The sequence below is a fragment of the Pseudomonas sp. MWU12-3088 genome (assembly GCF_023242405.1).
In the GTDB taxonomy this organism is placed as follows: Bacteria; Pseudomonadota; Gammaproteobacteria; order Pseudomonadales; family Pseudomonadaceae; genus Aquipseudomonas; species Aquipseudomonas kribbensis.
Window position 1 is genome coordinate 1 of record NZ_JALJEA010000017.1, and the last position, 56,167, is coordinate 56,167.

General features: G+C 60.8%; 53 protein-coding genes (1 of these 53 cut by a window edge). 28 read left to right on the plus strand and 25 right to left on the minus strand.

The genetic code is table 11. From position 1 onward, the window contains the following. Positions 1-124 precede the first annotated feature (124 nt). A complete protein-coding gene (locus M5B98_RS27320) occupies positions 125-1,504 on the minus strand; it encodes a lysozyme inhibitor LprI family protein (protein WP_248744560.1) in 1,380 nt (459 codons plus the stop codon). Between the two features lie 226 nt (positions 1,505-1,730). Here M5B98_RS27320 and M5B98_RS27325 point away from each other — a divergent pair, with 226 nt between their 5' ends. The 4 genes from M5B98_RS27325 (at position 1,731) to M5B98_RS27340 (ending at position 6,924) form a co-directional block, all read left to right on the plus strand. Then, complete coding sequence (locus tag M5B98_RS27325; protein ID WP_248744561.1) at positions 1,731-3,335, plus strand: tetratricopeptide repeat-containing response regulator; 1,605 nt, start codon at positions 1,731-1,733, stop codon at positions 3,333-3,335. Further along, the gene (locus M5B98_RS27330; RefSeq protein ID WP_248744562.1) at positions 3,332-4,024 is read left to right on the plus strand and encodes a sensor histidine kinase; all 693 of its coding nucleotides are present in this window, start codon (positions 3,332-3,334) and stop codon (positions 4,022-4,024) included. Before M5B98_RS27325 ends, M5B98_RS27330 begins: the two co-directional genes overlap by 4 nt. A gap of 219 nt (positions 4,025-4,243) precedes the next feature. Beyond that, positions 4,244-5,485, plus strand: a complete 1,242-nt coding sequence (locus M5B98_RS27335; protein ID WP_248744592.1) for a glutamine synthetase family protein — start codon at positions 4,244-4,246, stop codon at positions 5,483-5,485. A 68-nt stretch (positions 5,486-5,553) separates the two neighbouring features. Then, a complete protein-coding gene (locus M5B98_RS27340; RefSeq protein ID WP_248744563.1) occupies positions 5,554-6,924 on the plus strand; it encodes an MFS transporter in 1,371 nt (456 codons plus the stop codon). A gap of 75 nt (positions 6,925-6,999) precedes the next feature. Here M5B98_RS27340 and M5B98_RS27345 read toward each other — a convergent pair whose 3' ends face one another. The 5 genes from M5B98_RS27345 to flgA form a co-directional block, all read right to left on the minus strand. Continuing rightward, positions 7,000-7,734, minus strand: a complete 735-nt coding sequence (locus M5B98_RS27345; protein WP_114884861.1) for a flagellar brake protein — start codon at positions 7,732-7,734, stop codon at positions 7,000-7,002. Between the two features lie 95 nt (positions 7,735-7,829). After that, positions 7,830-8,297 (minus strand): flagella synthesis protein FlgN, encoded by a 468-nt coding sequence (locus M5B98_RS27350; RefSeq protein WP_114884859.1) that lies wholly within the window; start codon positions 8,295-8,297, stop codon positions 7,830-7,832. A 48-nt stretch (positions 8,298-8,345) separates the two neighbouring features. After that, positions 8,346-8,672, minus strand: a complete 327-nt coding sequence (gene flgM, locus M5B98_RS27355) for a flagellar biosynthesis anti-sigma factor FlgM (RefSeq protein ID WP_085711005.1) — start codon at positions 8,670-8,672, stop codon at positions 8,346-8,348. Between the two features lies 1 nt (position 8,673). Beyond that, on the minus strand, positions 8,674-8,835 hold the full coding sequence (locus tag M5B98_RS27360; RefSeq protein WP_248744564.1) for a hypothetical protein: 162 nt from the start codon (positions 8,833-8,835) through the stop codon (positions 8,674-8,676). 31 nt (positions 8,836-8,866) lie between these two features. Continuing rightward, positions 8,867-9,628: a flagellar basal body P-ring formation chaperone FlgA gene (flgA, locus tag M5B98_RS27365; protein ID WP_085711004.1), complete on the minus strand. Its 762-nt coding sequence runs from the start codon at positions 9,626-9,628 to the stop codon at positions 8,867-8,869. Positions 9,629-9,710: 82 nt separating this feature from the next. Here flgA and M5B98_RS27370 point away from each other — a divergent pair, with 82 nt between their 5' ends. The 6 genes from M5B98_RS27370 (at position 9,711) to flgE (ending at position 14,702) form a co-directional block, all read left to right on the plus strand. Then, positions 9,711-10,643 (plus strand): chemotaxis protein CheV, encoded by a 933-nt coding sequence (locus M5B98_RS27370; protein WP_065258844.1) that lies wholly within the window; start codon positions 9,711-9,713, stop codon positions 10,641-10,643. Positions 10,644-10,690: 47 nt separating this feature from the next. Continuing rightward, positions 10,691-11,518: a protein-glutamate O-methyltransferase CheR gene (cheR, locus tag M5B98_RS27375; protein WP_007960327.1), complete on the plus strand. Its 828-nt coding sequence runs from the start codon at positions 10,691-10,693 to the stop codon at positions 11,516-11,518. Positions 11,519-11,759: 241 nt separating this feature from the next. Beyond that, a complete protein-coding gene (gene flgB, locus M5B98_RS27380; protein ID WP_025112931.1) occupies positions 11,760-12,167 on the plus strand; it encodes a flagellar basal body rod protein FlgB in 408 nt (135 codons plus the stop codon). Between the two features lie 3 nt (positions 12,168-12,170). After that, positions 12,171-12,614, plus strand: coding sequence for a flagellar basal body rod protein FlgC (flgC, locus tag M5B98_RS27385; protein WP_054593596.1), 444 nt, complete (start codon positions 12,171-12,173; stop codon positions 12,612-12,614). Positions 12,615-12,629: 15 nt separating this feature from the next. Further along, positions 12,630-13,358, plus strand: coding sequence for a flagellar hook assembly protein FlgD (flgD, locus tag M5B98_RS27390; protein WP_085711003.1), 729 nt, complete (start codon positions 12,630-12,632; stop codon positions 13,356-13,358). A 30-nt stretch (positions 13,359-13,388) separates the two neighbouring features. Continuing rightward, the gene (flgE, locus tag M5B98_RS27395) at positions 13,389-14,702 is read left to right on the plus strand and encodes a flagellar hook protein FlgE (RefSeq protein WP_192552203.1); all 1,314 of its coding nucleotides are present in this window, start codon (positions 13,389-13,391) and stop codon (positions 14,700-14,702) included. 716 nt (positions 14,703-15,418) lie between these two features. On the opposite strand, the gene M5B98_RS27400 is transcribed toward flgE, so the two are convergent. Beyond that, complete coding sequence (locus M5B98_RS27400) at positions 15,419-18,313, minus strand: ribonucleoside-diphosphate reductase subunit alpha (protein WP_085711001.1); 2,895 nt, start codon at positions 18,311-18,313, stop codon at positions 15,419-15,421. A gap of 735 nt (positions 18,314-19,048) precedes the next feature. Here M5B98_RS27400 and M5B98_RS27405 point away from each other — a divergent pair. Beyond that, entirely contained in the window at positions 19,049-19,771 is a 723-nt protein-coding gene (locus M5B98_RS27405) for a response regulator (RefSeq protein WP_085711000.1), read from the plus strand. Beyond that, complete coding sequence (locus M5B98_RS27410; RefSeq protein WP_248740072.1) at positions 19,768-21,378, plus strand: ATP-binding protein; 1,611 nt, start codon at positions 19,768-19,770, stop codon at positions 21,376-21,378. The genes M5B98_RS27405 and M5B98_RS27410 overlap by 4 nt, the downstream gene beginning before the upstream one ends. 6 nt (positions 21,379-21,384) lie before the next feature. On the opposite strand, the gene M5B98_RS27415 is transcribed toward M5B98_RS27410, so the two are convergent. Both M5B98_RS27415 and M5B98_RS27420 read right to left on the minus strand, forming a co-directional pair. After that, a complete protein-coding gene (locus tag M5B98_RS27415; protein ID WP_248744565.1) occupies positions 21,385-22,110 on the minus strand; it encodes a 4'-phosphopantetheinyl transferase family protein in 726 nt (241 codons plus the stop codon). Between the two features lie 84 nt (positions 22,111-22,194). Beyond that, a complete protein-coding gene (locus tag M5B98_RS27420; RefSeq protein ID WP_114884849.1) occupies positions 22,195-22,986 on the minus strand; it encodes a dienelactone hydrolase family protein in 792 nt (263 codons plus the stop codon). Between the two features lie 206 nt (positions 22,987-23,192). On the opposite strand from M5B98_RS27420, the gene M5B98_RS27425 reads away from it, so the two are divergent. Together M5B98_RS27425 and M5B98_RS27430 are read left to right on the plus strand one after the other, a co-directional pair. After that, positions 23,193-23,870, plus strand: coding sequence for a response regulator transcription factor (locus tag M5B98_RS27425; protein WP_085710996.1), 678 nt, complete (start codon positions 23,193-23,195; stop codon positions 23,868-23,870). Next, positions 23,867-25,213 carry an ATP-binding protein gene (locus M5B98_RS27430; protein WP_248744566.1) on the plus strand — a complete coding sequence of 449 codons (1,347 nt, stop codon included), beginning with the start codon at positions 23,867-23,869 and terminating at the stop codon, positions 25,211-25,213. Before M5B98_RS27425 ends, M5B98_RS27430 begins: the two co-directional genes overlap by 4 nt. Before the next feature lie 4 nt (positions 25,214-25,217). Here the strand turns inward: M5B98_RS27430 and M5B98_RS27435 are convergent, their stop codons facing one another. After that, positions 25,218-26,216 (minus strand): AraC family transcriptional regulator, encoded by a 999-nt coding sequence (locus tag M5B98_RS27435; RefSeq protein ID WP_248744567.1) that lies wholly within the window; start codon positions 26,214-26,216, stop codon positions 25,218-25,220. 353 nt (positions 26,217-26,569) lie between these two features. Here M5B98_RS27435 and M5B98_RS27440 point away from each other — a divergent pair, with 353 nt between their 5' ends. Both M5B98_RS27440 and M5B98_RS27445 read left to right on the plus strand, forming a co-directional pair. After that, complete coding sequence (locus tag M5B98_RS27440; protein ID WP_085710993.1) at positions 26,570-27,904, plus strand: dicarboxylate/amino acid:cation symporter; 1,335 nt, start codon at positions 26,570-26,572, stop codon at positions 27,902-27,904. Between the two features lie 158 nt (positions 27,905-28,062). Continuing rightward, the gene (locus M5B98_RS27445) at positions 28,063-29,244 is read left to right on the plus strand and encodes a CaiB/BaiF CoA transferase family protein (RefSeq protein ID WP_248744568.1); all 1,182 of its coding nucleotides are present in this window, start codon (positions 28,063-28,065) and stop codon (positions 29,242-29,244) included. 1 nt (position 29,245) lies between these two features. On the opposite strand, the gene M5B98_RS27450 is transcribed toward M5B98_RS27445, so the two are convergent. Beyond that, positions 29,246-29,740 (minus strand): SprT family zinc-dependent metalloprotease, encoded by a 495-nt coding sequence (locus M5B98_RS27450; RefSeq protein ID WP_248744569.1) that lies wholly within the window; start codon positions 29,738-29,740, stop codon positions 29,246-29,248. 157 nt (positions 29,741-29,897) lie between these two features. Further along, complete coding sequence (locus tag M5B98_RS27455; protein WP_085710991.1) at positions 29,898-30,500, minus strand: Yip1 family protein; 603 nt, start codon at positions 30,498-30,500, stop codon at positions 29,898-29,900. Positions 30,501-30,789: 289 nt separating this feature from the next. On the opposite strand from M5B98_RS27455, the gene ttcA reads away from it, so the two are divergent. Both ttcA and M5B98_RS27465 read left to right on the plus strand, forming a co-directional pair. Then, positions 30,790-31,614 (plus strand): tRNA 2-thiocytidine(32) synthetase TtcA, encoded by an 825-nt coding sequence (ttcA, locus tag M5B98_RS27460; protein WP_064598661.1) that lies wholly within the window; start codon positions 30,790-30,792, stop codon positions 31,612-31,614. Between the two features lie 69 nt (positions 31,615-31,683). Next, positions 31,684-32,358: a DNA-3-methyladenine glycosylase I gene (locus M5B98_RS27465; RefSeq protein WP_085730411.1), complete on the plus strand. Its 675-nt coding sequence runs from the start codon at positions 31,684-31,686 to the stop codon at positions 32,356-32,358. A 51-nt stretch (positions 32,359-32,409) separates the two neighbouring features. Here the strand turns inward: M5B98_RS27465 and M5B98_RS27470 are convergent, their stop codons facing one another. From M5B98_RS27470 to arsC, 3 genes are read right to left on the minus strand one after another with little or no spacing between them, the layout of a single operon-like run. Next, entirely contained in the window at positions 32,410-32,835 is a 426-nt protein-coding gene (locus M5B98_RS27470) for a DUF2069 domain-containing protein (RefSeq protein WP_248744570.1), read from the minus strand. Between the two features lies 1 nt (position 32,836). After that, positions 32,837-33,433: an NAD(P)H:quinone oxidoreductase gene (wrbA, locus tag M5B98_RS27475; protein WP_085683574.1), complete on the minus strand. Its 597-nt coding sequence runs from the start codon at positions 33,431-33,433 to the stop codon at positions 32,837-32,839. Continuing rightward, positions 33,430-33,783 (minus strand): arsenate reductase (glutaredoxin), encoded by a 354-nt coding sequence (arsC, locus tag M5B98_RS27480; protein WP_115078888.1) that lies wholly within the window; start codon positions 33,781-33,783, stop codon positions 33,430-33,432. The genes wrbA and arsC overlap by 4 nt, the downstream gene beginning before the upstream one ends. A 114-nt stretch (positions 33,784-33,897) precedes the next feature. Here arsC and M5B98_RS27485 point away from each other — a divergent pair, with 114 nt between their 5' ends. Then, a complete protein-coding gene (locus M5B98_RS27485; RefSeq protein ID WP_248744571.1) occupies positions 33,898-34,365 on the plus strand; it encodes a TlpA disulfide reductase family protein in 468 nt (155 codons plus the stop codon). Positions 34,366-34,404: 39 nt separating this feature from the next. On the opposite strand, the gene M5B98_RS27490 is transcribed toward M5B98_RS27485, so the two are convergent. Next, the gene (locus M5B98_RS27490) at positions 34,405-34,809 is read right to left on the minus strand and encodes an META domain-containing protein (RefSeq protein WP_248744593.1); all 405 of its coding nucleotides are present in this window, start codon (positions 34,807-34,809) and stop codon (positions 34,405-34,407) included. After that, positions 34,809-35,243 (minus strand): hypothetical protein, encoded by a 435-nt coding sequence (locus M5B98_RS27495; RefSeq protein ID WP_248744572.1) that lies wholly within the window; start codon positions 35,241-35,243, stop codon positions 34,809-34,811. The genes M5B98_RS27490 and M5B98_RS27495 overlap by 1 nt, the downstream gene beginning before the upstream one ends. Before the next feature lie 133 nt (positions 35,244-35,376). On the opposite strand from M5B98_RS27495, the gene M5B98_RS27500 reads away from it, so the two are divergent. Further along, a complete protein-coding gene (locus M5B98_RS27500; RefSeq protein ID WP_248744573.1) occupies positions 35,377-35,820 on the plus strand; it encodes a hypothetical protein in 444 nt (147 codons plus the stop codon). 13 nt (positions 35,821-35,833) lie between these two features. Here the strand turns inward: M5B98_RS27500 and M5B98_RS27505 are convergent, their stop codons facing one another. Both M5B98_RS27505 and M5B98_RS27510 read right to left on the minus strand, forming a co-directional pair. Then, entirely contained in the window at positions 35,834-36,823 is a 990-nt protein-coding gene (locus M5B98_RS27505) for a 2-hydroxyacid dehydrogenase (RefSeq protein WP_248744574.1), read from the minus strand. Positions 36,824-36,906: 83 nt separating this feature from the next. Continuing rightward, positions 36,907-39,660: a response regulator gene (locus M5B98_RS27510; RefSeq protein WP_248744575.1), complete on the minus strand. Its 2,754-nt coding sequence runs from the start codon at positions 39,658-39,660 to the stop codon at positions 36,907-36,909. A gap of 217 nt (positions 39,661-39,877) precedes the next feature. Here M5B98_RS27510 and M5B98_RS27515 point away from each other — a divergent pair, with 217 nt between their 5' ends. The 7 genes from M5B98_RS27515 to M5B98_RS27545 all read left to right on the plus strand — a co-directional run bounded on the left by M5B98_RS27515 (position 39,878) and on the right by M5B98_RS27545 (position 48,179). Continuing rightward, a complete protein-coding gene (locus M5B98_RS27515) occupies positions 39,878-40,600 on the plus strand; it encodes a response regulator transcription factor (RefSeq protein ID WP_248744576.1) in 723 nt (240 codons plus the stop codon). Continuing rightward, the gene (locus tag M5B98_RS27520; RefSeq protein WP_248744577.1) at positions 40,587-42,011 is read left to right on the plus strand and encodes a sensor histidine kinase; all 1,425 of its coding nucleotides are present in this window, start codon (positions 40,587-40,589) and stop codon (positions 42,009-42,011) included. The genes M5B98_RS27515 and M5B98_RS27520 overlap by 14 nt, the downstream gene beginning before the upstream one ends. 137 nt (positions 42,012-42,148) lie before the next feature. Next, a complete protein-coding gene (gene cysM, locus M5B98_RS27525; RefSeq protein WP_248744578.1) occupies positions 42,149-43,051 on the plus strand; it encodes a cysteine synthase CysM in 903 nt (300 codons plus the stop codon). Then, positions 43,051-44,403 (plus strand): 23S rRNA (uracil(1939)-C(5))-methyltransferase RlmD, encoded by a 1,353-nt coding sequence (gene rlmD / locus M5B98_RS27530; protein WP_248744579.1) that lies wholly within the window; start codon positions 43,051-43,053, stop codon positions 44,401-44,403. The genes cysM and rlmD overlap by 1 nt, the downstream gene beginning before the upstream one ends. A gap of 124 nt (positions 44,404-44,527) precedes the next feature. Further along, on the plus strand, positions 44,528-46,771 hold the full coding sequence (relA, locus tag M5B98_RS27535) for a GTP diphosphokinase (protein WP_085710978.1): 2,244 nt from the start codon (positions 44,528-44,530) through the stop codon (positions 46,769-46,771). Further along, positions 46,768-47,610, plus strand: a complete 843-nt coding sequence (gene mazG / locus M5B98_RS27540) for a nucleoside triphosphate pyrophosphohydrolase (protein WP_085710977.1) — start codon at positions 46,768-46,770, stop codon at positions 47,608-47,610. Before relA ends, mazG begins: the two co-directional genes overlap by 4 nt. Before the next feature lie 26 nt (positions 47,611-47,636). After that, the gene (locus M5B98_RS27545; protein ID WP_007957793.1) at positions 47,637-48,179 is read left to right on the plus strand and encodes a DUF2058 domain-containing protein; all 543 of its coding nucleotides are present in this window, start codon (positions 47,637-47,639) and stop codon (positions 48,177-48,179) included. Between the two features lie 97 nt (positions 48,180-48,276). Here M5B98_RS27545 and M5B98_RS27550 read toward each other — a convergent pair whose 3' ends face one another. From M5B98_RS27550 to M5B98_RS27575, 6 genes are all read right to left on the minus strand, one after another. Further along, positions 48,277-48,465, minus strand: a complete 189-nt coding sequence (locus tag M5B98_RS27550; protein WP_007957795.1) for a hypothetical protein — start codon at positions 48,463-48,465, stop codon at positions 48,277-48,279. Positions 48,466-48,740: 275 nt separating this feature from the next. Beyond that, on the minus strand, positions 48,741-49,961 hold the full coding sequence (gene fabB / locus M5B98_RS27555; RefSeq protein WP_248744580.1) for a beta-ketoacyl-ACP synthase I: 1,221 nt from the start codon (positions 49,959-49,961) through the stop codon (positions 48,741-48,743). Between the two features lie 11 nt (positions 49,962-49,972). Next, positions 49,973-50,488: a 3-hydroxyacyl-[acyl-carrier-protein] dehydratase FabA gene (gene fabA / locus M5B98_RS27560; RefSeq protein WP_003227150.1), complete on the minus strand. Its 516-nt coding sequence runs from the start codon at positions 50,486-50,488 to the stop codon at positions 49,973-49,975. A gap of 247 nt (positions 50,489-50,735) precedes the next feature. Then, complete coding sequence (locus tag M5B98_RS27565) at positions 50,736-52,637, minus strand: ATP-binding protein (protein ID WP_248744581.1); 1,902 nt, start codon at positions 52,635-52,637, stop codon at positions 50,736-50,738. Beyond that, positions 52,634-53,566, minus strand: coding sequence for an ABC transporter substrate-binding protein (locus tag M5B98_RS27570; RefSeq protein WP_248744582.1), 933 nt, complete (start codon positions 53,564-53,566; stop codon positions 52,634-52,636). Before M5B98_RS27570 ends, M5B98_RS27565 begins: the two co-directional genes overlap by 4 nt. Then, positions 53,567-55,630, minus strand: a complete 2,064-nt coding sequence (locus tag M5B98_RS27575) for a TonB-dependent receptor domain-containing protein (RefSeq protein ID WP_263860071.1) — start codon at positions 55,628-55,630, stop codon at positions 53,567-53,569. A gap of 256 nt (positions 55,631-55,886) precedes the next feature. On the opposite strand from M5B98_RS27575, the gene M5B98_RS27580 reads away from it, so the two are divergent. After that, positions 55,887-56,167: the 5' end (the start) of an NAD(P)H-dependent glycerol-3-phosphate dehydrogenase gene (locus tag M5B98_RS27580; protein WP_114884804.1), read on the plus strand. Its footprint extends 745 nt past the window's final position; 281 of the gene's 1,026 nt are visible here — the first part of the coding sequence; it begins with the start codon at positions 55,887-55,889; the stop codon falls past the right edge of the window.

Genomic DNA, 56,167 nt, shown 5'->3' on the forward strand with positions numbered 1-56,167 from the left:
TCCGCAGGAAAGTTTCTATTTCTGCTTATCCATTGAGCACGCTAGACCTGGCCAAGGTTTGCTCGCTTAAAAAAGCCCCGCGCAGGATGACCTGACGGGGCTTTTTTATTGTGCGTTTCACAGATTATTCTGCGGCGCCGCCTCCGACTTCGCCAATCGAAGTACTGATCTCGATAATGCGTCGGCGGCCATTGACCTCGTAGCTACGCTCCTCGTCTCCCGAGCCTGGCTTGCGCAAGGTCAGCTGCCCAAATAATCCGCGTTTTTCGCTGTAGGTTCCGAACCAATTGTTCAATCTTGCAATAAAGCATTCGGTGCCAATAATCACCGGGAAGTCAGCCACCGATTCTATGGCGTAATAGCCCGCGCCATAGCTGTAATACTCCTCAACGTCTTTGGCTGACGGAGGAATGGGGCAAATCGGCTGCCTCTCCTGCGTGGAATCGGATGGCACTTGATCCATACCGACCAAGCCTTGGGCGAGTGCGCGTTGCAATTCCGGTTTCAGCTTGTAAGTGGTGTTGCTGTCTTCATGCTGCTGTGTGAGTGGAATGTGCAGTTGATAGCGGTAGCGAACTTTGACGGTAGGTACCTGGCGGTTGATTTGCAGAGGGCTGAGAAGGTAGACCTGATCAATACCATATCCACTGTCACGATAGGCGGCGTAAACCTTTCCGTGAATGCTGATCCAGCTCACTGATTGATTGGCACCGCGATCATTAATCGAGTACAGCGAACTGCCGGCAACTGATTCCTGACCGCGCGCAGCTGTTCTGCGGATAAATCTATCGCCATCACGGCGGTAGGTTTCGATGAAGGTGAACAGTCCCGTGCCGCCTGTATAAATCTGAACAATCAGATCGCGATGACCGTCGCCATCCAGATCAAGCAAGGTAAACGAGGTTTGACCGAGTTCGGTGTCGGCATCCAGGTTTGAGGCTTGCAAGGCGCTCCATTCACTCTCGCCAACGCCCTTGGGAATGGTCTTCGGGAAGTGCGTTTTTTCGGAGTATTGATCGTCATCAGGCTCTGCAGAAAATGAAGTCTGACCATTTTTGATCGATAGGGCGTCGAGTGTTCGCTCCAGCGCAAACTCCGGATCGATTTTGCTTGCCGCCCGGATGTTCTTTTGCAGATCCTCCAGAACCTCTTGGTCGATCTCATTCGGTTTGTAGACAACAGCTTCCTTCCACTGCGCCTGCAACAACTGCAAACGTTCGCGATAGCTTTGCCCGAGGCACGAAATGTCTTCGGCACACTCGTTCCGTGCTTTCAGCCAAAGCCGTTGAGTGCGTTTGAGGTCCGGCAGTTTATCAGTGGGGTTTTTCATCAATCCCCGATAAACCACTCCCATTTGTGCATCCAATTCATACAGCCCTTTATCGGCACAAATAGTGTTTTCGACGGTGTTTACCGCTTTTGTGCAGTCCATTCCGGTCGCCATTGCCTGCTGGAGAAACAGCAGAACGCCGGCGGACACGATGTAGCGTCCTTTGATGTGCACGATCCAAGCCTTTTATGAGGGAGTGAGCAGCCGAACAGGCCAGTTGTTGCATAAGGAATCTTGAAGTGTCTGCTTCAGAGAACGTCACTTCTGGCCGATAACCCGATCGGCACTTGCAATCTCATCGGCTGCGCATGAAATCGCTTGATAGCATTTAGCCTCCAGTTATCATCTGCGCGCTTGTGAAAGCCCTCGTTCTTCTACTTCAATTGTCTGGAAATCCTCGATGCTGTCGTATCACCAAAAGAGTTTTCTGATCGTCGATGATTTCTCGGATTTCCGCAGTTCCGTACGCTCGATGTTGCGCGAGTTGGGCGTCAAGGACGTGGACACCGCCGACACCGGTGAGGAGGCGCTGAAAATGTGCGCGCAGAAGTCCTACGATTTCATCCTTCAGGATTTCCACCTGGGTGACGGCAAGAAAAACGGTCAGCAGGTGCTGGAAGACCTGATGATGGAAAAGCTGATCAGTCACGAAGCCGTGTTTGTGATGGTCACCGCCGAGACTAGCCAGGCGATGGTGCTCAGTGCACTGGAGCACGAGCCGGACGCCTACCTGACCAAACCGTTCAACCGAATCGGCCTGGCGCAACGTCTGGAGCGTCTGGAACAGCGCAAAACCCTGCTCAAGCCGATTCTGCAGGCCCTCGATCGTGGCAAGCCGGTCGAGGTGCTTAACGCCTGTATCGCCCTGTGCAAGCAGGACATCCGCTATTCGCCGCTGTGCCTGCGCTACCGCGCCGATGCCTTGCGCGACATGAATCAGAACGAAGCGCTTGAGCGTCTGTATGACAGCATCATCGCCGATCGGCCGTTGCCTTGGGCCTTTGCCGGACTGGGCAAATTGCTGTTCAAGCGCGGTCAGGTGGCCCAGGCCAAAGGCGTGTATGAGAAAGCCCTGAAAGTGTTTCCGATGATGCCGGCGCTGTACGACGGCATGGCGGACGTCCTGGTGGCCGAAGGCGATACCAAAGGCGCACAGCGGACACTGGAGGAGGCGATTCGTCTGTCACCGCTGGCGGTACGCCGGCAGGCGCTGCTCGGCAAACTGGCAATGGCCAACGAGGATTTCGACACGGCGTCGCGGGCCTACCGTCAGGCTGTGGCGCAGGGTGCGCAGTCGCGCTTCAAGGATCCGGAAAGCAACCTGGGTCTTGCCCATGCGCTGATCAGCAAGGGCAGCGAAAAGGGCCTTGATACCCGCACGCGGCTGGAAATCAACACCACCCTCAGTGCCGTGGCCAAGGAAAACCCGACCGATCCGGGCCTGCAGATTCGCGCGCGCCTGATGAAGGCCACCAGTCTGTTGCTCAATGACGCCGAGACCGCCGAGAAGCTCACCGAACAAGCGCTGATGCGTCTCGACGGCATGGAACAGTTCATGAGCCCCGAGGCCGCGCTGCTGGTCGCCAAGCAATTGCAGATGCTGGGGCAGGCCGAGGCGGGCACGTCGATGCTCAAGAGCTGTGCGGAAATCTACGGCGATGACCCGACGGTGATGAAAGACATCGCCAAACTCACCGACGACCCGACTATTCTCAGCTCCAGTAATGCCGCCGCCGACCTCAACCGTCAGGGCGTGCGCGTGTACAAGACCGGCAACCTGGTGGAAGCCCGCGAGGTATTCCGCAAGGCGCTGAAGATGCAACCGAAGAACATCAGTATTGCGCTGAACATGGCGCAGTCGCTGCTGCACGGCACCGACACCAGTGTGCCCTCGGCGGAGCTGGAAGAATGTCGGGCCTGCCTGAAAATGGTTGGCCTGATGCCCGACACCGACGCGCGTTATCCGCGTTATCAGAAGCTGAAAAGCAAGGCGTTTGGCGAATGAACCAAGACGAGCAGGCACTGGATTTTTCCATGGTGATTGCCTCCACCGTGCACGACATGAAGAACTCCCTGGCCATGCTGATGCAGGCCCACAGCCAATGGCTGGCGCGTTTGCCCGAGGCTCAGCGGCAGGCGCCGGAGCAGGGTGTGATCGACTTCGAGTTCGCCCACCTCAACGGCATGCTGGTGCAGTTGCTCGGGCTGTACAAGCTCGGCGTCAACCAGATGCCATTGCAGCCGGCCTATCATGAACTGGACGATTTCATCGAGGCGCAACTGGCGGCTCACCAAGAGGTGTTCGCCAGTCGCGGCATTGTCGCGACTTACGAAGTCGACCCGCTCAGTCCATTGGGTTTCTTTGATCGTGAACTGATCGCTTCGGTACTGGGCAACTGCATCAACAACGCGATCCGCTACGCCCGTGAATCGCTGCTGATCACCGTCAGCGACGAGGCAGGGCAACTGGTGCTGAGCATCAACGACGACGGCGACGGTTACCCGGTCGAGATGCTCGAACGTCAGGCCGATTATGTGCAGGGCATCAATCACAGCAGTGGCAGTACCGGCCTCGGTCTGTACTTCGCCGGGCGCATCGCGGCACTGCATCAGCGCAACGGTGTCGGCGGTCGTACCGAGATCCGCAATGGCGGGCCATTGGGTGGCGGCGTGTTCAGTATTTACCTGCCCTGATTCACGAATTCATCGACTGGCATTCTTTTTGTTGGCCGCTGCTTGATATTCCGAACAGCTGAAGCCTATTTTGTCCGGGTCGCCGTTCGCGGCTCGCACAATAACAAGGATTGCGTCATGACAACCGATGGCCAGCGTTCACTCGCGCAGCGATTGACGGGCATTGATGAAATTGAATGTGTCACGCCGGATTTGAACGGCGTGCCACGGGGCAAGGTAATGACCGCCGAGGGTTTCCTCGAAGGGCGGCGTTTGCAGATGGCCCGGGGGGTGCTGCTGCAATGCATCATGGGGGGCTATCCCGCTGCACGGTTCTACGGCAGCGATGACGGCGACCTCGCGCTGGTCGCCGATCCTGCGCAGATCTATCCTCTGCCGTGGAGCCAGGAGCCGCGTGCGCTGGCCATTTGTGATGCCGATGAGCTGACCGGCGAGAGCTCCAACCTGTCGACTCGTGGCCAGCTCAAGAAAGTCATTGCCCGCTACGCCGCCCTCGGCCTGGCGCCGGTAGTGGCAACTGAGCTCGAATTCTTTGTGTTCGCGCCGAACACCGATCCGACGCAACCGTTCCAGCCACCGGTCGGCCTCGACGGTCGTCGCGAGGACGGTCACTCGGCGTTCAGCGTCAGTTCCAACAACGGTCTGCGGCCGTTCTTCAGTGAAGTCTATAAATGCATGGCGGCCCTGGGCCTGCCGCGCGATACCTTCATGCACGAGATGGGTGTCAGCCAGTTCGAGATCAACCTGTTGCACGGTGATCCGCTGTTGCTGGCCGACCAGACTTTCCTGTTCAAGCACCTGCTCAAGGAAGTCGCGCTCAAGCATGGCCTGACCGTGGTCTGCATGGCCAAGCCTTTGGCGCACACGCCGGGCAGTTCGATGCACATCCACCAGAGCATCGTCGAGATCGGCAGCGGCAAGAATGTGTTCAGCGATGAGAACGGTCAGCCGACCGCGATGTTCCGCCACTTCATCGGCGGGCAGCAGGCGGGCATGGCGGACTTCACCGCGCTGTTTGCGCCGAACGTCAATTCCTATCAGCGCCTGTGCCATCCGTTCGCCTCGCCGAACAATGCTTGCTGGTCTCACGACAACCGCGCTGCGGGTCTGCGGATTCCGGCCAGTTCTCCGGTTGCCCGTCGGGTCGAGAACCGTTTGCCGGGCGCCGATGCCAACCCTTATCTGGCGATTGCCGCGAGCCTGGCGGCCGGTCTGCACGGTATTGAACATGAGCTGGAGCCAAGTGCGCCGATCCAGGGTGAATTCGAAGTGCCGGACAATCTTTCGCTGCCGTGTACGTTGCACGCCGCGATCGAGCGTCTGAAGCGCAGCCAGTTGGCCAAGGAACTGTTTGGCAAGGAGTTCATCGAAGGCTACATCGCTTCGAAGACCATGGAACTGACCAGTTTCTTTGATGAGATCACTCCCTGGGAACGGCGCGTTCTGGCAGCCCAGGCCTGACGAAATGTCGTCATCGGGCTATCGTTCGATAGCCCGACACTCACCGCAAGGAGCCGCTCGGAACGCCGATGCGCCAAATCTGGAAATCCTTTCGAGCGCTGTATTTCGCCTCGCTGATGATGTTGATCGGCTCGGGCCTTCTTTCCACCTATCTGGCGTTGCGCCTGGCGGCCGACCATGTCGACGGACTGTGGGTCGGTGCGTTGATGGCGGCCAACTATTTCGGTCTGGTGCTGGGCGGCAAGATCGGCCACCGGTTGATTGCCCGGGTCGGACATATTCGCGCGTACTCCGCTTGTGCGGGGATCGTCGGCGCGGCGGTGCTCGGTCATGGTCTGGTGGACTGGCTGCCGGCGTGGCTGGTGCTGCGGACCATCGTCGGCCTCGGCATGATGTGCCAGTACATGGTCATCGAGAGCTGGCTGAACGAGCAGGCCGATGCCAACCAGCGCGGCGTGGTGTTCAGCGGCTACATGATTGCTTCGTATCTGGGGCTGGTGCTCGGTCAGCTGATTCTGGTCATGCACCCGGGGCTGGGCCTGGAACTGTTGATGCTGGTCGCCCTGTGTTTTGCCCTGTGTCTGGTGCCGGTGGCGCTGACCCGGCGGATTCACCCGGCGCCGTTGCATCCGGCACCGATGGAGCCGCGCTTCTTCATCAAGCGCGTGCCGCAGTCGTTGAGTACGGTGCTCGGGGCAGGGCTGATCATCGGCTCGTTCTACGGTCTGGCGCCGCTCTATGCGTCGCAGCAGGGGTTGTCCACCGAGCAGGTCGGTCTGTTCATGGGTACCTGCATTTTTGCCGGGCTGCTGGTGCAGTGGCCGTTGGGCTGGTTGTCCGACCGTTATGACCGGGCCTTACTGATCCGCTGCTTCGCCGGGTTTCTGGCCGTCGCCGCATTGCCGCTGGCGATCATGCCGCAGGTGCCACTGGAGATTTTATTCGTCGTCGGCTTCCTGTGTTCGCTGGTGCAGTTCTGCCTGTACCCGCTGGCCGTGGCGTTCTCCAACGACCATGTCGAAGGCGATCGGCGAGTGTCGCTGACGGCGATGCTGCTGGTGACCTACGGGGTGGGCGCCAGCATCGGACCGCTGCTGGCCGGTGTGTTGATGAAAATGTTCGGTAGCCAGAGCCTGTATGCGTTCTTTACCTTTTTCGCGCTGGTGCTGGTGTGGCGCATCCGGCCGAAAGCCGTGACCAACCTGCACCAGGTCGACGACGCACCGCTGCATCACGTGGCGATGCCGGACAGCATGTCCAGTTCGCCGCTGGTGGCAGCACTCGATCCACGAGTAGACGAGCAAGTGGTGCAGGAGCAGATGCAGACCACAGTCGCACCTGAACCGGCACCCGAGCCCGCCACTGAACCTGAATCACCTGTGGAGCCTGATGCCGGCAACGACAATCCTGCGCCGGACATCAGTGGCGCCAGGCCTTGATCCTGAAAAAACACCAGGCATAAAAAAACGGGCAGTCACCGCAAGGGACTGCCCGTTTTTCATGGCGCGTTTGAATCAGAGATCGTCTTTGTCGAAGCGCCGTGCTTCACGTTGCAGCTGATAGACGAAACGCTCGACGTTGCGCGCTGCCGGGCCGCTGATGTTGTGAAAACGCAGGCCGGCGAAGGTGATGTTGAGTTTTTCTTCGAAGTGCAGGTAACGCAGCTCGACCGCTGCGGGCTGGTTGCCGAACAGCGGCGGGGCGATCAGGCGATCGTAGACCTGGCCCAGTTGCAGGCGGTCGGTGATGTCACCTTCGAAACGCAGCTTGCAGCCGGTGGCGGAGATATCCAGCAGTTTGCCACCGATCGGCGACTTGAGCTTTTCGCCGCCCAGTTCGACGCTCACCAGATCGGTCAGCTTCAGTGCGGCGCGGAAGGCGTTGCGGCGCTGGTGATAGACCACTTCGGTGGGCATCTCGCCGACATAGAAGCGGTCACCGTCGGATTCCTTGATGTCCAGCGTGCCGTTGTATTCCCAGGCGATGCGTACGCCTTCATGGAAGCCTTCGACCTTGAACGGTTCACCAGCCAGCAGGAAGCGCTCGCCATCGCGCGGAATCATTTCATCCAGGGCAATCGTGGCGGTTTCCCGGTCGACCTTGATCAGGTAGCTCTGGAAGCGCTGGCTGCGCTCGTGAAAGGTGATGATCAGCGGATCGTGGCTCTCTTGCAGCTGGCGCAGATTGCTGGAGATCTCCAGGGGCGTGGTAAGCACCTTTGGGGGCTGCGGAGCGTCATCATTGGACACGTTAAATCAATCTCCAGACAAATTTTGACTACGGCTGGCCAGTATTTTGCCAGCATGTATCGCGCGTTGATAGGGCGCAAGCATAGAAGAAAGAATCACGCCTGGCTGAGCGCGCGCGGTTTCTGCAGTTTGGAGAAGGTGCCGCTGGCATCGTAGAGCGCGGGAGGCTCGCCACCGGTGAGGATTTTCAGCTGATTGGCCGTGGCGGCCTGCTGCATCACGATCGACTGGCCATTCTTGACGTTGGCCGCCTGGCACTGGGCGATCAGGTCGGTCAGGACATCGCTCTGGCTCAGCAACTGATCGCCGATGCTCGACTGGCTGGCCAGTTGTTCCAGGCCCTGGCGGTCGAGCGACAGATTGAGGCTGGCGAGGATTTCGCTGCGCTTGCGGCCATGCTGCTCGAGCAGAATGATCAATGCCTGTTTGCGCGCCAGAATTTCTTCCAGCAGGGGCATGTCGCGACCGTGCAAGGCGAGGGACTCGGTATGCAGTAACTCCAGCAGTTGTTGAGCTGGAGCAAAGTCGTCGGTGATCAGTTGCAATAAAGTAGTGTCGTGCATGGCTGGCCTTGGGTTTTAAGCGTCCAAAAGCCTGGCGCAGGCCGAGGCCTAGCGCTGGGCTTCGAAGTTGAGCAGTTTGCTGGCTACACGGTTGCTGTCGACTTTGTAGCTGCCATCGGCAATCGCTGCTTTCAACTCGGCCACGCGGGCTTTGTCGACGGCAGGCTGATCGCGCAGCTTGTCAGTGACCTTCTGCAACTGTTGAGCCTCATTGCTGAGGTGTACCGATTCCCCGCTTTTTGCGGTACTGGCCTGTTCGGCCGGGGTATTCAGCGGCGCGGAGGTGCCGGTTTCGGCGGTTTCCTTGGGCGCGCTGGTACGTGTACTGCCCGTAAGTGACGAGGAGCTGTTCAAACGGCTGAAATCGATGACCATGTTAAAAACCTCTGGGAATTTGGACGCTTGCCATGTTCTCGGCCATCCCCTGGAAAACTTTAGGCTCTTTTACCAATAAGCCTGCATGCGCCGCACAGATCCTGCTGCGGAACAGTTTAGGGAACAGCTCAGGTTGGCGCCAGTTTTCTGCGCGATCACTCACGAGGCTTTCCTGTCATTGCTCCAGTCGTTGCTCACATTGCCACTTCCACCTGGCCCGGCGCCATGACCTGCGCCTTGATGACCCGCTGGGAATTAAGGTTTTTCACTCGAATCTGTTCTTTCAGGCCGCCATTGGACAGGGCCTCGCCCGGCATGCGCACGGCCAGTGTGCCGCTACGGGCGGTAATCACCACTTGATCCCCTTTGCGAACGACTTCCGCCTGTTCCAGATGCACAAGGGTAATCACCTGATCGGCGACCGTTGGTCGGGTCAATTTCTGCCCGATCGCCTCATCCACCGACGTCAGGAAGCCCTGATTGATCTGACTGACATCATGCTCGCGCAGGGTCACGTCCTGGGGCTCGATGATGCCGGCGCGCTTGAGCGGGCGAGTGGTGGTCACGACCTCGCGAAACAGGCGGACTTGAGCGGGTACGAACACGGTCCAGGGGGAGGCGCCTTCGCAGCGGACCTTGACCGTTACACGGCCCAGGGGGCGTCCCGGACTCTCCAGGGACGCTGTCAATTCCTTGTCGCACATAGGCATGCGCATGCGCGGATCGAGCTGCTTGACCTCGATTTCATAACGCCCTTCCGTTTGACTGGTAGCCAGATAGTCTTCTACGGTGAATTCAAGAAAGCCCTGAGTGACGCCGATAAGCATGTCAGGCAAGGTAACCGCATCAGCACTGGCAGGGCTGCCCGCGAAAAACAGGCAAGCGGCAGACACCGCGCAAAGTCCTCTGCGGATAGGGGATGTCAGGCGTCGGAAAAATGTCGTTTGAATGTTCATACGAGTTAAAAAGCAAGCGCCGTGCCGTTTAGCAATGAATGTGCGTCGCAACAACACTTGGCGTTGGTGTAGGAGTCTGGGCATGGCTGGTGTAATGGATTCGGTGAACCAGCGCACGCAACTGGTGGGGCAGAATCGCCTGGAGCTGTTGTTGTTCCGTCTCGACGGCCAGCAGCTCTACGGGATCAACGTGTTCAAGGTTCGGGAAGTGCTGCAGTGCCCGCAACTGACGTTGATGCCCAAGTCCAGTCCTGTCGTGTGCGGGGTGGCGAATATCCGGGGGGCGACCATTCCGATCCTCGATCTGGCAATGGCGACCGGCTCCGGGGCGTTGAAAGACAAGAACAGTCCGTTCGTGATCATCACGGAATACAACACCAAGACCCAGGGTTTCCTGGTGCGCTCGGTGGAACGTATCGTCAACATGAACTGGGAAGAGATCCATCCGCCACCCAAGGGGACCGGTCGCGATCATTACCTGACCGCTGTGACTCGGGTGGACAATCAGTTAGTCGAAATCATCGACGTCGAGAAGGTGCTGGCGGAAGTCGCACCGACGCCGGAAGCGATTTCGGTCGGCGTTGTTGATGTCGAGACCCAGAGCAAGGCATTGTCGTTGCGGGTGCTGACGGTCGATGACTCGTCGGTGGCACGCAAGCAGGTGACGCGCTGCCTGCAGACGGTCGGTGTCGAAGTGGTGGCGCTGAACGACGGCAAGCAGGCGCTGGATTACCTGCGCAAGCTGGTCGATGAGGGCAAGAAGCCGGAAGAAGAGTTCCTGATGATGATCTCCGACATCGAAATGCCGGAGATGGACGGGTACACCCTGACGGCGGAAATCCGCGGCGACCCTCGCATGCAAAAGCTTCATATCATCCTGCATACTTCGTTGTCGGGTGTGTTCAACCAGGCGATGGTCAAGAAGGTCGGTGCCGATGACTTCCTGGCCAAATTCCGTCCTGATGACCTGGCATCCCGGGTAGTCGACCGGATCAAAGCAGCAGATATCAGCTAGGGACTTTCCGTCCCTGGCGGTCAACACGATTTAAGAGGCGGCATCATTTGTCTACGGGTAATTTGGATTTCGAACAGTTCCGGGTCTTCCTGGAAAAAGCCTGTGGCATTTTGCTCGGTGAAAACAAGCAGTACCTGGTCTCGAGCCGTCTCAACAAACTGATGGAGCAGCAAGGCATCAAGTCCCTGGGTGAGCTGGTACAGCGCATCCAGACCCAGCCGCGCAGCGGTTTGCGCGAGCAGGTGGTCGATGCCATGACGACCAACGAAACCCTGTGGTTTCGTGACACCTATCCGTTTGAAGTCTTGAAGAACAAGGTGCTGCCCGAGGCGATCAAGGCCGCTCCCAACCAGCGTCTGCGGATCTGGTCGGCGGCCTGTTCGTCGGGTCAGGAACCCTATTCGCTGTCGATGTCGATCGACGAGTTCGAGCGGACCAACATCGGTCAGTTGAAGATGGGCGTGCAGATCGTCGCCACGGATCTGTCCGGCAGCATGCTGACCAACTGCAAGACCGGCGAGTACGACAGCCTGGCGATCGGTCGCGGTCTGTCCGCCGATCGTCTGCAGCGCTACTTCGACCCGAAAGGGCCGGGGCGCTGGGTGATCAAGGCGCCGATCAAGAACCGGGTGGAATTCCGCTCGTTCAACCTGCTCGACAGCTATGCCAGTCTTGGCAAGTTCGACATCGTGTTCTGCCGCAACGTGCTGATCTACTTCTCCGCCGAGGTGAAGAAAGACATCCTGTTGCGCATTCACAGCACGCTGAAACCGGGCGGTTATCTGTTCCTCGGCGCTTCCGAAGCGCTGAACGGTTTGCCGGACCATTACCAGATGGTCCAGTGCAGCCCGGGGATCATTTACCAGGCGAAGTGACCGGCACCGGCAACACAAAAAACGGGAGTCCTCAGGGGCTCCCGTTTTTTTATGCCTGAGGGTTTTTGCGGTGGCGGCAAGCGGCAGAAAAGCGGCATCCGGCGGAAACCCGTTGCCGCTTTTCTGGCATTGCCGCCTTGCCGATCCCCTGCAAAGCCCCGGAATCCGGGGCTTTTTAAAACTGGCACGACGCTTGCTATAACCCTGTTACGAAAAACCCGGTCACCTGAAGGTTCCCGACATGAGCATCAGCTTCGATAAAGCGCTCGGAATTCACGAAAAAGCCCTGGGCTTCCGCGCCCAGCGTGCCGAAGTCCTGGCCAACAACATCGCCAACGCCGACACCCCGAACTACAAGGCTCGGGATCTGGATTTCTCCAAAGTGCTCGAAGCACAGAGCCAGAAGAACGCCAACGGCACCATCGCCCTGAATATGACCAACAGCCGTCACATCGAAGCTGAAGGCCTGGGCAATGGCGACGAGTCGCTGATGTATCGCACGCCGATGCAGCCGTCGATCGACCAGAACACCGTTGACGCCCAGCTTGAACAGTCGAACTACGCGGAAAACGCCGTCGGCTTCCAGGCCAGCTTCACGCTGCTCAACAGCAAATTCAAAGGGCTGGTTTCAGCCCTGCGCGGAGAGTAATCCATGTCCCTGTCCAGCGTTTTCAACATTGCCGGCAGCGGCATGAGCGCCCAGACCACGCGTCTCAACACCGTGGCTTCGAACATCGCCAACGCCGAAACCGTCTCGTCGAGCATCGACCAGACCTATCGCGCCCGCCACCCGGTGTTCGCCACCATGTTCCAGGGCGGCCAGAGCGGCGGCAGCAACTCGCTGTTCCAGAACCAGGACGCTGCGGGCCAGGGCGTGCAGGTGCTCGGCGTGGTCGAAGACCAGAGCAACCTCGAAGCGCGCTACGAGCCGAACCATCCGGCCGCTGACGCAAAGGGCTACGTCTACTACCCGAACGTCAACGTGGTGGAAGAAATGGCCGACATGATTTCCGCGAGCCGGTCCTTCCAGACCAACGCCGAAATGATGAACACCGCCAAAACCATGATGCAGAAGGTACTGACCCTCGGTCAGTGATAAGGGGCGACTGCCATGAGTGTTACCGATACCACCAGCAGCCTGACGATGAACGACATACTGGCCAACTCTTCGAAGAAGACCAGTAGCACGACCACCGGCGGCATTGCTTCGGCTACCAACAGCGCCACCGGCGGCCAGGCCCTGGGCAAGGATGCGTTCCTGCAACTGCTGGTAACCCAGCTGAAAAACCAGAACCCGCTCGACCCGCAGGACAACAGTGCATTCGTTGCCCAGCTCGCGCAGTTCAGCAGCCTCGAGGGGATCACCACCCTCAATAGCACCGTGAGTTCGCTGGCCGGCAACTACAACTCGTCGCAAGCCTTGCAGGCTTCGTCGCTGGTTGGCCGCAACGTGATCGTGCAGACCAACTCGGTCCAGCTCGACGATCCGAGCAAAGGCATGACCGGTTCGGTCACCGTTCCGTCGTCGATTGCCGGCGGCACTGTCAGCATCACCGACAGCAGCGGTACGGTCGTTCGCACCATCGATCTGGGCAGTCGCGCCGCAGGCAATGCGAGCTTCACCTGGGACGGCAAGGACAAGGACGGCAACCTGGTGAAGACCGGTACTTATACCGTCAAGGCCAACGCCTCGATCAATGGCACCTCGACCGATATGGCGACCTACCTGCCGGCCACCGTCACCAGCGTGACGATCAGCCAGACCGGCGGCGAGCTGATGCTCAACCTGTCCGGCAAGGGCACCGTCGCCCTGTCCAAAGTACAAACCATTGGTATATAGAGCCGACTAACCGGCACAAAGGAGTGGAATATGTCTTTCAATATCGGCCTTAGCGGTCTCTATGCAGCCAACAAGCAACTGGACGTGACCGGCAACAACATCGCCAACGTCGCGACTGCCGGTTTCAAATCGTCCCGTGCAGAATTCGAAGACGTCTACTCGGCGACTCGCCTGGGTAGCGGCAGCAAGGTCATCGGTAACGGCGTGCGCCTGGCCAACGTTTCCCAGCAGTTCACCCAGGGTGACATCAACAACACCGGCAACGTGCTGGACATGGGGATCAACGGTTCCGGCTTCTTCACCCTGAGCAACAACGGCTCGGTGTCCTACACCCGTGCCGGTACGTTCAAGGTCGACAAGGACGGCTACATCACCAACACCGACTACACCTCGCGTCTGCAGGGCTATGGTGTGGATTCCAACGGCAAGATCATCAACGGCGTGTTGACCGACCTGAAGATCGATACCTCGAACCTGGCGCCGAAGTCCTCCTCGCTGGTGACTTCGACCATCAACCTGAACTCGACCGCTCCGGTGATCGACGATACTGTGGCGGCCGGCAAATTCGATCCGACCAACACAGCGACCTACACCAAGTCGTTCAGTACTCCGATCTATGACAGCCAGGGCAACCAGCACACCATGGATCAATACATGGTCAAGACCGGTGCCAACACCTGGAAGGTCTACACCCTGGTGGACGGTCGTAACCCGGATGCTACCGGCAGTGATCCAAAGGTCACCGCGCCAGTGGCTTCCACCATGACCTTCGACTCCACTGGCAAACTGACTCAGGTCAGCACTCCACCAGCCACGATCAGCAGTGACCTGAAGCTCACTGGCTGGGTACCCGGGACTGTGACCAATGGTGTCTGGACTGCTAACGGTGCTTCGGCAAACCCGGCCGGCATCACCATCTCCATGGCCAAGACCACTCAGTACAACGCCGATACCGCACGCTCGATCCCGACTCAGGACGGCTACGCCACTGGCCAGATCACCAACCTGACCATCGACGGTACCGGTACCCTGTTCGCCAACTTCAGCAACAACCAGAGCAAGGCCATCGGCCAGGTTGCGCTGGCCAGCTTCACCAACGAACAGGGCCTGCAGCCTATCGGCGGTACCAGCTGGAAAGAAACTTATGCTTCGGGTATCCCGGGCTACGACGCGCCGGAAACCGGCACCCTGGGTTCGATCGCTTCCAACTCGCTGGAAGAGTCGAACGTTAACCTGACCAATGAGCTGGTGGACCTGATCAAGGGCCAGAGCAACTATCAGGCGAACGCCAAGACCATCTCCACCCAGAGCACCATCATGCAGACCATCATTCAGATGACCTGATTTTTGGTTGTTCAGGGAGCCCCTCTTTTGAGGGGCTTTTTTTTTGTTTGGCGTGGCGTTCTGGTAGACGGCCATGCTGTGGTTGATTGGGTGAATATCCGTTGTTTCGGGTGTGGCGGCTGGCGGTTTCGCCCTTACGGCGACTCACTTTTTTGACAAACGCCTCAAAAAAGTAAGCAAAAAAACGCTTGCTCCTGCGTTCGGCCCACTCGCTGGGGCTCGGGGTTCCTTCGCTCCGGGATTCATCCGGGGGGCATCGCCTACGGTTTGCTTCGCTGCACCTCCTCTCGATGTGTTTGGCTTCGCCAAACGGTCGCTGCGCTCCCACCCCCGGATAAATCCCTCCACTCAGCCTTCCGACGTCGCCCGAAGATCAAAAGCGGTACTCGAGCTAACGCTCATCGTGTTGAGTGGTGGAAAGCCAAAGCCAAAGCCAAAGCCAAAGCCAAAGCCGAGGCAGGAGTAGGAGTAGTAGGAGGAGTGGAGGCAGAAGAAGCTGAGTTGCATGGCATGTGTTTTAAACCCGAGTTCAACTCGGTATTTCACGTCGGCGTATCTCTCCAAAACAACTCGGTCGGTTCCCTCTCCCTAGGGGAGAGGGCTAGGGTGAGGGGGCTTTTGATTTTTTGTCGCGAGCAAAAGAAAACCCCCGACAAACCAGAAGTCTGTCGGGGGTTTCTCGATCAGGCGTTTCGCAACGCCCGATTCAGCTCAGCTTATTGGCAAGCTTCGCAATCCGGCTCGTCGATGGCGCAGGCCTTCGGCACTGGAGCAGGGCCGGCAGGCGCTGCCAGGACCGAATCGTCACCGTGGTTGCCGCCGCTGGAAACAGCGTTCAGCTTGCCGGTGTTGATGGTCGACTTCTCGGTGCTGGTCGCGGCCAGGGCACGGAGGTAGTAGGTGGTTTTCAGGCCACGGTACCAGGCCATGCGGTAGGTCACGTCGAGTTTCTTGCCCGATGCGCCGGCGATGTACAGGTTCAGCGACTGGGCCTGGTCGATCCACTTCTGACGACGGCTGGCGGCGTCAACGATCCACTTGGTGTCCACTTCGAACGCGGTCGCGTAGAGCTCTTTGAGTTCTTGCGGGATGCGTTCGATCTGCTGAACCGAACCGTCGTAGTACTTCAGGTCGTTGATCATGACCGAGTCCCACAGACCGCGAGCCTTCAGGTCGCGAACCAGGTACGGGTTGATCACGGTGAATTCGCCCGACAGGTTCGATTTCACATACAGGTTCTGATAGGTCGGTTCGATCGACTGCGATACGCCGGTGATGTTGGCGATGGTCGCGGTCGGTGCGATGGCCATGATGTTCGAGTTACGGATGCCTTTCTGTACACGGGCGCGAACCGGTGCCCAGTCCAGGGACTCGGTCAGGTCGACGTCGATGTACTTCTGGCCACGTGCCTCGATCAGGATCTGTTGCGAATCCAGCGGCAGTACGCCTTTGGACCACAGCGAACCCTGGAACGTCTCGTACGAGCCGCGCTCGTCAGCCAGGTCGCAGGAAGCCTGGATCGCGTAGTAGCTGACCGCTTCCATCGACTTGTCGGCGAACTCTACGGCAGCGTCGGAACCGTAAGGGATGTGCTGCAGGTACAGCGCGTCCTGGAAGCCCATGATGCCCAGGCCGACCGGACGGTGACGGAAGTTGGAGTTCTTCGCCTGCGGTACCGAGTAGTAGTTGATGTCGATCACGTTGTCGAGCATGCGTACCGCTACGTCGATGGTGCGCTTGAGCTTGGCGGTGTCCAGCTTGCCGTCGACGATGTGGTTCGGCAGGTTGATCGAGCCCAGGTTGCAGACCGCGATCTCGTCCTTGTTGGTGTTTAGGGTGATCTCGGTGCACAGGTTCGAGCTGTGGACCACGCCGACGTGCTGCTGCGGGCTGCGCAGGTTGCACGGGTCCTTGAACGTCAGCCATGGGTGGCCGGTTTCGAACAGCATCGACAGCATCTTGCGCCACAGGTCTTTGGCCTGGATGGTCTTGAACAGCTTGACCTTGCCCGGGTACTCGGTCAGGGCTTCGTAGTACTCGTAGCGCTCTTCGAAGGCCTTGCCGGTCAGGTCGTGCAGGTCCGGTACTTCGGATGGCGAGAACAGGGTCCACTTGCCGTCATCGAAGACGCGCTTCATGAACAGGTCAGGGATCCAGTTGGCGGTGTTCATGTCGTGGGTACGACGACGATCATCACCGGTGTTCTTGCGGAGTTCGATGAACTCTTCGATGTCCATGTGCCAGGTTTCCAGGTAGGCACACACAGCGCCTTTGCGCTTGCCACCCTGGTTGACGGCAACGGCGGTGTCGTTCACCACTTTCAGGAACGGAACCACGCCCTGGGACTTGCCGTTGGTGCCCTTGATGTACGAACCCAGTGCACGAACCGGAGTCCAGTCGTTGCCCAGGCCACCGGCGAATTTCGACAGCATGGCGTTGTCGTGGATCGCGTGGTAGATGCCCGACAGGTCGTCCGGAACGGTGGTCAGGTAGCAGCTCGACAGCTGTGGACGCAGGGTACCGGCGTTGAACAGGGTCGGGGTCGAAGCCATGTAGTCGAACGAGGACAGCAGGTTGTAGAACTCGATCGCACGGTCTTCTTTCTGCTTCTCTTCGATCGCCAGGCCCATGGCCACACGCATGAAGAAGATCTGCGGCAGTTCGAAGCGCACGCCATCCTTGTGGATGAAGTAACGGTCGTACAGGGTCTGCAGGCCCAGGTAGGTGAATTGCTGGTCGCGCTCGTGATTGATCGCCTTGCCCAGTTTTTCCAGGTCGAAGTCGGCCAGCACAGGGTTCAGCAGTTCGAACTCGATACCTTTGGCGACGTAGGCCGGCAGCGCCTTGGCGTACAGGTCGGCCATCTCGTGGTGGGTCGCGCTCTCGGCGACGCCCAGGAAGCCCAGGCCTTCGGCGCGCAGGGTGTCCATCAGCAGGCGGGCGGTCACGAACGAGTAGTTCGGCTCGCGCTCGACCAGGGTACGGGCGGTCATCACCAGCGCGGTATTGACGTCGTTCAGGGCCACGCCGTCGTACAGGTTCTTCAGGGTTTCGCGCTGGATCAGGTCGCCGTCGACTTCGGCCAGACCTTCGCAGGCTTCGGTGACGATGGTGTTCAGGCGGCCCATGTCCAGCGGCGCGAGGCTGCCGTCGGCGCGGGTGATGCGGATCGACGGGTGCGCTTGTACCGGTGCGTCGGCGGTGGTGCGGGTGGCGCGTTCCTTGGAACGGGCGTCGCGGTAGATCACGTAGTCGCGAGCCACTTTCTGCTCGCCGGCACGCATCAGGGCCAGTTCGACCTGGTCCTGGATTTCTTCGATGTGGATGGTGCCGCCCGAAGGCATGCGACGCTTGAAGGTCGCGGTGACCTGTTCGGTCAGGCGGGCAACGGTGTCGTGGATTCGCGACGAAGCGGCAGCGGTGCCGCCCTCAACTGCGAGAAACGCTTTGGTGATAGCGACGGTGATCTTGTCATCGGTGTAAGGAACGACAGTGCCATTACGCTTGATCACACGCAGTTGACCAGGCGCGGTGGCAGCCAGATCCGAATTCGAATCGGCGGCCTGCGGCAAGGTGCCCTGCGGGTTCTCGCGAGTTGTGTCGGTTTGCATGGGTGTCTCCACGTTCTCTATGTTTGTTTGGGCACCATCACGGTGCCCACCGTTCCGTCCTGAAGCACTACGACCGGCCAGCGCCGGGTAACGACTTCGGGACAGTTCAGGAAGTGGGCCTTGTGGGCGCCGCTTCCATGCCGAAGTCTTCGGTTCGCGCGATACGCGTGAAACCGCATTCCTTTCGGGGAGCAGTTTCGCCACTGCAACACCCGTACCGTTTACGCCGTGATCGGCTGAAAAACGGTAGCCATCCGCAGGCGCGGTTTGGGCTTCTGAAAATACGTTTGGTTCAACCCGACAATGGCAATAAAAAGCCTTGAATTCACTGTCCGGTTTGTGTTTGGTTTTTGGCGCGAACCCCTACATGTAGGGTTTTTTTGAGCGCGGGCTACAAGATAATGCGTTTTGGGGGGCGATTGCAACGGACAGCCTGTGGATAACCCTGTGCGTAAATTGTGTGCGAAACAGGGAAAACCTTTGTAGGCCGTGAACCTGCTGAGCTAGACCGTTTGTCACTGTTTTTTCGCCGGGAAAAACGCTTCAGCGGATTTTTAAGGGCGCGAACCCTATCACAAAAAACGGCCTTGTCCGAACGCATTTACCGACTTGTGTTCTCGCTGTACGCCGTTTATACAATCGGCCCTGACACACGCATTCTTATCCTCCTTAAAGATGACAAAAAGACGGGAGGATCCTTCCTTTATTCGCAGCATCGGCAAGCAGAGGTCACCCGTGGAGCAAGAAGCCTGGCAGGTATTGATAGTCGAGGACGACCAGCGTCTGGCCGAACTGACCCGCGAATACCTGCAAGCCAACGGATTGCGTGTGGAGATCGAAGGCAACGGGGCGCTGGCGGCGGCGCGGATCATCAAGGAACAGCCGGATCTGGTGATCCTCGACCTGATGCTCCCCGGTGAAGACGGCCTGAGCATCTGCCGCAAGGTGCGCGACCAGTACGACGGGCCGATCCTCATGCTGACCGCGCGTACCGACGACGCCGACCAGATCCTCGGCCTCGACATCGGCGCCGATGATTACGTGTGCAAACCGGTCCGCCCACGACTGTTGCTCGCGCGCATCCAGGCGTTGTTGCGACGCAGTGACGCACCGGAGCCGGCGGCGGGCAAACCACGCCGTCTGCAATTCGGCCCGCTGGTAGTGGACAACGCCTTGCGCGAAGCCTGGCTGAGCGACAGCGGCATCGAGTTGACCAGCGCCGAATTCGATCTGCTGTGGCTGCTGGTGTCCAACGCCGGGCGCATCCTGTCACGGGAAGAAATCTTCACCGCGTTGCGCGGCATTGGTTACGACGGTCAGGACCGCTCGATCGATGTGCGCATCTCGCGCATCCGCCCGAAGATCGGCGACGACCCCGATCATCCGCGCCTGATCAAGACTGTGCGCAGCAAAGGTTATCTGTTCGTGCCTGAAGCCTGCGTAGAACTGCCGCTGTGAACTCGATCTTCCTGCGCATCTATGGCGGCATGTGCGCGGCGCTGATTCTGGTGGCGGTACTCGGCGTGCTGGCGCTGCACCTGCTCAACCAGGTGCGCAGCGAGCAATACCGCGAACGCCTGGCCCATGGCACGTTTTCGCTGATGGCCGACAACCTGCAACCGATGAACGAGACCGAGCGCCACCGCGCCTTGCTGGTGTGGGAGCGGCTGCTGGGGATTCCGCTGACGTTGCAGACGTTCACCCAGACCGATCTCGATCTGACCCAGCGCACCCGCGTGCAGCGCGGCCAGGCCTTGGTGGAGCAGACCGGGCCGCACGCGGCAAAGGTCTATCGACTGGTCAGCGACAAGGAGCAGTTGGTGCTGGTCGGCGAGGTGCAGCAGATCAGCGAGCAACTGGCCCGGGCGACCATCTACCTGCTGGCCGATGAACTGGTGCGGGTGCCGGTGGGCGAGCAGCCCAAACGCCTCGCGCAATTAAAGGAAGAGAAGGGCTTCGGCTTCGATCTGCGGCTGGTTACCGTGGACGAGGCCGACATGGATGAAGACCAGAGCCGTCGCGTCTCGGAAGGCGATACGGTGATGGCGCTGGGCAAGGGCGGTGATTCGATTCGGGTGTTCGCCGGGATGGTCGGCACGCCGTGGGTGCTGGAAATCGGCCCGCTCTATCAGATGAATCCGTACCCGCCGCAATGGCTGGTGCTGATTGCCGCTTTGGGTCTGACCCTGATCGGCCTCATCGTCTATTTATTGGTGCGTCAGCTGGAGCGGCGATTGCGCGGTCTCGAAGCAGCGGCCACGCGCATCGCCAAGGGCAGCCTGGAAACCCGTGTTCCGGCACGCGGTGCCGACTCGGTGGGCAAACTGGCGGCGGCGTTCAACGGCATGGCCGAGCACCTGCAACAGTTGCTGGCGATCCAGCGTGAGCTGGTGCGCGCGGTGTCCCATGAGTTGCGCACGCCGGTGGCGCGCCTGCGATTCGGTCTGGAAATGATCGGCTCGGCTACCACCCCGCAAGCGCTGGAGAAGTACCGCGAGGGCATGGACCACGACATCGAGGACCTCGATAAGCTGGTGGACGAAATGCTCACCTATGCGCGGCTGGAGCAGGGCTCGCCGGCGCTGACCTTCCAGCGCATCGACCTCGATGCACTGGTCAATCAGGTGATCGAAGAGCTGGCGCCACTGCGCGCCGACGTCACGGTGCAACGCGGCTTGTGCCTGTCGGCGGCTGATTGCGACGATGCCTGGGTCGAGGCCGAGCCGCGTTATCTGCATCGCGCCTTGCAGAATCTGGTGGGCAACGCCATGCGTCATGCACGCTCGAAGGTCACGGTCAGTTATCAGGTCGGGCAGATGCGTTGCCGGGTGGATGTCGAGGACGACGGCCCCGGTGTGCCGGAAAGTGCCTGGGAGAAAATCTTCACGCCCTTTCTGCGGCTGGATGACAGTCGTACCCGGGCGTCCGGTGGGCATGGATTGGGGCTGTCGATCGTGCGGCGGATCATTCACTGGCATGACGGCCGGGCGCTGATCGGCAAGAGCAAGAGTCTGGGCGGGGCGTGTTTCAGCCTGAGCTGGCCGCGGAATCAGGAGCGGCGCTGAAACCGCTCAAGCCTGGATGCTGACCAGGCTCAACAACTGCCCGTCGTGCACCCCGAACTGTGCATCCAGTTCGGTCCCGTTGCGCCATTCGCTGGACAGGTCCGTCAGCAGTCGCAACCGTACCTGACCATGTTCGGTCCACTCGAGCACTTCGGCGTGCTCGAAATAGAAACGCTTCTGAACGATCGGGTACAAGGCCTTGAACAGGCTTTCCTTCACCGAAAACGTCAGCGTCACCCACAGCGCCAGTTGATCGCGAGCGCCGGCGGCCATGCGCTGCAGCTCCGCTGGCGTGAGGATTTCCCCGGCCAGGCGTTCGGCCCGTTCGGCGTTGAGCAGGTTTTCCATATCCATGCCCAGCCCGCGCCAGTGTCGTTTGTTGGCGACAATCGCCGCCGCCCGACCGGTGCTGTGGGTGATCGAGCCGCAGATATGTGCCGGCCACACCGGTGCGCGATCCTCGCCAATGGCCGGGACACTGCCTGAGCCTTCCAGCTGCTCTAGCGCAGCCCGGGCGCAGACCCGCCCGGCGAGAAACTCCGCCTGACGCTTGGCCACCGAGCGCTGGATGCTCGGTGGCGGCTCGATGGCGCTGCGGCGGAAATCATCGCCGAGCAATTGCGACGGGTCGAAATGGGTGCTCAGCAGCACGGTGTCCGGCAGCACGATCGGCAATGGCCAATGGGCATCGAGCGGGGTGCAGCAGGCGGGGAGGAGAGGGCTGGAATTCATGGCGGGCATTTTGCCGGGTTGCTTTGAGGCTGGATAGTGCGCAGGTGTGGAACGTTCCCGCGCAGGGCGCGGGAACCAGTGGGCTCAGCCAAAGATTTTCTTGAAAAAGGCCTGCATGTCCGCCCAGGATTTTTCATCCGCAGCCTTGTTGTAGCCGATGTCCGGGCCACCGTGATCGCCGTGGCTCAAGCGATCCGCATCGGGGTTGGTGAAACCATGCTTGGCGCCGTCGAGGCTGACGAATTTATAGTCGGCGCCGGCCTTGTCCATTTCAGACTTGAACGCCGTGACGTTGTCGGCGGTGACCATGCTGTCCAGTGCGCCGTGCTCGACGAGGATTTTCGCCTTGACGCTGCCGGGCGTCGCCGGAGTCTTGGTGGCGAGTGCGCCGTGGAAGCTCACCACACCCGCCAGTGGTACACCCTGGCGCGCCGCATTCAATACCACGCCACCACCGAAGCAGTAGCCGATGGCGGCCAGTTTGCCGGTGTCGGTCTGTGGCTGCTTTTTCAGCAGGTCGAGGCCGGCCTCGAAACGTTTGCTGGCGGCATCGGCGTTCTGGGTGGCCGCCTGCATGAACGCCATCGCATCTTTCGGGTGCTCGGTGTTCTTGCCGTCACCGTACATGTCGATCGCCAGGGCGCTGTAGCCGAGCCCGGCGAGATCCCGGGCGCGGCGCTTGGCGTAGTCGTTCAGCCCCCACCATTCATGGACCACCACCACACCGGGGCGAGGTCCCTTGATCGCGTCGTCATAGGCGTAATAACCGATCAGTTTCGTGCCATCGGCGCTCTGATAAGGTATTTCCTCAGTCTTGATCGCAGCCGCGCTGAGGCTGCTGAAGGCGAGCAGGGTGAGGGCAAGGAACAGGCGCATGATCGGGTCTCCTGACAATAAAAGGTCAAGACAGCCTAGTTCATTTGATTGCGCCCGGGTTCAGGGTGCGTTCAGGGCAGGTACAGGCCGGGTTCAGTAATCTTGAACCACGTCCGAGGGATGAAATGAACAGGACCCTCAAAAGCGGCAGTACACCGTTGTCGCAGGTATGCTGTTGGAGATGCTGATTGGCCCGGGAGAGTGTCATGAAACTGTTGGTCGTCGAAGATGAAGCGCTGTTGCGCCATCACCTGCAAACCCGCCTGACGGAAAGCGGTCACGTGGTCGAGTCCGTGGCCAATGCCGAAGAGGCGCTGTACCAGACCGGGCAATTCAATTTTGACCTGGCGGTGATCGACCTCGGCCTGCCGGGCATGGGCGGACTCGATTTGATCCGCCAGTTGCGCCAGGACGGCAAGAGCTTTCCGATCCTGATCCTCACCGCCCGTGGCAACTGGCAGGACAAGGTCGAAGGCCTGGCCGCCGGTGCCGACGATTACCTGGTCAAGCCGTTCCAGTTCGAAGAGCTTGAAGCCCGGCTCAATGCGCTGCTGCGTCGCTCCAGCGGTTTTACCCAGTCGTCCATCGTCGCCGGGCCGCTGCTGCTCGACCTCAATCGCAAACAGGCGACCCTCGATGAGCAGCCGCTGGCGCTGACCGCCTACGAATACCGGATTCTCGAGTACCTGATGCGTCACCACCAGCAAGTGGTGCCCAAGGATCGCCTGATGGAACAGCTGTACCCGGACGACGACGAGCGTGATCCGAACGTGATCGAAGTGCTGGTCGGACGTCTGCGGCGCAAGCTCGAAGGCCCGGCCGGGTTCAAGCCGATCGACACGGTGCGCGGGCTCGGCTACCTGTTCAATGAGCGCTGCACTTGATCCGTTCGCTTCGCGTTCGCTTGATGTTGGCCGCCACGACGTTGGCGGTGTTGTTCATGCTCGCCCTGCTTCCGGCGATGCAAGGGGCGTTCAGCCTGGCGCTGCAGGATTCCATCGAGCAGCGCCTGGCTTCGGATGTCACCACACTGATTTCTGCGGCACGGATTGAAAACGGTCGGCTGGTGATGCCGATGCAGTTGCCGGACGAGCGTTTCAACCTCGCCGACTTCCGTCTGCTCGGCTACATCTACGACCGCGAAGGTCATCTGGTCTGGCGCTCGAAAGCGACCCAGGAAGAACAGATCAACTACAAACCGCGTTACGACGGGATGGGCAGCGAGTTTGCGCGGATTCGCGAAGCCAGCGGTCAGGAGTTCTTCGTCTACGACGTCGAAGTCAAACTGCTCGGCGGCAAGAACGCGGCATTCAGCATCGTCGCGCTGCAACCGGTGCGTGAATACGAAACCACCCTCGAAGGCCTGCGGGAAAACCTCTACCTCGGCTTCGGCGCTGCGTTGCTGGTGCTGCTTTCGTTGCTGTGGATCGGCCTGACCTGGGGCCTGAAAGCCCTGCGCAGGCTCAGTCAGGAACTGGACGAAATCGAAAGCGGCACCCGCGAAAGCCTCACCGAACAGCACCCTCGTGAACTGTTGCGCCTGACCGGCTCGCTCAACCGCTTGCTGCACAGCGAGCGTCAGCAACGCAGCCGTTACCGCGACTCCCTCGACGATCTGGCCCACAGCCTGAAAACCCCGTTGGCGGTGTTGCAGGGCGTCAGCGAGGACATGGCCCAGCGCCCCGAAGATCGCGATCAGGCCTGGGTGCTGCAAACCCAGATCGAACGCATGAGTCAGCAGATCAGCTACCAGTTGCAACGCGCCAGCCTGCGCAAAAGCGGTCTGGTGCGCCATCAGGTACGCCTGCGCCCGGTGCTCAAAAGCCTGTGCGACACTCTGGACAAGGTCTACCGCGACAAGCGCGTCCGCGTGGCATTCGACCTGCCGGAACACTGCTACCTGCCGATCGAGCAGGGCGCCTTGCTGGAAATGCTGGGCAACCTGCTGGAAAACGCCTATCGCCTGTGCCTGGGTGAAGTGCGTATCAGCGTGCGCGAAACCCTGGCCGGAATCGAGTTGTGCATCGAAGACGACGGTCCCGGCGTGCCACAGCATCAACGGGCGCGGATCCTTGAACGCGGTGAACGTCTGGATCGCCAGCACCCGGGGCAGGGGATCGGCCTGGCGGTAGTCAAGGACATCATCGAGAGCTACAACGCCAAATTGACCCTGGGCGATTCGCCGATGGGCGGGGCGGCGTTCAGGATTCATTTTCCGGCGGTGTGACCGCCTACTGCTCCTGCGCCCGATACGCCCCCGGCGTCAGCCCCGTCCACTTCTTGAACGCTCGATGAAACGCTGACGGCTCGGAGAACCCGAGCTGTTCGGCGATCTGTTGCAACGACAGATCCGCCCGCCCCAGGTGATAGATCGCAATGTCCCGGCGCAACTGATCCTTCAACTCCTGAAAACTGGTGCCTTCCTCGCGCAAATGCCGGCGCAGGGTTTGCGGGCTGATGTGCAGGTGCGCCGCGACGGCTTCCAGGTCCGGCCAGCGCGCACTGTCATGGCTGAGCAGGCGACGTAACCGGCTGCTGAGGCTGTTGCCGTCGTCCGGGCGAGACAGCAGGTCGGCGGGGGAGCGTTCGAGAAAGTGCTTGAGTGTGCGCTCGTCCTGCAACAGCGGCATGTGCAGATAGCGACTGTGAAACACCAGACTGCTTTGCGGCGCCGAAAACGCCAGCGGACACGAGAACAGCAAATCGTACTCTGCCCCGTGCGCCGGTTTCGGGTAGCTGAAACTTGCCTGTTCCAGACGAATCCGCTGGCCGATCAGCCAGCTGCCGAGGCGATGCCAGATCACCAGCAGGCTCTCGGAGAGAAAGTGATCCGGGTCCCACCATTGCGCATCGTCGAGGCTCAGACGCACCCATTCGTCTTCATGGGTCAGGCTCAGGCGCGGGGCCTCGGGGAATAGGCTATAAAACAATAAGCCGCGCTGCAGAGCCTTTTCCAGGCTGCGGCAATGGATGATGGCGTGGCACATCATGGCGAAACTGCCGGTCTTGCTGGGCGCGTTGCCGAAGCCCAGGCATTCGTCGTCCAGGGCCAGCCACAGGTTCTGGATCAGTCGGGTGAACAGTTCCGGGGCGATCCGCGCACGGGGCTCGTCGAGCAGTTCGGGACTGATGCCCAGTTGCAGCAGCAGGCCCGAATAATCGAATCCGCGACGGCGTGCGCCGACGAGGGCGGCACGGGCGAAGTGACTGGCGATGGTGCGTTCGCGCATAAGCGGCAAATCCTTCCTCTGGCGACCGATGGTAGCCGGCGGCCCTGATCGGCAACAAGGCGGATTTCCGCCAAATTGTAGGACGAGAGCAGGTGTGTTGGCGGAAATCCGCCACACTTGAGTAACCGGATGGTGACACAGAAAAACCTGCATCCCCTGATATCAAAAGGCTTGCAGCGATTTGCACCAAAGTGGCACGACGTTTGCGATAAGAGCGACAGAAGCGTGCGCCGAGCCGGTCCGGGCAAGCGCCGTTCGACACAACAAATCCCTCCAGTGCAGGAGGGTTCGCAATTCAAGTGTCGCGTTCAACAGATGGATGTTGCCACGCGGGACTCTTGAGGAACTTTGCAATGACGACTCGTCAGCCACTGTACAAATCCCTGTATTTCCAGGTGATCGTCGCAATCTGTATCGGTATTGCGCTCGGCCACTACTACCCGCAGTTCGGCGTGGCCGTAAAGCCACTGGGTGACGGGTTCATCAAACTGATCAAAATGATCATCGCCCCGATCATTTTCTGCACCGTGGTCAGCGGCATCGCCGGCATGCAGAGCATGAAGTCGGTCGGCAAGACCGGCGGTTACGCACTCCTGTACTTCGAAATCGTTTCGACCATCGCCCTGCTGGTCGGCCTGATCGTGGTCAACATCGTGCAGCCGGGCAACGGCATGCACATTGACGTCGCCACCCTCGACGCCTCGAAAGTCGCCACCTACGTGCAGCAAGGTGCTGACCAGAGCGTTGTCGGCTTCCTGCTGAACGTGATCCCGACCACCATCGTCGGCGCGTTCGCCACCGGTGACATCCTGCAAGTGCTGATGTTCTCGGTGATTTTCGGTTTCGCCCTGCACCGCCTGGGTGCCTACGGCAAGCCGATCCTGGACTTTATTGATCGCTTCGCCCACGTGATGTTCAACATCATCAACATGATCATGAAGCTTGCGCCGATCGGTGCCTTCGGTGCGATGGCCTTCACCATCGGCGCTTACGGTGTCGGCTCGCTGGTGCAGCTGGGTCAACTGATGGCGTGCTTCTACATCACCTGTCTGGCGTTCATCCTGATCGTGCTGGGTGCCATCGCCCGCATGCATGGCTTCAGCGTGCTGAAGATGATCCGCTACATCCGTGAAGAGCTGCTGATCGTACTCGGCACTTCCTCGTCGGAATCGGTACTGCCACGCATGCTGATCAAGATGGAGCGTCTGGGCGCGAAGAAATCGGTAGTGGGTCTGGTGATCCCGACCGGTTACTCGTTCAACCTCGACGGTACCGCGATCTACCTGACCATGGCGGCTGTGTTCATCGCTCAGGCGACCGACACCCACATGGACATCACTCACCAGATCACCCTGCTGGTGGTGCTGCTGCTGTCCTCCAAAGGCGCCGCCGGTGTGACCGGTTCGGGCTTCATCGTGCTGGCCGCCACCCTGTCGGCGGTAGGTCACCTGCCGGTAGCCGGTCTGGCGCTGATCCTGGGGATCGACCGCTTCATGTCCGAAGCCCGCGCCCTGACCAACCTGGTCGGCAATGCCGTTGCGACCATCGTTGTGGCCAAGTGGGTCAAGGAACTGGACACCGACGTACTGGACGCCGAGCTGGCCTCGGGCGGTCGCGGTATCGTCGACCAGCGTCACGAAGACGACCTGGGTGTGGCCGAAGGCCCGACCCCGAGCAATGTGAAGTAAGCATCGCTTGAATGGGAAAACCTGCTTCGGCGGGTTTTTTCATGTCTGCGATTTAAGTGCACGATTTGAGCACAACGGTCAGCGCAACTGACGCATCCGGTAATTGCCCCATTGTTCATGGCTGCCTAGGCTGCATGCATCGTTGATGGAGATCGCCCATGTCTGCACCGTTGGCCTCACTGAAGATTCTGGATTTCTCGACCCTGCTGCCGGGGCCGTTCGCCTCGCTGTTGCTGGCGGACATGGGCGCCGAGGTGTTGCGCATCGAATCGCCGACCCGCCTTGATCTGCTGCGGGTGTTGCCGCCTCACGATCACGGAGTCTCGGCCAGCCACGCTTATCTGAACCGCAACAAGCGCAGCCTGGCGCTGGATCTCAAGCAACCCGAGGCGCTGGAGCTGGTGAAGCAGTTGCTGGCGGACTACGACATCGTGCTGGAGCAGTTCCGCCCCGGCGTGATGGAGCGGCTGGGGCTGGGCTACGAGGCGCTGAAGGCGATCAATCCGAAGCTGATTTATGTGTCGATCACCGGTTACGGCCAGACCGGGCCGTACAAGGATCGCGCCGGCCACGACATCAACTATCTGGCGCTGGCCGGGCTCTCCAGTTACACCGGGCGCGCCGACAGCGGGCCGTTGCCGCTGGGCATGCAGGTGGCGGATATCGCAGGTGGCTCGCTGCACGGGGTGATCGGCCTGTTGGCGGCAGTGATATCACGACAGCAAACCGGGCAGGGCACGCACCTGGATGTGAGCATGACCGACTGCGCCTTCAGCCTGAACGCCATGGCCGGTGCCGGATATCTGGCCTGCGGCGAGGAGCCGGGCTGGGAGGATCAGATGCTCAATGGTGGCAGTTTCTATGATTACTACCGTTCTCGCGACGGGCGCTGGATGTCGGTGGGCAGTCTGGAGCCGGCGTTCATGCAGCAACTGTGTGCGGCGCTGGGGCGGCCGGAACTGGCGGCTCAGGGGTTGTCACCCAAGCCTGAGCAGCAACGCGCACTCAAGGACGCCTTGAAGGTCGAGTTCGAGAAGCATGACTTTGCTGAATTGTGCGAGCTGTTCGCCGGGGTTGATGCCTGCGTCGAACCGGTATTGAGCCTGGGCGAGGCGGTGCAGCACCCGCAGTTGCAGGCGCGGGAACTGGTGGCGCAGGTGCCCCGTGGAGATGGCTCGTCACAGGCGCAGATCGCTTGTCCACTGAAGTTCTCCGAAGCGTTGCCGGCGCCGCGACATGTGGGGGCGGCGCTGGGGCAGCATACGGATCAGGTGTTGGGGGAGTTGGGCTTGAGTGTTGAGCGCATTGCCGAATTGCGGCGAGCCAAGGTGATCGCCTGACTCACTCGACCCGCATCTCGCCACTGAACACCAGGGTGTTGCGACAGCGTCGGCACAAATAGCGCCGGCCTTGCCGCACCAGACTATGGCGCTGGGCCGAAAACGGAAAATCACTGTCGGCACACGGGCATTTGTAGATATAGCGGGTCACGCTGCGGCGTTTGATTTCATAAGTATGGCAGCGATCCGGCGGCAGCTCGTAAACGCCGCGCATGATCAGTTGCCACTCCTCGCCATGGGGCTGGATGCGGTCGCCGAACAGTTGATGGGCGATCAGGTGCGCGACTTCGTGGGCCACGGTCTGCTTGAGGAAGTGTTCGGTGTTCTCCCGGTACAGCTGCGGGTTGAAGCGCAGCAGGTTCTCGTGCAGATGCGCGACCCCGGCTTTTTGCCCGCGCAGCTTGAGGCTCACCGCCGGGCGTTTGAAAGGACGTTTGAAAAAGGATTCAGCGAGTTGGAAACAGTCTTCGACGCGGGTATTGAGTTGCTCGGGCATGCTTGATGGATCTCCAGAGAGTCGGAGTATGCCGCAACCGTCCGGCCTTGCGTATCGCCGAACTGCCGAATGGTCGTGGCGCTTTTCCCTGGCATGAGAAGGCCGCCTTGCGGCGGCCTGTGTTGGCGGATCTTGTTCTTCTCGGCGGTGCGACCAGCTAATTTGTGTAGACGGGCCCCACGCCCAGTCCCCAGACAATCACGGTAAACGCCATGATGGCCACCAGCACCACCAGACCCACCGCCAGCACCGAGCTGGAAAACAGAAATCCCTCGTCAGACGGAATGTTCATGAAGGTCGGCAGCCCCACATACAGCAGGTACACCGTGTAGCAGATGGCCGCCGTACCTACGATCATCCCCAGCCACATATGCGGATACAGCGCCGCCAGGCCACCGACGAACAGCGGTGTCGCGGTGTAGGTGGCAAACGCGACGCAACGGGCCAGGCTCGGGTTGGCGTCATAGGTGCGGGCCATCCAGTGCACGAAGGCACCCATGACCGCGACCCCGCCGAGCATCGCCAGGTACGACATGATGGTCATCCACAACGCGCTTTCGACGGTGAGCATCACCGGGGCGCGGCTGCCGATGACCCAGCCGACCTGCGTTGTGCCGATAAACGCCGAAACAGCGGGGATCGCCGCCAGAATCAGCGTGTGTGTCAGGTACATGTGGCTGATGCTTTCCTCTTGGTCGCCACGGATTTCCTTCCATTCCTGATCGGGGTGGGTAAAAAGTCCCACTACGTGATGGATCATGCCAGTCACTCCTCTCGTTATTGCCATCGCCCCCCAGCGGAGCGCCTACGGGCCAATGTGGCCGAGCAAATACAGGTCTTCAGATTGCGTGCGACCTTATGTCGCAGTATAGGAAGGTCTTAACCGCACAGGTATTGGGGTCTTAGAGCAAATCGCGCTGTAAACCGGCGGGGTAATCGCGTCGGGGTCTGTGCAAACGGGCATTCGAGGGGGCGACAACCTGTGGCCACAACCCCGGTGTTTTTGCGTAAAATGCCCGCCTTTCGTCACACCTCACGGATTTCGCGTCATGGGCACTCTTACGGTCAACCAGAACAAACTGCAAAAGCGCCTGCGCCGCCTGGCCGGCGAAGCAGTCACCGACTTCAACATGATCGAAGACGGCGACAAGGTCATGGTCTGTCTGTCCGGAGGCAAGGACAGCTACACCATGCTCGACGTGCTGATGCACCTGCAGAAGGTTGCACCGATCAAGTTCGAGATCGTCGCCGTGAACATGGACCAGAAGCAGCCGGGCTTTCCCGAGCACGTGCTGCCGGCCTATCTCAAAGAGCTGGGCATCGAGTACCACATCGTCGAGAAAGACACCTACTCGGTGGTCAAGGAACTGATCCCGGAAGGCAAGACCACTTGTTCGCTGTGCTCGCGCCTGCGTCGCGGCACGCTGTACACCTTCGCCGACGAAATCGGTGCGACCAAAATGGCCCTCGGTCATCACCGCGACGACATCGTCGAGACGTTCTTCCTCAACATGTTCTTCAACGGCAGCCTCAAGGCCATGCCACCGAAGCTGCGCGCCGACGACGGACGCAACGTGGTGATCCGTCCGCTGGCCTACTGCAACGAGAAAGACATCCAGGCCTACTCGGACTTCAAGCAATTCCCGATCATCCCGTGCAACCTCTGCGGCTCCCAGGAAAACCTGCAGCGTCAGGTGGTCAAGGAAATGCTGGTGGACTGGGAGCGCAAGACTCCGGGCCGTACCGAGAGCATTTTCCGCAGCCTGCAGAACGTGATCCCGTCGCAACTGGCCGACCGTAACCTGTTCGACTTCACCAGCCTGAAGATTGATGAAACCGCGGCTTCGCGTTTCGTCAACGTGGTGAACCTGTAAGCGATCCGATCGCTTGAAAAAAAACGGCGCTCGCGGGCGCCGTTTTCCATTCGTTTTTTAGGAGAGGGCATGCGCGATTACAAGTGGCTGCACGAATACTGTCTGAACCGCTTCGGTTCGGCGGCTGAACTGGAAGCCCATCTGCCCGTTCCCAAGACCCCGGCGCAACTGCGCCAGATCAGCGACGACCGTTATCTCTCGACCATGGCCCTGCGGGTGTTTCGTGCCGGGCTCAAACACAGCCTGGTGGACGCCAAGTGGCCGGCCTTCGAGGAAGTGTTCTTCAAGTTCGACCCGGAAAAAGTCGTGCTGATGAGCGCCGAACACCTTGAGCGGTTGATGCAGGACGCACGGATCATCCGTCACCTGGGCAAACTGAAAAGCGTGCCGCGCAATGCGCAGTTCATTCTGGACGTCGAGAAAGAGAAGGGCAGTTTCGGCGCATTGCTGGCGGACTGGCCGGTGACCGATATCGTCGGCCTGTGGACCTACCTGAAAAAGCATGGTCATCAATTGGGCGGGCTGTCGGCGCCACGCTTCCTGCGCATGGTCGGCAAGGACACGTTCGTGCCGAGCTACGATGTGGTCGCGGCGTTGAATGCACAGAAGATCGTCGACAAGGCGCCGAGCAGTCTGCGGGATCTGGCCACGGTACAGAACGCGTTCAACCAGTGGCATGAAGAAAGCGGTGGGCGGCCGATGAGCCAGATTTCGATGATGCTGGCGTATACCGTCAATCATTGAGACCGAGTGATCGTTCCCGCGCAATACGTGGGAACGATCTCGGGACAGCTGTCAGGCGACGGAGACTTCGCCTTCGCCGGCCAGCTTGCGGTTCAGCTGATACCGCCAGCGCACATACAGCAGCGCCGAGCAGAACACCGCCAGACTGGCGATCATCTCCAGCACGCCGAACACCTGGCGGCTCGGGTCATATGCCGCCAGTGCGCCCTTGATGAAATACAGGTTCACCACAAAGCACATCCACGAATGCCCGCGGGTGCTGCCCATGATCATGCCCGGTGCCAGCACCAGCCACGGGATCAGTTCGATCAGCAGAATCACCCACGGCCGTGCGCCGTGCAGGTCGGCGAACACCAGGTAATACGCGGCGAGCAGTCCGGCCAGACCGAAAAAGCACAGCAGACTGATCACCCGCATTGCCCGCACACGGGGCTCCAGCCATTCGACGGCGGGCAGGACTTTCGGCTTTCGGGCCATCTCAGTTCCCCAGCTTCTGGGCCGTTTTGGCCAGGCGTGCGCCCAGTGCGCGGCACAGCGCCACTTCGTGCTGATCGAGACCGCTTTTGCCATCAGCCCCGGCATGATGGCTGGCGCCGTACGGCGTGCCGCCCCCCTGGGTTTCGAGCAGCGCCGACTCGCTGTAGGGCAGGCCGGTGATCAACATGCCGTGGTGCAGCAGCGGCAGCATCATCGACAGCAGTGTGGTTTCCTGGCCGCCGTGCAGGCTGGCGGTGGACGTGAACACCCCGGCCGGTTTGCCGACCAGCGCGCCGGTCAGCCACAGGTTGCTGGTGCCGTCGAGGAAGTATTTGAGCGGCGCGGCCATGTTGCCGAAACGGGTCGGGCTGCCGAGGGCCAGGCCGGCGCAGTTCTTCAGGTCATCCAGCGTGGCGTACAGCGCGCCTTCATCCGGAATGTCCGGCGATACGGCTTCGCACTCGGTCGAAATCGCTGGCACGGTGCGTAGGCGCGCTTCGAGGCCGGCCTGTTCGACACCCCGGGCAATCTGCCGGGCCATTTCGTTGGTCGAACCGCTGCGGCTGTAATACAGAACCAGAATGTACGGCGCACTCACGGCAACAGCTCCAGGATCTGCTCCGGTGGGCGGCCGATGACGGCCTTGTCGCCGGCTTCGAGAATCGGGCGCTCCATCAACTTGGGATGCGCGGCGATCGCGTCGATCAATTGTTTCTCGGTGAGACTGGCATCGGCCAGGTTCAGGGTCTTGTATTCGTCTTCGCCGGTGCGCAGCAGTTGCCGGGCGCTGATGCCCAGCTTGCCGAGCAGGGCCTTGATTTGCGCGGCGTCCAGCGGCGTTTCGAGGTAGCGCACCACGTTCGGCGTCAGGCCACGGGCTTCGAGCAGTTCGAGCGCACCGCGGGATTTCGAGCAGCGCGGGTTGTGATAAAGCGTCAGATCGGTCATGGGCGGGTCGCTTCTTGCGTAGAGTGGCGGCTATTCTAACTGTGCAGCGCGCAATCCAGAACCTTGGGAGGCGATGGGTCGCAGGCGCATTCAATTTTTCACAAGGAACACGACATGACACGGCGACTGGCAGCGGCATTGACGATCATCGGGGCGTTGATGCTGGGGGGCTGCGGTAACGACTACGGCATCGATCAGAACGGGCAGAAAGTCGCGTCCGAGCGCCTCGACAAACAATGGGTGGTACTCAATTACTGGGCCGAATGGTGCGGTCCGTGCCGCACGGAAATCCCGGAACTCAATCATCTGGCCGAAGAACTCAAGGGCAAGAAGATCGGGGTGTTCGGGGTCAACTTCGACAATGTGCAGGGTGAAGAACTGAAAGGTGCCAGCGAGAAACTCGGCATCAAGTTCACCGTGCTGGCGCAGGATCCGGCGGATCTGTTCGAACTGCCGCGCAGCGAAGCCTTGCCGGTGACCTACATCATCGACAACAAGGGTAAGGTGCGGGAACAGTTGATGGGTGAGCAGACGGCGGCGGGGGTGATGGCGAAGCTTGAGGCGCTGCAGGCGACCAATTGAGGATCGTTCCCACGCGGTGCGCGGGAACGATCAGAAGGCTCAGCCCTCTTCCAGCCACCAGCGCAACGGCTTGCCTTCGGCAGGCCAGAAGCGCATCTGCTCGATGGGCGAAATGTCCCAGCGCTCGACTTTCTCCAGGGCCTGCAGGAAACGCTGTTCCTGTTCCATCAGCGCTGGAGCGCAGAGTTTGCGGGTCTTGCCGATCTTGCCGAAGCTGAGCTTGTCGCCATCGAGGGTGTAGGGCGCGAACCAGTGATTGCAGCCGCCATTGCCGTAGGCCCGGCCATCCTCGCCGAGGGTCACGGTCAGGTGGCTGTAATCCATCAGTGGCCGCTCGCCGATCCATTCCAGAATGTAGCTGCGGTCCTGTTGCAGTTGCACAGGCTCCGCGGCGCAGCCCATCAGGCCGGCGCCGACAGCGGCGGTCAGGGCCAGGCGTTTCATCATGCAGGCTCCTGGCATTTCGGGCACAGGTGCTTGTCACCGACGGTTTTCCAGCCCAGCTCGGCGATGCGCGCCGTGGCGGCCGGTTTCTCGGCCGGTTTGCCAAGTTTGGCGTCTACCGCGAATTCGAAGCTCAGCTCCTTGGCGCAACTGTCGCAGTTGACCTGCCAAGTGTGGATCGCCAGTTCGCCGAACACCGGGCCGGTGGTCATCGCAGTCCATTGACCTGGCGGGTTGATCAGATGGCGGACGGTGTCGACGGTCAGGCGCATGGACAAGTCCTTGCTGCCTTTGAGGGTCACGACCAGCACGTCACCGATACGGATCGAGCCACCGTTGCCGGTGACCTGATAACGGCCCGGTACGAGGGCGCGGCATTCGGTGAGGGTGTGTTGCGGGTTCATCAGGGTGTAGCGGAAATCGTGTTCGACCATGGGTCCTCCAAATATGCGCGACATGCTAGCACGGGCTTGATTGCAGAATAACGCGCACGTGCGACCTTCGATCCGGTTCAAATCGACACCACAGTCGTGGCAAACTGCCGCCTTCATCTCTAAGGAACGGAACATGGCGCTGATCGAATGTTATGAATGCAAGCGGAGCGTGAGCTCCGAAGCGACGGCGTGCATTCATTGCGGGGCTCCGTTGACGGAGGCGCAGGCACCGGCCAGGGCGAGCTCCGGTGGATCAACGATTTCCTTTGGCAGTCTGCCCCGGAACAAGGCGGTTCCCGAAGCTTTCGTCGCAGCCCCCGCGCCTGCCCCGGAACCCAAAGTCATGCCCGCCGCTGCCGGACGCCGGCGCCGGCAACAGGCCGAGCGAGCGGCCGAACCTCGGTTGAATGCCGACGGCGTGCGTCCGGTCGAAGGCTGGTTGAAGATCATGGCGTTCCTGATGCCGATGATCTTTGTCTGGTTCCTGCTGCGCAGCGGTCATTCCCTCAAGCAGCGGCTTTTCGGGTTCGGCTGGCTGGGGCTGCTGATCCTCGCGTCTTCCCTGTCCCCGTCCTGAAAAAACTGATGCTTCAACCCTCGACCTGGTTCTGCGGCGATCCCGCCGCCCAGGTCGCGATGTTATGCAGGGTGGTCGCGGCAATCGCACCCAATGCTTCGCGGGTCAGGAACGCCTGATGCGCGGTAATGATCACGTTGGGGAAGGTCAGCAGCCGCGCCAGCACGTCGTCCTGTAACGGCAGGTCGGAGCGGTCTTCGAAAAACAGCTGCGCCTCTTCTTCGTAAACATCCAGCCCCAGATAACCCAGCTGACCGTCCTTCAGGGCGTCGATCAGTGCCGGCGTGTCCACCAGGCCACCGCGGCCGGTGTTGATCAGCATCGCGCCCGGCTGCATGTGCGCCAGCGAATCACGGTTGATCAGGTGCTTGCTCTGCTCGTTGAGCGGGCAGTGCAGGCTGATGATCTGCGATTGCGCCAGCAGTTGCGGCAGGCTCAGGTAGCGCGCGCCCAGGGCTTCGACGGCCGGGTTCGGATACGGGTCGAAGGCCAGCAGCTCACAGCCGAAACCGTGCATGATTTTCGCGAATGTGGCGCCGATCTGGCCGGTGCCGACAATGCCGACGGTCTTGCCGACCAGATCGAACCCGGTGAGGCCGTGCAGGCTGAAATCGCCTTCGCGGGTGCGGTTGTAGGCTCGGTGCAGGCGGCGGTTGAGCGCAAGAATCAGTGCCACTGCATGTTCAGCCACCGCGTGGGGCGAGTAGGCCGGAACGCGCACGACCATCAGCCCCAGGCGTTTGGCAGCGTTCAGGTCGACATGGTTGTAACCCGCCGAGCGCAAGGCGATCAGCCGGGTTCCGCCGGCCACCAGACGTTCCAGCACGGGAGCGCCGAGGTCGTCGTTGATGAAGGCGCAGACCACTTCGTGGCGGTCGGCCAGTGGTGCCGTGTCGAGACTCAGTCGGGCCGGTTGAAAGTGCAGTTCGATGCCGGCCGGGCAGTCGACGGCAAGGAAACTGTCGCGGTCGTAGGTCTGGCTGCTGAAAACGATCGTGCGCATGCAATCCTCCTGAAGCATCGACGCGGGCGCGAATCACCCGCGACCACTTTAGCCGCATCGGCGTTGACCGGCATTGCCGTGGATCAGGCGCTGATCTTCGCCTGCGCCGCCAGACGATTGATCGCCCGCTCCAGTTCATCCAGTGCGGTCGAGGCCTTGGGATCTTCCTGTTTGAGCAGGGTTTCGCTGCGCTGGCAGGCTGCACGCAATTGCGGAACGCCGCAGTAGCGGGTGGCGCCGTGCAGACGATGCACCCGTTCGAGCAGACCGTTCTGATCCTGATTGTCGCGGGCCGTGCGAATGGCTTCACGGTCGGCCTCGAGCGAAGCCAGCAACATGGCCAGCATGTCCGCCGCCAGATCCGCCTTGCCGGCGGCCAGGCGCAAGCCTTCCTCGTGATCCAGTACCGGCAGGTCCTGATTACCCACGAGGCTTTCACCGCCACGGTCCGGTGCCTGATTGCGTAGGGCAAGGCCGGTCCATTTCAGTACTACTTGCGCCAGTTGCCGCTCGCTGATCGGTTTGGTCAGATAGTCGTCCATGCCGCTTTGCAGCAGTGCGCGTTTTTCATTGGCCATGGCGTGGGCGGTAAGGGCGACGATCGGCAGCGGCGTGCAATGACGCTCGCTTTCCCACTGACGGATCGTCTCGGTGCTCTGGCGCCCGTCCATGCCCGGCATCTGCACGTCCATCAGCACCAGATCGAAGGTTTCGCTCTGCACAGCCTTGACTGCGGCGTAACCGCTTTCGACGGCCAGCACCTTGGCGCCCATGTCTTCGAGCAATGTCTGCACCAGCAACAGGTTGGCCGGGTTGTCGTCGACACACAGCACTTTCGGTGCACGGCTCGACAGCGGTTCGCCGGGTTCGCTGCGCGTCTGGCGCGGGTTGACCATGTCCGACAGTGCCCGGCGCAGCTTGCGGGTGCAGGCCGGTTTGGACTGGAGCTGGCTGTGCGGGTTGGGCACCGAGAGATGGAACAGCGTCAGTTCGGTGGTCGGGCACAACACCAGTACCCGGCAGCCGAGGTGTTCGAGATCCCAGATGTGCTGGTTGAGGCGTTCCGGTGGCATGTCGTTGCTGGTGATGCCGAGCACCGCCAGATCGATGGCCTGATCGGTCTGATGGGCGCCGGTGACGCCATTGGTCAGGCTTTCCAGGGTATTGAACGGGGTGACGTCGAGCCCGCAGTCTTCCAGTTGATGCTGCAACGCCTGACGCGCCAGTTCGTGGTTTTCCAGCACCGCCACCCGGCGCCCGAGCAGTGGAGCGGCGGGCAGGTCTTCGGCATCGTCGCGGGTCTTGGGCAGACTCAGGCTGATCCAGAATTCCGAACCTTCGCCCGGGGTACTGTCGACGCCGATCTCGCCGCCCATCTGTTCGATCAGGCGCTTGGAAATCACCAGACCGAGACCGGTGCCGCCGGGCTGGCGCGACAGCGAGTTGTCAGCCTGGCTGAACGCCTGGAACAACGCGCGCACGTCCTGGTTCGACAGGCCGATACCGGTGTCCTGAATGCTGATGCGCAATTGCACGCTGTCTTCGTGTTCTTCTTCGAGCATCGCCCGGGCGACGATGGTGCCCTCGCGGGTGAACTTGATGGCGTTGCTCACCAGGTTGGTGAGGATCTGCTTGAGCCGCAGCGGATCGCCGACCAGCGACAACGGCGTGTCGCGATAGACCAGGCTCACCAGTTCCAGCTGCTTGGCGTGGGCAGCAGGGGCGAGAATGTTCAGGGTGTCCTGCAACAGGTCGCGCAGGTTGAACGGGATATGGTCGAGCACCAGTTTGCCGGCCTCGATTTTCGAGAAGTCGAGGATCTCGTTGATGATCCCCAGCAGGCTGTCGGCGGATTTTTCGATGGTGCCCAGATAGTCGAGCTGGCGCGGGGTCAGCTCGCTTTTCTGCAACAGGTGGGTGAAGCCGAGAATGCCGTTGAGCGGTGTGCAGATTTCGTGGCTCATGTTGGCGAGGAACTCGGACTTGATCCGGCTCGCTTCCAGGGCCTCCTTGCGGGCCAGGTCCAGTTCGATGTTCTGGATCTCGATGGTCTCCAGATTCTGGCGCACGTCTTCGGTAGCCTGATCGACGCTGTGCTGCAATTCTTCCCGGGCGTTTTGCAGGGTGCCGGCCATGCGGTTGATGCCGGATGCGAGCTCGTCCAGTTCCTGACTGCCGAGGGGCGGCAAGCGGGTTTCCAGATGACCGTCCTTGAGCTGCGCGACCGCCTGTTTGATCTGGCTGATCGGGCGATTGATCGTGCGGCCCATGCGCAGGGCCAGCAATGCGGCGCCGGCCAGACCCGCCGCAATCAGCAACAGGCTGGCGAACAGGCTGCGGTAGCCGCGCAGCAACATGCCGTTGTGCGAGAGTTCCAGTTCGACCCAGCCGAGCAGGCGGTCGGATTCTTCAGGGATCAGTTCTCCGGCGAGGTTGCGATGCTTGCCGAACACCGGCATCAGATAGCGGGTGGCGTCGTTGCCGCTGCGCCGCAGCAGTTGTGTGCTGTCGCCGCTGGGGGCCTGGTTGAGCATGGTCGGGCCGGCATGGGCCAGCGGCGAGCGGTCGGGCGCGAGGAAGGTCACCGCGCGCACGTCCGGCTGTTCAAGGGATTGGGTGGCGATGCGCTCGAGCAGATCGGAATCGCCGTGCCCCATGGCCGGCGCCACCAGTGGCGCGAGTTGCTCGGCGATCATTTCGCCGCGCTGCATCAATTGGGTCTGCAGGTCGGACTGCTGCGTCCAGGTGAAATAGCCGCCCAGCACCAGCGCCATCAGGCTGGTCGGCAACAGGGTCAGCAACAACACGCGACCTTTGATTCCCAGTTTCTTGAGCACGCCTATCTCCTGCATCCCGCTGATCATTGACTCTTGCGTGCTTCCGGCACGCGGCATGGGCGCAGTGTAGCGATTTGCTTGCGGGCATTCCCGGGAAAAATCATGTCGTGATCGGTCGTTTCGGCGCTGGTCATTTGTCCGGGAGGTCAACCTTGGGTTGCCGGGCGGCGGGCAATCTTTAATAATCCCCACAACTGAGAATTATTTGCAGATAGTCATGACTCCTGTCTCTGTTGGCCAGCCACGCATTCTTTCCATCGAGGACGATCCCGTCCTCGGTGCCTATGTTCACGAACAATTGGGGCGCAGCGGCTTCCAGGTCACCTGGTGCCAGAGCGGCAGCGAAGGCCTGAGCATCGCCCGGCGCCAGCCGTTCGATGTGGTGTTGATGGACATACTGTTGCCGGGGCTCGACGGCCTGAATGTGCTGACGCAACTGCGCCAGAGCCATTCCACGCCGGTGCTGCTGATGTCGGCGCTGGGGGCCGAGGCCGATCGCATCAGCGGTTTCCGTCTGGGGGCCGACGACTATCTGCCCAAGCCGTTCAGCATGGCCGAGCTGCATGTGCGGATCGAAGCGATCCTGCGGCGGGTCGCTCTCGATCGGCGTCCTGCAATCAGCGTTGAGCCTGTAGCGGCGGGCGGTCTGCATTTCGACGATGAGCAGTGCGAAGTGTCCTACCACAATCAACCCGCAGGCCTGACCCGCAGCGAGTACCGCTTGCTGGAAACCCTCAATCGCAATGACGAGGAGGTGCTGAGCAAGGCTTTCCTTTATCAGCACGTGCTCCAGCGCGGCTACGCGGCCCACGACCGCAGCCTCGACATGCACATCAGCCAGATCCGCCGCAAACTCAAAGCGATCGGCTACACCGAGCGGGAAGTGCGCACCGTGTGGGGCAAGGGCTATGTTCTGAGCGCTGTCGATGAAGATGTCTGATCTGCCGGGCCGGCATTCGCTGTTCTGGAAACTGGCGTGTCTGCTGGTGGCGTTTTGTCTGCTGATGATCTGGTTGAGCTGGTCCTGGGGGCGCTATATGGAGGAGCGCAACCAGTTCCTTTCCGACGAGGCGCGCGGAACCTTGGCGCGTTATGCCGCCGAAGCCGAAGCGGCGTGGCAGCGCGATCAGCGTGTCGGCATTGACCGCTGGTTGCAGAGCATGGAATTGCGCGAGGCCGGTTGGGTCGGCGTGATTGGTGGCAACCTGCAGTCGCTGAGCAGTGATCCGCTGAACGCACAGGAAATCCAGCACCTGACCTTTCTGCGCGGCCTCGACTGGCCGATTCACAAGCAGGGCCGACCGTGGCTGCGCGTGCCATTTCCCACAGAACCGGCCGCCGGCAGCCTGGTCATCGAGCTGCCTGAACGCTTCCTGCCGGGCAAATACCGGGTGTTCTGGCGAGTGATCACCAATGGTGTGATTCCCGGTCTGTTCACTTTGCTGCTGTGCGTGGGCCTTTACCGTTTGTTGGTGGTGCCGCTGAACAACCTGCGCGAACAGGCCAACGCGTGGCGCGCCGATCAACTGAATGTGCGCCTGTCGAGCGGCATCACCCAGCGCCCGGACGAACTCGGCGAGCTGGCCCGGGCCTTCGACTCGATGTCCGAACGCCTGCAATCGACCGTTGCCCTGCAGCAGCAATTGCTGCGCGACCTGTCCCATGAACTGCGCACGCCCCTGAGCCGCCTGCGGGTGGCCAGTGAAAGCGAGCAGGACCTGTTGCCGTTGCGCGAGCGCATTGGCCGCGAAGTCGATGGCATGCAGCGGCTGGTCGAAGACACCCTGCAACTGGCCTGGCTCGAAACCGAACGTGCACCGCTGCCGGACGAAGCGATCCAGATCCAGGCCCTGTGGGAAATGCTCACGGAAAACGCCTGTTACGAAAGTTGCTGTCCGACAGGGAAGTTGCAATGTGCGGTGGATGCATCGTGCTGGGTGCGCGGCAACCTCAATACCCTGGCCCAGGCGCTGGAAAACATCCTGCGCAATGCGATCCGTCATTCGCCCAGCGGCGGCATCGTGCGGCTGGATGGACGGCGTGACGGAGACTATTGGCATCTATGGCTGGAGGATGAGGGCGGCGGTGTGGCCGAGGCGGATCTTGAGCGGATCTTCTCGCCGTTCACCCGACTCGACGGCTCGCGGCCGGGGGACGGTGGTTTCGGTCTGGGGTTGAGCATTGCGAGGAATGCGGTCCAGCGCCAGGGCGGGACTTTGTGGGCCGAGAACGGCCAATCGGGATTGCGATTGAATCTGCGGTTGGTGGCGGATGACAGCGCCGCCCATTCCGACGCCTTCGCTGGCAAGCCAGCTCCCACAGTGGACATGAGTCACCAGCGAATTGTGTGAGCAGTAAAATTCGCACCACCGGCGCGACTTTTACTGCTTATTCCAAGAAACCATAAGCACCGCACTTTGCGTGATATGGGCCGCGCAGGTTTGCCGGTATGATAGGCGCCCCCGCTGTCCGGATTGCGAAAAACGCCATGACCTTGCAGTACCCAACCATCGCCGATTGCGTCGGCAACACGCCGCTGGTGCGTTTGCAGCGCCTGCCCGGTGTCACCAGCAACACCCTATTGCTCAAGCTCGAAGGGAACAACCCTGCGGGTTCGGTGAAGGATCGTCCGGCGCTGTCGATGATCACCCGTGCCGAGTTGCGCGGGCAGATCCACGCCGGCGATACGCTGATCGAAGCGACCTCGGGCAACACCGGGATCGCCCTGGCGATGGCTGCCGCGATCAAGGGTTACAAGATGATCCTGATCATGCCGGACAACTCCAGCGCCGAGCGCAAGGCGGCGATGACCGCTTATGGCGCGGAGCTGATTCTGGTCAGTCAGGAAGAGGGCATGGAAGGCGCTCGCGATCTGGCCCAGCGGATGGAAGCCGAAGGCCGTGGCAAGGTGCTGGATCAGTTCGCCAACGGCGACAACCCCGAAGCGCACTACACCACCACCGGCCCGGAAATCTGGCGTCAGACCCAGGGCTCCATTACCCATTTCGTCAGCTCCATGGGGACCACCGGGACCATCATGGGCGTGTCGCGCTATCTGAAAGAGCAGAGCGAAAACGTGCAGATCATCGGCCTGCAACCGATGGAAGGCTCGGCCATTCCCGGCATCCGCCGCTGGCCGCAGGAATACCTGCCGAAGATTTATCAGGCTGATCGTGTCGACCGTATCGTCGACATGGCGCAAAGCGAAGCCGAAGACGTCACCCGTCGTCTGGCCCGGGAAGAAGGCATCTTCTGTGGCGTGTCCTCGGGCGGTGCGGTGGCAGCGATGCTGCGCCTGTCCAAAGAAGTTGAAAACGCGGTGATCGTCGCGATCATCTGTGACCGTGGCGACCGATACCTGTCGACCGGCATTTTCGACGCGGCCAACTGATGGCCAAGCACGAGAGAGGCCTGCGCTTCCAGCCCACCGGCGGCAGCAAGGCCCCGCAACTCCCGACCGGCAAAAAGCAGCGCTTGAAGATCGAGCGCCTGGCGAATGACGGTCGCGGCATCGCGTTTTTTGAAGGCAAAACCTGGTTCGTCCTCGGCGCCCTCGCCGGTGAAGAGGTCGAAGCGCGAGTGCTTGGCGCCCACGGCAAAGTGGTCGAGGCGCGCACCGAGCGTGTGTTCACCGCCAGCGAATTGCGTCGCCCGGCAGCTTGTCAGCACGCCGGTCGCTGCGGCGGTTGCAGCGTCCAGCATCTGCCCCACGGCGAACAGCTTGCCCTGAAACAGCGCATGCTCGCCGAACAGCTTTCGCGAGTCGCCGGTGTCGAGCCCGAGGAATGGGCCGCACCCTTGACCGGTCCGGAATTCGGCTACCGTCGCCGCGCCCGTATTGCCGTGCGTTGGGACAGCAAAGCCAAAAACCTTGAAGTCGGTTTCCGCGCTGCCGGCAGTCAGGACATCGTGGCGATCAACGAATGCCCGGTGCTGGTACAGGCCTTGCAGCCGATCATGACCCGCTTGCCGGAGATGCTCCGTCGCCTGAGCAAACCGCAGGCGCTGGGGCATGTGGAATTGTTCAGTGGCTCGTCCCTGGCCGTTCTGCTGCGTCACATGGCGCCGTTGTCCGAGGCCGATCTGACGATCCTCAAGGATTTCTGCGCCTTCCATGAAGCGCAGTTGTGGCTGCACGGCGAAGGTGAGCCGCAGCCGGTCGATGCCACGCAGTCGCTGGGCTATCGCCTTGAGCAGTGGGATCTGGAGCTGGCCTGGCGGCCGGGGGATTTCATTCAGGTCAATGCCGGGGTCAACGAAGCCATGGTCGCCCAGGCGCTGGACTGGTTGAAACCGACCGCCGATGAGCGCGTGCTCGACCTGTTCTGCGGTCTCGGCAACTTTGCCTTGCCGCTGGCCAAAGCCGTGCGCGAAGTGGTGGCGATCGAAGGTGTGCAGACCATGGTCGATCGCGCCGCCGCCAACGCCACCAGTAACAATTTGCATAACACAAAGTTTTTTCAGGCCGATTTATCCCAGCCTTTGACCGATGCCGAATGGATCGGAAACGGCTTTTCTGCGGTACTCTTGGACCCACCGCGTGACGGTGCTTTCGAGGTGGTGCGCAAGCTCGCGACCCTGGGTGCCGAGCGGTTGGTGTATGTGTCGTGCAACCCTGCAACTCTGGCGCGCGATACGGTCGAATTGATCAAGCAGGGCTACCGGTTAAAACGTGCCGGGATTCTCGATATGTTTCCTCAGACGGCACATGTCGAGGCCATGGCGTTATTTGAAGCGAGCTAGGATGGCTCGTCTGATCCGACTGATCCGCTTGTGCAGCACTCGTCTTAGCCCCGCGAGTGCGGACGGGCAATCAAGGTCAGTGATTTGACGCATTGAGTCTGCGTCGTAGGGAAGGTAAAGCAAGATGGTACAGGTGAGAGCACACCAGCCGATCAACACCGACGGCAGTATCAATCTCGAGGCTTGGCTCGATCATGCGGTCAGTGTCGATCTGGCACTGGATCGCGAAGCCTTGAAGGAGGCCTGTGAGTACGCTCGACAGGCCGAGCAACAGTCCAACGCGGCAAAGAATCTCTGGTCCGAAGGCAGCGGCAGTTTCAGCACCGGCCTCGAGATCGCAGAGATTCTCGCCGACCTCAAGCTCGATCAGGATTCGCTGGTCGCGGCGGTGCTTTACCGTGGCGTGCGCGAAGGCCAGATCGAACTGGCAGCGGTCAGCCAGCGCTTCGGCCCGGTGGTCGCCAAACTGATTGACGGCGTGCAGCGCATGGCCGCGATCAGTGCCAGCCTCAGCCCGCGCCAGTCGATGGTGATGGGCACCCAGGGCCAGGTGGAAAACCTGCGCAAGATGCTGGTGGCGATGGTCGACGACGTACGCGTCGCGCTGATCAAACTCGCCGAGCGCACCTGTGCGATTCGTGCGGTGAAAACCGCCGACGACGAAAAGCGCAACCGGGTCGCCCGGGAAGTCTTCGACATCTACGCGCCGCTGGCTCACCGTCTCGGCATCGGCCATATCAAATGGGAACTGGAGGACTTGTCCTTCCGTTACCTGGAGCCTGATCAATACAAACAGATTGCCAAGTTGCTGCACGAGCGGCGGCTCGACCGCGAGCGCTTCATCGCCGACGTGATGACCCAGCTCAAGGACGAATTGCAGGCCACCGGCGTCGACGCCGACATCAGCGGCCGGGCCAAGCACATCTATTCGATCTGGCGCAAAATGCAGCGCAAGGGTCTGGAGTTCAGCCAGATCTACGACGTGCGCGCGGTGCGGGTGCTGGTGCCGGAAATGCGCGATTGCTACACCGCGCTCGGTATTGTCCACACCCTGTGGCGGCACATCCCGAAAGAGTTCGACGACTACATCGCCAACCCGAAAGAGAACGGCTACCGCTCGCTGCACACGGCGGTGATCGGCCCGGAAGGCAAGGTGCTGGAAGTCCAGATCCGGACCCATTCGATGCACGAAGAAGCCGAACTCGGCGTCTGCGCGCACTGGCGTTACAAGGGCACCGACGTCAAATCCGGCTCGAACCACTACGAAGAGAAAATCTCCTGGCTGCGTCAGGTGCTCGAGTGGCACGAAGAACTGGGCGACATCGGTGGTCTGGCCGAACAGTTGCGGGTCGATATCGAACCGGACCGGGTCTACATCTTCACCCCGGACGGTCACGCCATCGACTTGCCGAAAGGCGCGACGCCGCTGGACTTCGCCTACCGCGTGCACACCGAAATCGGTCACAACTGCCGTGGTGCGAAGATCAACGGGCGCATCGTGCCGCTCAACTACAGTCTGCAGACCGGTGAGCAGGTCGAGATCATCACCAGCAAGCACGGCACGCCGAGCCGCGACTGGCTGAACCCGAACCTCGGTTACGTCACCACGTCCCGGGCGCGGGCCAAGATCGTTCACTGGTTCAAGCTGCAGGCTCGCGACCAGAACGTCGCGGCGGGCAAGACCCTGATCGAGCGAGAGCTCAATCGCCTCGGTCTGCCGGCGGTGGATTTCGACAAGCTGGCCGACAAGGCCAACATGAAAACCGCTGAAGACATGTTCGCCGCCCTCGGGGCCGGCGACCTGCGTCTGGCGCAACTGGTCAACCTGGCACAACAACTGGTCGAGCCGGAACGCGGCAACGAACAGCTGGAGCTGATTCCACGCAAGGCCACCGGCTACAAGCCGGGCAAGCGCGGCGACATCCAGATCCAGGGCGTCGGCAACCTGATGACCCAGATGGCCGGCTGCTGCCAGCCGTTGCCGGGCGATGCGATCGTCGGTTACATCACTCAAGGGCGTGGCGTGAGCATTCACCGTCAGGACTGCGCCTCGGTGCTGCAACTGGCCGGGCGCGAGCCGGAGCGGATCATCCAGGTCAGCTGGGGCCCGGTGCCGGTGCTCACCTATCCGGTGGACATCGTCATCCGCGCCTACGACCGTTCCGGTCTGCTGCGTGACGTTTCGCAGGTGCTGCTCAACGAGCGGATCAACGTGCTGGCGGTCAACACCCGCTCGAACAAGGAGGACAACACGGCGCTGATGTCCCTGACCATCGAGATTCCGGGGCTGGACGCACTGGGGCGGTTGCTGGGGCGGATTTCCCAGTTGCCGAACATCATCGAGACGCGGCGTAACCGGACTCCATGAAACCGACCTACAGCCTTGAAGACCTGTTGCACCTGATGAACCGTCTGCGCGACCCGCAGTACGGTTGCCCGTGGGACATCAAGCAGACTTACGCGACCATCGTCCCGCACACTCTCGAGGAAGCCTACGAAGTCGCCGACGCCATCGAGCGCGGCGACTTCGATCATTTGCAGGGCGAGTTGGGCGATCTGCTGTTTCAGGTGGTGTATTACAGCCAGCTGGCGCGGGAGGAGGGGCGGTTCGAATTTGCCGGGGTGGTCGACAGCATCACCCGCAAGCTGATCCGTCGTCACCCGCACGTATTCCCCACCGGCGATCTGTATGCGCCACTGGACGTGCCGCGCCTGAACGAAGAGCAGGTCAAGCAGCGCTGGGAGGAGATCAAGGCCGAAGAGCGTGCCGAGAAATCCGCCGAGCCGCAGCAACTGTCACTGCTCGACGATGTACCGGCTGCGTTGCCGGCGTTGTCCCGCTCGGCCAAATTGCAGAAGCGCGCAGGGCAGGTCGGTTTCGACTGGCCGGACGCCTTGCCGGTGCTGGACAAGGTGCGCGAGGAGCTCGATGAAGTGCTCGAAGCCATGTCCGAGAATGATCCGCAAGCGGTGGCGGACGAAATCGGCGACCTGCTGTTTTCCGTGGTCAATCTGGCCCGGCACCTGAAGGTCGATCCGGAAACTGCACTGCGTGGCGCCAATGGCAAGTTCGAACGACGCTTCCGTTTTATCGAACAGGCATTGCGCGACACCCACCGCCCCATGGAAGATTGCACCCTCGAAGAGTTGGACGCCCTGTGGGGTGAAGCCAAACGTCAGGAAAAGAATTTGCCCAGCTGCGGCTGAGCCGTTGCCCAAGTGAGTAAGCATCAATGAGCCTTTCCCTTCGCGACCAGTTGCTCAAGGCAGGACTGGTCAACCAAAAGCAGGCCAAACAGGTCAGCAAAGACAAACAGAAACAACAGCGTCTGGCCCACAAGGGGCAGATCGAACTGGACGACTCCCAACAGCGTGCTGCCCAGGAAGCTCAGGCCGAGAAGGTCAAGCGTGACCAGGAACTGAACCGTCAGCAGCAGGAGAAGGCCGAGGCCAAGGCTCGCGCAGCGCAGGTCAAGCAGTTGATCGAAGTCTCGCGTCTGCCGAAGCTGACCACCGAGGACTACTACAACTTTGTTGACGACAAGAAGGTCAAGCGCATCTCCGTCAACACGCTGATGCGCAACAAGCTCAGCAGCGGCTCGCTGGCGATCGTGCACCATGCCGGCGGCTATGAAGTGATTCCTCGTGAAGCGGCCCTGAAGATTCAGGAGCGCGATCCACAGCGCATCGTGCAGCTCAACGAGAAGGTCGAAGAGGTCAATGCCGAGGACGATCCGTACGCGGCCTATGTGATCCCTGACGATCTGATGTGGTAAGCGGGTTTTGCCGGGCAGCGAAGCGGCCCTGAAACACCCGATAACGACAAACCCCGCCAATGGCGGGGTTTGTCGTTTTCAATGCTGTGGTTTCGGTTCAGGCGGATTTCAGATCCCGCTGCCGTTCTTGCAGTTCCAGTTCGGCCTTGTAGTTGTGGGCGTCGATCTCGTTATGGAACATGCCGACCAGCAAGTCTTGTTGATGCACATCCCAGATCCGTACGCCGGCGGCTACGCCTTCATGGGACATGTGTGAATCGTCGCGTTCAGTTACTTTTACAGTCATCTGCTAGCTCCAATCTCTGTTATCTGCAGCAAGGCGTGTGCAGGACTCTTTTATAAAATTTGTTAGCCTGCTAAGTAAACGCTCGATTTGTGCAATGTATTCTTGCGAAATCTGCAACAGCGCTGGAGCCCGCTGAATCCGCGACATTCAGTCGCAGGGCGGTAAGTTGCATGACAAACGTTTCATCTTGGCGCTGCTGAAAATGCTTTTCTCCGGGCAAAAAAAACGCCCCGAACCAGTCGGGGCGTTTTCATGTGCGGCTCAGCGGAAGGGAATTACTTTCCTTCCCAGCGCTTCAGCACGAGGGTGGCGTTGGTGCCACCGAAGCCGAAGCTGTTGCTCATCACGGTGTTGATGGTGGCGTTCTCGCGGGTCTTGGTCAGCACCGGCAGATCGGCCACTTCAGGGTCCAGCTCGTCGATGTTGGCGGAACCGGCGATGAAGTTGCCTTCCATCATCAGCATGCAGTAGATCGCTTCGTGAACGCCGGCGGCGCCCAGGGAGTGACCCGACAGGCTCTTGGTGGAGCTGATGGCCGGGGCCTTGTCGCCGAACACTTCACGCACACCTTTCATTTCTGCGACGTCGCCGACCGGAGTCGAAGTGCCGTGGGTGTTCAGATAGTCGATCGGGGTGTCAACGGTGGACAGGGCCTGCTGCATGCAGCGGATGGCGCCTTCGCCGCTTGGAGCCACCATGTCGTAGCCGTCGGAAGTCGCGCCGTAGCCGACGATTTCCGCGTAGATCTTCGCGCCACGGGCCAGAGCGTGTTCCAGCTCCTCGACCACGACCATGCCGCCACCGCCGGCGATGACGAAACCATCACGGTCGGCGTCGTAGGCGCGGGAGGCTTTTTCCGGAGTGTCGTTGCGCTTGCTGGACAGGGCGCCCATTGCGTCGAACAGGAACGACTGGCTCCAGTGCTCCTCTTCACCGCCACCGGCGAACACGACGTCCTGCTTGCCCATCTGGATCTGTTCCATGGCCGTACCGATGCAGTGAGCACTGGTGGCGCAGGCAGAGGCGATGGAGTAGTTCAGACCCTTGATCTTGAACGGAGTGGCCAGGCACGCCGAAACGGTGCTGCTCATGGTCCGCGTTACACGGTATGGGCCGACGCGCTTGACGCCTTTCTCGCGCAGGATGTCCAGCGCTTCCATCTGGTTCAGGGTCGACGCACCGCCCGAGCCTGCGATCAGACCGGTACGCGGGTTGGACACCTGCTCTTCGGTCAGACCGGAATCGGTGATGGCGTCTTTCATGGCCAGGTAGGCGTAAGCCGCTGCGTGGCCGACGAAACGATAGATCTTGCGATCGATCAGTTCTTCAAGGTTGAGGTCGATGGAGCCGGAAACCTGGCTACGCAGACCCATTTCGGCGTATTCCGGGTTGAACCGGATGCCAGGGCGGCTTGCACGCAGGTTAGCGGAGACGGTCTCTTTGTCATTGCCCAGGCACGAAACAATGCCCAGACCAGTGATAACGACGCGGCGCATGCGAATAACCCTTAGAAGTTGTCAGTGGAGGTGAACACGCCGACGCGAAGGCCTTCGGCGGTGTAGATTTCGCGACCGTCGACAGTCACCGAACCGTCGGCGATGGCCAGGTTCAGCTTGCCCTTCAGGACGCGTTTGATATGAATGTTGTAAGTGACTTTCTTGGCGGTCGGCAGGACCTGGCCGAAGAATTTCACTTCGCCCGAACCCAGCGCACGGCCGCGGCCCGGCAGGCCTTGCCAGCCCAGGAAGAAACCGACCAGTTGCCACATGGCGTCCAGACCCAGGCAGCCCGGCATCACCGGATCGCCCTCGAAGTGGCAAGCGAAGAACCACAGGTCAGGGTTGATATCCAGCTCGGCGACCAATTCACCTTTGCCGTACTTGCCGCCTTCTTCGCTGATCAGGGTGATGCGATCCACCATCAGCATGTTCGGGGCGGGCAGTTGCGCGTTACCTGGGCCGAACAGCTCACCGCGACTGCAGCGCAGCAGGTCTTCCCGAGTAAAGGCGTTTTGTTTGGTCATGCGAGCTCCTCAATAATCCCATGCGGCAGGTGGGGCAAATCTTCCCGACCGATCGACGCGTTCATGCCTCGAACCGGCAGCCTACTCATAGACTATTGCGTTGTGGTGAAAGTCACAGCACCAAGGACATGAATGTACACTTGTGCACTGAAATTTTTATTCAAGCCCCTTTTGAGGCTCGTTCGGGTGCCTAAGACTGCCGCACTTTCGCTTTTCACGCCAGTCGCAGATGCTCGAAAGGGCCTCTCTACTGCACCCAGCGCTGCAGAATCTGCTGCAGGTCATTACGTTTGAACGGCTTGGCCAGGTAATCGTTCATGCCCGCCGACAGGCAGTTTTCCCGGTCGCCCTGCAACGCGTTGGCCGTCAGGGCGATGATCGGAACATGGCCGCAGCCGGGCAGGCGGCGGATCTGTCGGGTGGCTTCGTAACCGTCGATGATCGGCAAACGGCAGTCCATCAGAATCGCTTCGTAACGACTGCCCCCGGCACTGCGTACAGCCTGCATGCCATCTGTGGCAACGCTGACAGTGAAGCCCAGGCTGCGCAGCATGGCCTCGATCACGGTCTGGTTGACCGGGTTGTCCTCCACCAGCAGGACATTGCGGCCTTCGCCGTGAGCATTGCCATCGATTGCGCGCGGCGCTGTCAGCATCGGCAATGCCTGCTTATATAGAGCCAGCGGAATTTCCAGGGTAAATACCGACCCGCGACCTTCTTCGCTTTGCGCGCGTAAGGTGCCGCCCATGCGTTCGGCCAGGGTGCGGGCGATCGGCAGGCCCAGACCGGTCCCGCCATAACGACGCGAAATCGAGCTGTCAGCCTGCTGGAACGCGTTGAACATCAGTTCCAGGCTTTCGGAAGAAATTCCGATGCCGCTGTCGCGCACCGAGCAGGTGAACCACAGCAATTCGTGATCCAGCGACTGCCACTGCGCCTCGATGCTGACGCGCCCCTGTTCGGTGAACTTCAGCGCATTGCCCACCAGATTGACCAGAATCTGCCGGATCCGCGTCGGGTCACCCTGTACCTGCAAACCGCGCAGGTCTTCGGGAATCCGCAGTTGCAACTCCAGCCCACGTTGCGCCGCGCTGTGCTGGAACGACTGCGCACACGCGCCGATCAGATCGGCGAGGTTGAACGGGATGTGCTCCAGCTCCAGTTCCGAACGCTCGATGCGCGAGAAATCCAGAATGTCGTTGATCACCTTGAGCAAATGCTCGGTGGACTCGGAAGCCAGCGCCGCGTACTCGATCTGCTCCTCGGTCATCTCGGTGGTTTCCAGCAATTGCAGCATGCCCAGGACACCGTTCATTGGCGTGCGCAGTTCATGGCTCATCATGGCCAGGAAGTCCGACTTGGCGTTGTTGGCCTTTTCCGCCTCTTCACGAGTCTGGATGAGCTGCGCCATGGCCTGGTGCTGTTCGCGACTGGCCTGTTCCAGCGCCTGGGCCAGATTGTTGATGTGCTGCGACAGGGCGCCCAATTCGGTGTCATCGACAATCGGCAACGGCGTCTTGTAGTCGCCGTCCTGAATCGCTTTGACCGCATTGCCAATGTCGCGGATCGGCTGCGACAGGCTGCCGGCCAGGCGCCGTGCCAGAACGAACGTGAAGAGCAGGGCGAACAGCGCCAGGATCCCGGCCTTGAGCAGGATCTCCTGTTGGCGCTGACTGAACGCGTCGTTGGACAGGCCGACGATCACCCGCCCCAGATAATCCTCGCTGGCACCGCCGTTGTTGGTCTTGCCGTCCTGAAAGAAATCATTGTGCAAGGCAATCCGTTGCAGCCGCACCGGTGACTGGAACACTTCGACCTGATGCGGGCGTTTGTGCGTATCCGATGGTTGTTCGACATACGCCAGAATCCGGTTGGCGCTGTCCTGGATTTCGAGAAAGCGCACATTGGGCGTGGCCAGTGTGGCTTTGAGCAGGCTTTCCAATACCTCGTTGTTGCCGGAAATCACCCCGTACTCGGTAGCGGGCGCGAGCTGGTTGGCGATCAGTTGGCCGGTGTGATTCAGCTCTTGGCGCAAATCCTGGATGCGCACGAAGGTGAAAAAACTGATCAACAGCAAGGTCAGCAACAGCGCAGGGCCCAGGCTGATCAACTGGGTGCGGGTATTGATGTCCCAACGGCGGAAAATCATGGGCGGCGCTCTCCTTCGGCCAGCTCTTCGGCAACAGACGCTTCATTCATTGGCTCTATCCCTAATGAACGAGCCACCTGCGCATTGCTTGATACTTTAAAACGCTCGGGATAGAGCGCTCTCGGCCAGGCGGCCGGTGGGCGGTCGAGCAATTCGTCGAGCACTGTCAGCCAATCGCTCTGGTCGCTGTAGGTACTGGCGAGGCTGCCGGCGCGCACGAACGAAACGTTCGGACCGATCAGCGCCAGTTGTCGCGAATAGCTGCTGAGCAGCAGGTTCTTCGCGGTTCTCGGGTTGTACAGGTCGGGGTCGTCGAGGCCCAGCAACACATCGCTGTTTTTCAGCACGGTCTGCAAGGGGCGGCTGTCGTGGGTGTTGTCCCAGCGCTGCGGGACGATTTGCAGATTCAGCGGCCGGGCGGCCGATTGCAGTTCCTTGAGCAGGAACTCGCTGTGCTGATCGAACAGCACGCCGACCCGCTGAGCCTGGGGCAGAATCCGCCGGATCAGTTGCAACTGACGACTCAGTGGCGGATCGCTCCACAACAGGCTCAAGTGCGGCGGTTGCGCGGTGCCGAAGCGTTGCCTGGCCTGCAAACGGCTGATGCGCAGGACCAGCGTCGCCGGCCCCTGGGGTTCCTGCATGCGCCAGTCCAGGCTGGGCAGGTCGAGCAGAATAAGGCGCAGACTGGACGGCAACTTGCCCGGCGCCGGCAGACTCGCCAGTGGCTGGAAATGTACGCGGTCGGTGGGGCGCAGTTCGCTCAGGGCCTGGACGAACGATTGCACGCCGGGGCTTTCCTCGGCGCCGGTCAGCAGAATGTCGGCCGCCTGCACCGCCACACCGTGCAGCCAGGCTGTCAGGAACAGACACAGTCCGGCCAGCCATTGGGCAGCCGTTGGCATCTTCCGTGACAGGGCGTAACGCATCTAGAACTCCAGCTCGGCGCTGAAATACATCACCCGGCGTTCGTCGTAGTTGTTGTCGACGAACGTGGTCGGCTCATTGTCCAGACGTTGTTGCAGCACCCCGGCCAGTTGCAGTTGAGCTTTGCCCAGCGGAATGCGTTTGGCGATGCGCGTGTCGACCCGTTCGAAGCGATAGCCGTTGAGTGCATTGTCGCCGTAATAGAAGAGGGCGCTGTTCCAGCCCTGGCCCCAATCGCGCAGCCAGCCGGCCGAGCCACTGTTGCGCGCGGTGAACTGCTGGTCCAGCGGATTGCTCGCCTCGGCGTCGACGTAGGCGTAAGTCAGGCGCAGTCGATCGGCCGCACTCAGGCGCCAGTCCAGCTGGGTTTCGGTGCCGCGAAAGCGCGAGTCGTTGGCGTTGCTGGCGATGTACTGATTGTTGCGCAGTGGTTCGCTGATCATCCCGGTGATTTCGTCGTAGAACAGCTTCACGTCCAGCGCCAGGCCCCATTCCGGGAAAAAGCCGTTGTAGCCCAGTTCCCGCGAGCGCATGTGCTCCTGGTCCAGATCGCCGGGGCCCCGGGTCTTGACGAAGTAGCGGGCCGAAGACTGGCCATAGGCGGACGGGCGCAGGTTGGTCACCTGATAACTCCAGTTGACGTTGTTCTCGAACATGTCTGGCGAGCGGATCGCTTCCGAGTACACCGCGCGCAGGCTGTGGCGCGGGTTGATCAGATAATTGACGGCAAACCTGGGCGTCAGCGAACTGCCGATCAACTGAGTGTTTTCAAACATGGCGCCGCCCTGCAACAGCCAGTGTTCGCTGGCGCGCCACTCCAGTTGGCCAAAGGCGCGCCACGTGGTGTCGTCCAGGGTTCCGTTGAAATAGGTCTCGGAATCGGCCCGGTCGTAACGATAGTTCAGGCCGCTGACCAGACGCAGACTGTCGGACAGGCTGAGGGTGTCCTGCAACTCCAGGTCATAGCGCGATTCCCGGGCACTCTGGTCGATGTCGCCGCACAGCGTCCGGCTGGCGCCGTTGCGCCATTGATCGAGCACCTGATTGGCCAGGGCCATTTCCGTTGGCGTGCCGGGTGCAGCACCGGGGCCGGTGTAGCGGGTGATGTTGCGCGCCAGTTGCTCGGTGTAGTTCGGATTGAGTTGCCACAGCTCCGTGAGTTGCGGACTGAACGACACCTCGGCATCACAGGCGCGCCAGGTTTGCTGGCGATCCCAGTGTTGCGCAGAGCCTTGTACATAAAGGCTGTGGTCGGGGTTGATGTCCAGGTTCCAGCGCACCGAGCCGGCGTAATCCTTGGCGATCACGTCGGAATTGTTCCCGGCGGCGGTAATCCCCGAGAACACAGGGCGGTAGGTGTACGGCCGCTGATTGGTCCCGTCCTTGGCATTGAGCTGCCAGTCCAGGCTCTGGTTGTCGCTGAGGGTCTGGCTGACCGCGAGGCTGAAGCGGTTCAAGCGGCGGCTGTCACGGTAATCGGCGCCGGTGCGGTCGCTGTCGAAGCCGTCATCTTCCTGGCCGGACAGCGACAAACGCAGGTCGCCGCCGTTCCAGCCCGTTCCCTGGCTGGCATAGAAGTCGTTGATGCCGCGTTGGCCACGGGTGATTTTCAGCCGAGTGCCGTGGCTGTCTGCCGGGTTGCGGGTGATGATGTTGACCACCGCCATCAGCGCGTTGGCGCCGTAACTGACGGTGTTTGGCCCGCGAAAGACTTCGATGCGTTCGATGTCCTCCATGGCCACCGGGATGTCGCTCCAGTCCACCGTGGCCAGGCCGGCGCGGTACACCGAGCGGCCATCGATCAGCACTTGCATGCGCCGCGCTTCGGTGGCATTGGTGCCGTGATAGTTCACCACCGCCTGATTGCCGCTGATGTTGCCGACCATCATCCCCGGCACCAGGCGCAGCAGTTCGCTGATGTCCCGGGCACCGCTGGCGTTGATCAGTTCGCTGTCGATCACGGTCATGCTGCCCGGGACTTCCGCCGGTGACTGTTTCAGGCGCGTGGCCGTGAGGATCTGGGGCAAGGCCTCGCCGTCGAGAAACAGGTCGTCCGCCAGCAACATCGGGCTGAACAGCAGCGCCAGCAGCAGGGACGAACGCGGGGAGGGAGTGCCAGAAAACACGACGCAGCCTTGATAGCAAAGAATTGGCGCGCATGTTAACCGAGGACAGTGACTTTTCCAGTCACGTTGCGGGCATTTTCCTCGGTTTTATTGGTCTTCTTCCTACAAGTGCGGGTAATTGACGCCGGGGCTGTCCGAGAAGGGGCCGCTCCGTATAATGCCCGCATCGCCACTGGTATGGATTAACGGATTACATATGACTGAACAGCGCCCGATTGCGGTCCTGGGAGGCGGAAGTTTCGGTACCGCCGTGGCCAATCTGTTGGCCGAGAACGGCCATCAAGTCCGGCAGTGGATGCGTGACCCCGAACAGGCCGAGGCCATCCGGGTCAATCGCGAGAACCCGCGTTATCTCAAGGGCATCAAGATTCTGCCGGGCGTGACGGCCGTCACCGACCTGCAGGAAACCCTCGATGCCTGCGAGTTGTGCTTCGTCGCGTTGCCATCGAGCGCACTGCGCACAGTATTGGCGGCGCA

Excerpts from the sequence above, each read along its gene's own strand:
- M5B98_RS27440 (WP_085710993.1), top strand. The coding sequence starts at position 26,570 with ATGACGACTCGTCAGCCACTGTACAAATCCCTGTATTTCCAGGTGATC.
- M5B98_RS27515 (WP_248744576.1), top strand. The coding sequence starts at position 39,878 with ATGACTCCTGTCTCTGTTGGCCAGCCACGCATTCTTTCCATCGAGGAC.
- mazG (WP_085710977.1), top strand. The coding sequence starts at position 46,768 with ATGAAACCGACCTACAGCCTTGAAGACCTGTTGCACCTGATGAACCGT.
- M5B98_RS27370 (WP_065258844.1), top strand. The coding sequence starts at position 9,711 with ATGGCTGGTGTAATGGATTCGGTGAACCAGCGCACGCAACTGGTGGGG.
- M5B98_RS27520 (WP_248744577.1), top strand. The coding sequence starts at position 40,587 with ATGAAGATGTCTGATCTGCCGGGCCGGCATTCGCTGTTCTGGAAACTG.
- M5B98_RS27470 (WP_248744570.1), bottom strand. The coding sequence starts at position 32,835 with ATGGCCCGAAAGCCGAAAGTCCTGCCCGCCGTCGAATGGCTGGAGCCC.
- M5B98_RS27420 (WP_114884849.1), bottom strand. The coding sequence starts at position 22,986 with ATGCGCCTGTTCCTTGCCCTCACCCTGCTCGCCTTCAGCAGCCTCAGC.
- relA (WP_085710978.1), top strand. The coding sequence starts at position 44,528 with ATGGTACAGGTGAGAGCACACCAGCCGATCAACACCGACGGCAGTATC.
- M5B98_RS27455 (WP_085710991.1), bottom strand. The coding sequence starts at position 30,500 with ATGATCCATCACGTAGTGGGACTTTTTACCCACCCCGATCAGGAATGG.
- M5B98_RS27340 (WP_248744563.1), top strand. The coding sequence starts at position 5,554 with ATGCGCCAAATCTGGAAATCCTTTCGAGCGCTGTATTTCGCCTCGCTG.
- M5B98_RS27400 (WP_085711001.1), bottom strand. The coding sequence starts at position 18,313 with ATGCAAACCGACACAACTCGCGAGAACCCGCAGGGCACCTTGCCGCAG.
- M5B98_RS27435 (WP_248744567.1), bottom strand. The coding sequence starts at position 26,216 with ATGCGCGAACGCACCATCGCCAGTCACTTCGCCCGTGCCGCCCTCGTC.
- M5B98_RS27445 (WP_248744568.1), top strand. The coding sequence starts at position 28,063 with ATGTCTGCACCGTTGGCCTCACTGAAGATTCTGGATTTCTCGACCCTG.
- M5B98_RS27550 (WP_007957795.1), bottom strand. The coding sequence starts at position 48,465 with ATGACTGTAAAAGTAACTGAACGCGACGATTCACACATGTCCCATGAA.
- M5B98_RS27325 (WP_248744561.1), top strand. The coding sequence starts at position 1,731 with ATGCTGTCGTATCACCAAAAGAGTTTTCTGATCGTCGATGATTTCTCG.
- M5B98_RS27545 (WP_007957793.1), top strand. The coding sequence starts at position 47,637 with ATGAGCCTTTCCCTTCGCGACCAGTTGCTCAAGGCAGGACTGGTCAAC.
- flgC (WP_054593596.1), top strand. The coding sequence starts at position 12,171 with ATGTCCCTGTCCAGCGTTTTCAACATTGCCGGCAGCGGCATGAGCGCC.
- flgE (WP_192552203.1), top strand. The coding sequence starts at position 13,389 with ATGTCTTTCAATATCGGCCTTAGCGGTCTCTATGCAGCCAACAAGCAA.
- M5B98_RS27465 (WP_085730411.1), top strand. The coding sequence starts at position 31,684 with ATGCGCGATTACAAGTGGCTGCACGAATACTGTCTGAACCGCTTCGGT.
- M5B98_RS27335 (WP_248744592.1), top strand. The coding sequence starts at position 4,244 with ATGACCGCCGAGGGTTTCCTCGAAGGGCGGCGTTTGCAGATGGCCCGG.
- M5B98_RS27500 (WP_248744573.1), top strand. The coding sequence starts at position 35,377 with ATGGCGCTGATCGAATGTTATGAATGCAAGCGGAGCGTGAGCTCCGAA.
- M5B98_RS27565 (WP_248744581.1), bottom strand. The coding sequence starts at position 52,637 with ATGATTTTCCGCCGTTGGGACATCAATACCCGCACCCAGTTGATCAGC.
- arsC (WP_115078888.1), bottom strand. The coding sequence starts at position 33,783 with ATGACCGATCTGACGCTTTATCACAACCCGCGCTGCTCGAAATCCCGC.
- M5B98_RS27330 (WP_248744562.1), top strand. The coding sequence starts at position 3,332 with ATGAACCAAGACGAGCAGGCACTGGATTTTTCCATGGTGATTGCCTCC.
- fabB (WP_248744580.1), bottom strand. The coding sequence starts at position 49,961 with ATGCGCCGCGTCGTTATCACTGGTCTGGGCATTGTTTCGTGCCTGGGC.
- flgM (WP_085711005.1), bottom strand. The coding sequence starts at position 8,672 with ATGGTCATCGATTTCAGCCGTTTGAACAGCTCCTCGTCACTTACGGGC.
- M5B98_RS27450 (WP_248744569.1), bottom strand. The coding sequence starts at position 29,740 with ATGCCCGAGCAACTCAATACCCGCGTCGAAGACTGTTTCCAACTCGCT.
- M5B98_RS27570 (WP_248744582.1), bottom strand. The coding sequence starts at position 53,566 with ATGCGTTACGCCCTGTCACGGAAGATGCCAACGGCTGCCCAATGGCTG.
- flgB (WP_025112931.1), top strand. The coding sequence starts at position 11,760 with ATGAGCATCAGCTTCGATAAAGCGCTCGGAATTCACGAAAAAGCCCTG.
- M5B98_RS27495 (WP_248744572.1), bottom strand. The coding sequence starts at position 35,243 with ATGGTCGAACACGATTTCCGCTACACCCTGATGAACCCGCAACACACC.
- fabA (WP_003227150.1), bottom strand. The coding sequence starts at position 50,488 with ATGACCAAACAAAACGCCTTTACTCGGGAAGACCTGCTGCGCTGCAGT.
- M5B98_RS27350 (WP_114884859.1), bottom strand. The coding sequence starts at position 8,297 with ATGCACGACACTACTTTATTGCAACTGATCACCGACGACTTTGCTCCA.
- flgD (WP_085711003.1), top strand. The coding sequence starts at position 12,630 with ATGAGTGTTACCGATACCACCAGCAGCCTGACGATGAACGACATACTG.
- cysM (WP_248744578.1), top strand. The coding sequence starts at position 42,149 with ATGACCTTGCAGTACCCAACCATCGCCGATTGCGTCGGCAACACGCCG.
- M5B98_RS27415 (WP_248744565.1), bottom strand. The coding sequence starts at position 22,110 with ATGAATTCCAGCCCTCTCCTCCCCGCCTGCTGCACCCCGCTCGATGCC.
- flgA (WP_085711004.1), bottom strand. The coding sequence starts at position 9,628 with ATGAACATTCAAACGACATTTTTCCGACGCCTGACATCCCCTATCCGC.
- M5B98_RS27505 (WP_248744574.1), bottom strand. The coding sequence starts at position 36,823 with ATGCGCACGATCGTTTTCAGCAGCCAGACCTACGACCGCGACAGTTTC.
- M5B98_RS27490 (WP_248744593.1), bottom strand. The coding sequence starts at position 34,809 with ATGAAACGCCTGGCCCTGACCGCCGCTGTCGGCGCCGGCCTGATGGGC.
- M5B98_RS27485 (WP_248744571.1), top strand. The coding sequence starts at position 33,898 with ATGACACGGCGACTGGCAGCGGCATTGACGATCATCGGGGCGTTGATG.
- rlmD (WP_248744579.1), top strand. The coding sequence starts at position 43,051 with ATGGCCAAGCACGAGAGAGGCCTGCGCTTCCAGCCCACCGGCGGCAGC.
- ttcA (WP_064598661.1), top strand. The coding sequence starts at position 30,790 with ATGGGCACTCTTACGGTCAACCAGAACAAACTGCAAAAGCGCCTGCGC.
- M5B98_RS27425 (WP_085710996.1), top strand. The coding sequence starts at position 23,193 with ATGAAACTGTTGGTCGTCGAAGATGAAGCGCTGTTGCGCCATCACCTG.
- M5B98_RS27575 (WP_263860071.1), bottom strand. The coding sequence starts at position 55,630 with ATGTTGCTGGCGGACGACCTGTTTCTCGACGGCGAGGCCTTGCCCCAG.